The following is a 56,278-nucleotide window of genomic DNA, read 5'->3' on the forward strand; positions in this document are numbered from 1 at the left end:
ACCGCTACCTGGAGATCGCCGGACGCTATGAGGAGATCTTCGCACCCGACATGATGGTGGAAGATCCCGTCTACCACTTCCACGCCCTGGGCATCAACACGACCCTGGAGGGGCAGGACGCGATTCGCAACCTGTACCGCACCTGGTCCGAGACCGTCGAGTGCGTCAAGTACACCGACGACGAGAACGCCATGCACATCTACAAGGCACGCGAGGAGATGGTCTGGCCCTACGACGATCGCGGCCGGCTCATCGGCGAGGACGTCTGGGAGGTCGACCCCGGTGAAGCCGAGATCATCGAACTCGACCCGGCCGACGTCATCACCACGCGGGAAGCCGCGGAGATCCTCAACCCGCTGATCAAGCCACTGCCCGCGTTCGACGAAACCGTCATGGGCGTGGCCCGGTCTCGTCGGTGACACGCGGTCGCGGACCGGCGGATGTCAGGACGTCAACCCTCCACGAGCCGGGCCAGGCGCTCCCACGCCGGGGACGACGCCCCCGGCTGGGACCGCTGCGCCAACCGCGCGATGGCCGGATTGTGGACGGGGCGGGTCTCTGAACCGAGGCGGTGGCCCGCGAACCACTTCCGGGTACGGTCCGCCAGGGCGGGGAGCCGGGGATCGTCCGGCGACCAGTCGTAGGCGGCGTCGTGGTCGAGATAGAGCGCGCGGAACTCCGGATCGGTCATGAGCTCGCGCTTCTCGGCGATCCACAGGGAGGCGTCCTCGCGCGAGGCGGTGTGCATCAGGATCCAGCCGTCGCGTTCCAGGTGTATCTGGCGCTCGCTGACGCCGAGGTCTCGCAGCTCGTCGAGATAGGCGGCGACCTCGGGGGAGACGAAGAGCCGGTCGCCGCCGCGCAGCTGTGCCAGGTGCTCGCGGGTTCGCCCCAGCTGCGCGATGCGTTCCTGGAGGGCGCGGTCGATCTCGGCGATGGCCGCCGTGAGGGCCTCGGGGCTGGTGTCGAGGAGCTCCTTGACGCGGGCCAGTGGCACGCCCGCCTCGGCCAGGGTCCTGATCTTGATGAGGTCGATGGCATCCTGCGCGGTGTAGCGCCGGTAGCCGGAGGGATCGCGGCCGGGCTCGGGGAGCAGGCCGCGTTCGTGGTAGTGGCGGATGGTCTTGACGCTCACCCCGGCGTAGTCCGCGAGCCGGCCGATCGTGATCATGCTGGATATCCTTGCACGTGCTGGTCAGGCCCGCCGGGTCAGGCGGCCGCCGCCGTTGCGGAAGCGCGCCCGGCCGTCGCGCACGTCGTGGTAGGAGACGAGCAGCAGCCGCAGGTATCCGTCGAACGTCTCCAGCGGATATCCGGCGGGCGCGAAGAGGCCGGGCCGGATCGCCGTGTAGCGCTGCGGCGGGGCGGACGTCGTGCCGCCGGCGAACTCGGTGAAGATCCGCTCCTGCGACGCGTCGGCCGGTTCGTAGGTCGTCCGCTCCTCGAGCTGTCCGTCGACGACGCTGACGTCGACGCGGAGCTGGTCGGAGCGGTAGGTGCCCACGTACGGGGTGAGGTCGACGTCCTGCTCCACCTCGGTGATCAGGGCGGGGATCGGCACGCCGAGATGGTCGCTCAGGAGCCACCGCAGGATCTGGTCCTGCAGCATGAGGGCGTCCGGCGTGTTGCCGTAGGCGGCGAAGACCAGGTCGTGGTCGGGGACGACGCACAGGAGGGACACGCCGCCGGGTGAGGCGCCCGACATGGCCAGGACGGTCGTGTCGCCGAACGGGTATCGCACCCAGCCCAGGCCCATCGGCGGGACGTTCGGGGTCGCCATGTCGTACGAGACCTGCCGCATCGACGCGGTGGACGCGGCCGACAGGACGCGCGTGCCGGAGGGGGACACGCCGCCCGCGAGGTGGGTGCGCCCGAAGGCCAGCAGGTCGGCGACGGTGCCGATCGGCGTGCCGCCGGCCGGTCCCCAGGTGTCGGGCAGCGTGAACATGCCGGTGGGCCTGGCCGCCATGGTTTCGGGGTCCGGGAAGTGGCCGACGGCCGTGCTGCGCAGGATGGCCTGCTCGGCCGAGGTGCTGGAATGGATCATGCCGACGGGGCCGTAGACCTCGCGTTCGAGCAGGTCGTTGAAGGGGACGCCGGTGACCGCCTCCAGCAGGCGGCCCGCGACGATCATGCCGCCGTTGGAGTAGCTGAGCTGCTCGCCCGGCTCGAACAGGGTGCCGCAGGTGCTCGCGAGGCCGGTGACGTAGGCCTTCAGGGCGTCGCGGCCCCTGGCGTCGGGGAAGTACAGGTCGGCGTCGATGCCGTTGGTGTGGGAGACCAGGTGCCGGACCAGGATCTTGTCCGCCGCGCCCGCCTCGGCCAGGGCGAACTCGGGAAGGTACGTCACCACCGGGGTGTCGAGGTCCAGCAGCCCGCGGTCGGCCTGCTGCAGGACCAGCGTGGTGGTCATGACCTTGGTGACGGAGCCGAAGAGGAATCCGGTGTCGTCGAGCATCGGTGCGCCGGTGGCGACGTTCGCGGTGCCGTGGGCGACGACGATCTGCTCGCCGGCGTGGTGGACGCCGGCGACGAATCCGGGCACGTTGCCGGACGCGCAGAAGGCGGCGGCCTGCTCGCGGATCCGGGCTTCGACGGTACGCAGTGCGTTGGTGTTCATGGGGAACATCGTGAAACCCCGCCCCAGGGGCAGGGTCAAGCCCAGAGGTTCAGCGATCTCCGTGGATTCCGCCTGGCGGCCCGTGACCTGGCCCATCGGCGGCTGCGGGCGGTGCTCGCGATCACGCTGGCGATGATGGTGACGGCCCTCGGCGTCGTGGTGACGGTCATCGCGGTCGGCGAAACGACGCAGAGCAGGGCCGAATATCTGCCCCGGGCCCGGCCGGGCACCTTATTGGCCGAGCCGGACACATTTCTCGGGGAGCCTTTCTCGGCGGCGGACGCGGCCACCGTGCGAGCGGCGATCGAGCGGGAATTACCCGGGGTGCCGATCGCCCGGAGCGAGCTCCCCATGGACGAATCCCGACCCTTCACCGCGCGTGCGGAGAACGTCAGGACACCGGAGGAGGCCGTTTACTGGCAGCAGGCCATCGGCGACGAAAGGCTGCTGCGTTACCTCACGGGCGATCAGTCGACGCCGTACGACGAGGAAACGGCCGTGGTGATCACGTCAGCCGACGTGAAGGTGGACTCGATCGGCCTCTCCTACAAGATCCACGAGGACGACGAGATCCTGGAGACGAAGACCGTCCCGGCCGTCATCGCCAGGACCGCCGACCCGCACATGGAGACGATCTTCGTCCCCTCGAAGATGGTCCGCGACCTCGGCTACCGGCTCCAGCTCGACGAGCTGATCGTCGACCCCACCCTCCACCGGGTCACGGAGCAGGAGCGGGAGCGCATCGACGCCCGGCTGGACGACGAGGTCGCGAAGATCTACGTCGAGCGGGGCTTCCGGGCTTCGACCTGGTGGCTGCTCATCGTCGCGGGGGCGCTCCTCCTCGCCCTCGCGTGCGCGCTGTCGACCGGCTTCGGCAAGGGCGCGAACGCACGCCAGGCCCGCGTCCTGCGGCGGGCCGGTAACGGATCGGGTGCGGCCTTCCGGTGGTTCTGCGCCTCCAGGGCGGGTGTGACCGCTCTGTGCGGAGCGGTCCTCGGCGCGGTCGCCGGGTGCCCCATCGGGATCCTGCTGCTGTGGCCGCTGACGGTGAGGACCGCATGGGAAGAACCGGTGCGGGTGCCGTTCGAGACGCCCTGGCCCGCGATCGCGGCCATCGTCGCCGGACTGCCCCTCCTCGCAGCCACCCTCGGCGCGCTCCTCGCGCGCGAGCAGCCGTCGCGCGAAAGGGTGCGCCCGCGATCGTCCCGGTGAGGGATCGGGGCTTGCCGCGCACGGGTTCCTGGCTTACGATCCGCGTAAATATTTAGGAAACTTTCCTAAATAGAAGGGTTCCGACATGCGCAGATACGCCCTCATCCTCTTACCCATCGCCCTCATGATGGCTCTCGCCGCCGCCCCCGCCAGCGCCGCCGCCCGTCTGGTGGCGACCTTCGGCCTGAGCGGCACCACCGGTACGTTCGTGGTCAGCAACCCCGGCACCACCGCCGTCTCCGGGTGGTCGATCACCTTCGAGCTGCCCTCCGGTGTCACCGCGAGCAACCCCCAGCACGCCACCCTCGCCCAGAACGGCACGAAGGTCACCCTGACCCCCGCCTTCTACATCAACACCGTCGCCGCGGGCGACGACACCGAGCCCTACAGCCCGGCCTTCACCCTCAGCGCCGCCGCCCAGCCGGTGACCTGCACCATCAACCGCGCCAACTGTGACGGCAGCGGCGACGACCCGCCACCGCCGCCCCCGGTCGCCGCCGAGTACGTGATCTCCGGCACCTCGGCGACGTTCGTGGTCAGGAACAACAGCACCACCGTCCTCGACGGCTGGAGCATCGTCTTCGACCTGCCCCAGGGCGTGACCGCGAGCAACGCCGAGCACGGCAGCCTCAGCCAGAGCGGCCGCACGGTCACCCTCACCCCCGCCCACTACAACGACACCGTGGCGGCGGGCGGCAGCACCGAGCCCTACAGCCCGTCCTTCACCGTCAGTACGGCGGGAGCCGAGCCCACCGCCTGCCGTATCAACGACGTCAACTGCGACGGCTCACCCGACCAGCCGCCAGGCGCCCCGTCCGGCCTGCGCTCGCCGGTCAAGACGACCCGCACCATCTCGCTGGCCTGGGACGCCGCCACCCCCGGCAGCCTGCCGATCACCGGGTACGAGGTCTACAACGGCGCGTCCGCGGCCGCCTCGGTCACCGGCACCTCCGCCACCGTGACGGGCCTGTCGCCGGACACCTCCTACACCTTCACCGTCAAGGCCAGGGACCGCAAGGGCACCCTGTCGGCGGCCAGCAACGCGGTGACCGTGCGTACCAACGACCCCGCCGACGACACCGAGCCCCCCAGCACGCCGGGCGGGCTGCGCAGCACCGGCACGTCGGCCTCCACCGTGACGCTCGCCTGGAACGCCTCCACCGACAACACCAGCGTCGCCGGCTACGACGTCTACGCGGGATCCACGCGGGCCACCACCGTGACGGGCACCACCGCGACGGTCAGCGGGCTGTCGCCCTCGACCACCTACTCCTTCACCGTCAGGGCGCGCGACGCGTACGACAACCTCTCGCCGCACAGCTCCGCCGTGGAGGTGACCACCTCCGACGTCGTCGAGAACGGCTACGCCCGCGTCGGCTACTTCGTCCAGTGGGGCATCTACGGCAGGCAGTACTTCGTCAAGAACCTCGACACCACCGGCGCGGCCGCCAAGCTGACCCACATCAACTACGCCTTCGGCAACATCGACCCGGTCAACCTGACCTGCCTGCAGGGCGTCACCAAGGGCACGACCCAGAACCCGCAGGACCCCTCCCAGGGGGACGGGGCCGGCGACGCCGAAGCCGACTACGGCAGGCCCTTCAGCGCCGCGCAGTCGGTCGACGGCGTGGCGGACACCGGCTGGGAGAAGCTGCGCGGCAACTTCAACCAGCTCAAGAAGCTCAAGGCCAAGCACCCGCACCTGAAGGTGCTGATCTCGCTGGGCGGCTGGACCTACTCCAAGTACTTCTCCGACGTGGCGCTCACCGACGCCTCCCGCAAGAAGTTCGTCAGCTCCTGCATCGACACCTACATCAAGGGCAACCTGCCCGACTACAACGGCGCGGGCGGCCCCGGCACGGCCGCGGGCATCTTCGACGGCATCGACCTGGACTGGGAGTGGCCGGGCGCCGAAGGCCACCCGGGCAACCACGTCCGCCCCGAGGACAAGGCCAACAACACGCTGCTGATCGCCGAGTTCCGCCGCCAGCTCGACGCGCTGACGGCCGAGACCGGCGAGCGCTACCTGCTGACCGCCTTCACCCCCGCCGACCCCGCCAAGATCGACGCCGGCTGGGACCTGCCCGAGGTCGCCAAGCACCTCGACATCTTCAACATCCAGGGGTACGACTTCCACGGCGCGGGCAGCGACAACTCCTGGGAGCCCAACCGCACCGGCCACCAGGGCAACCTCCACCTCGACACCGACAGCCCGTACGACCCCGACTTCAGCGTCGAGAAGGCGGTCGACGTCTACCTGCGGGCGGGGGTGAACCCGCGCAAGCTCACCATCGGCCTGGCCTACTACGGGCGCGGCTGGCAGAACGTCGCCGACGGCGGCGCGTACGGCGAATGGCAGTCGGCGGGCGGCGCCGCACCCGGCCAGTTCCAGGAGGAGGCCGGCACCCGCGGCTACAGCAACCTGCTGGCCATGGTGCCCGGGTGCACGATCAGGCACGACGAGCAGGCCGTGGCCACCTACTGCTACACCGGCGGCAACGGACAATGGTGGACCATCGACGACGCATGGTCGATCGGCAAGAAGACCGCGTGGCTGAAGAGCAAGAACCTGCTCGGCGCGATGATCTGGGAGATGTCGGGCGACCCCGGCGTCCTGACCAGCGCGCTGGACGCCGGCCTGAGCTGAGCCGCGACCGCGCCGTCCCCGGCGGGCGAGCTCGCCCGCCGGGGACGGCGGCCGCTACGCAGGTGCCGCCTCGCCGTCGTCACCGATCAGAGGCCTGATCTCGGCCACGACCAGGCTCCGGTACGTCTCGGCGTCGAGGACCCGTGCGCGCACCTGGTGGCGCAGCCGGCGCGCGCGCACGAGCCGCGGCCCCGCGGCGAAGAACAGGAGCGCCGCCTCCTTGTCGCGGCGCAGCGCCGGCCACATGTACGCCGGCCGGTGGGAGGCGGCGTCCAGCAGCTCGTCGGCCAGCCGGGACCGCGTCCCCGAGAGGAACCGGTGCAGGCCGTCGCGAACGTCCGGCGGCGCCGCCACCGTGAACGACGGGGGCGCCGGCTTGGTGATCGAGGCCGGCATCCGGTCGCCCCGGCCCGTGGCGGCCCACAGCAGGCGCAGGAGGGCGGGGTAGCCGTCGCTGCACGCCGTCCCCAGCCGGGACGCCACCCCCTTGCCGAGGTGAGGGAAGCACCCGTAGGCCCGCCCGAGCCGGGGAACGACGGGCTCCAGGGTGAGGCTGAGCGTCCCCTCCGCCTCGGCCACCACGATGTACGGGACCCGCGCGTCCTGCCCGACCGGGTCGGCCGCGCGCAGGCCCGTGTTGGCGTTGAACGGCGGGCGAAGCGCGAAGATCAGATCCGCTTCGCGCCAGACCGCGGCCTCCTCGTCGGCGGCGATCTCCCACACCACCCGGCGAACGAGGTCGTAGCGCTGATGCAGCCGCGACTCGGGAGGGCCGGATCTCGCGTGCTGGCGAAGACGCTGCCGCAGGTTGCCGGCCTTGCCCACGTAGAGGACGTCGCCGCGCTCGCCGAGGAAGAAATAGACACCGGCCTGGCCCGGCGCGTCCGAGGCGGCGGCACGCAGCACGGCGAGCCCCACCTCACCCCACCCGGTCACCGCTTGCGCGCCGCGACCAGGGCGAACGACAGGAACTCCCCCCGGTCGGCGGTGAGCATGTCCAGCACGGGCTGCTGGGCCGCGGCGGTCGCGGGCCGATGCTCGACCGCGGCGTGGGTCCACAGCAGCCAGTCGCGCCACCCGTCCTCCTGCAGGCGGGCGGAGGTGACCGTGACCTGCTCGGTGATCTCCCACTGGAAGCGCCACCAGTCAGCGGTGTGCCAGGCGATGGCCTCCCAGCCGACCACCTTCTTCACGTGCGCCGGGATCTCCCCGAGATCGCGCACCTCGCGCGTCATGCCCGGGGTGGCGACGCCGACCTGGCCGCCCGGGCGCAGGAACCGCGCCAGGTACGGCAGGTAGTGGTCGCCGGTGCCGAAGTACTCGAACGCGTCGATGCTCACGATGGCGTCGAAGCTCTCGCTCTCGAACGGCAGCGCGTGCGCCTCCGCGCGTACCGCCTCCACCTGGCCGGCGACGCCGGCCTCGGCGAAGACCGCGCCCGCCTCCTCCACGGAGATCCACCAGTCGGCCGCCACCACCTGAACGCCGAACTCCCTGGCCAGGAACACCGACGTCGCGCCCTTGCCGGACCCCAGGTCGAGCACCCGCATGCCGGGCCGCAGGTCGAGGTCGCGGGCCAGATCCTCCAGCAGCCACAACGGGTTGGGCCCCATGTCCAGATCGAGCAGCCAGCGCGGGTCGTAGCCGGACGAACGCGGGTAACGGCCGGGGCGGATCAGGTCATCAACGGCGGTCATGGGCGGAAAGTGAAGCAGTGCGGGAGCGACGCCCGCAAGTCGGTCTCGAGCCGGGCACGAGGCACTTTCGGGAACGCGGCTCGGGCCGGGCACGAGCCGCTTCGAGGACGTGGCACGCGGAGCGTCAGGCGAGGATCCTGACGACGCCCGCGAACAGGCCGGGCAGGCGGCGGGCGGCGGGCACCACGAGCCGCGCCGTGCCAGGGCGGCGGGCGACCTGCACCAGCGCGCCCGTCAGCAGCCGGTGCGCGCGGGACAGCCGCAGCCACGCGCCGTCGTAGTCCTCGGGCCGGTCCTCGGCCAGGCACCTGACCAGGAGTTCGGCCGAGCGCACGGCCAGCGAGACGCCCTCGCCGGTGAGCGCGTCCACGTAGCCGGCGGCATCCCCGACCAGCAGGACGCGCCCCGCGCGGCGGGCGCGCGCCGCCTGCCGCAGCGGGCCGGCCCCGAGCACCGGGGTGACGGCCGGGCCGCGCAGGCGGCGGCTCAGGGCGGGGAAGCCGCGCAGGTGCTCGTCGTAGCCGCGCCGCACCGAGCTGAGTATCGCGACGCCGATCAGGTCAGCGGCGACGGGCGTGACGTACGCCTCGCCGGCGCCGGACCAGTGGACCTCGACGAAGTCCGTCCACGGCGCCATCCTGTAGTGCCTGCGCTGGCCATATCTGCGGGGTCCGCGCGCGGGCCGGTCGAGGCCCAGGGAGCGGCGCAGCGGCGAGTGCAGCCCGTCGGCGGCCACCAGCCAGCGGGCCCGCAGCCCGGCGGCCCGCACGCCGTCGCGGTCCTGCTCGACGCGGGTGATCTTGCCGGTGACGGTCTTGACGCCCAGCTCGGCGGCCCGCCGCGCGAGCGCCGCATGCAGCCGCGTGCGGCGTACGCCCAGCCCCGGGGCGGCGGAGAAGGCGGCCCGCACCTCGCGCCGGCCGTCGAGGTAGCGGATGCCCTGGAACGCGTGCCCCTCGACCTCCACCCCCATCGCCTCCAGCGCCGCCACCCCGCCCGGCATGACGCCCTCGCCGCACGCCTTGTCCACGGGCCCGGCGCGCGGCTCGACGACGACCGCCTCCATGCCCGCCAGGGCGGCGTGCACGGCCGTCGCCAGCCCCGCCGGGCCGCCGCCCGCGACGAGCACGTCGATCACGCCGTCACCCGTCCGAGGCGAGGGCCAGGGCGGCGTTCTCGCATCGGATCCGCACGACCATGAGCGCGGCGTTGAGCACCGTGAACGCCAGCGCGGTCACCCAGGCCGTGTGCACCAGCGGCAGCGCGAGCCCCTCCACCGCCACCGCCACGTAGTTGGGGTGGCGCAGCCACCGGAACCGGTAAGGGCCGCGCGTCACCAGCGGCAGGCCGGGCACCACGATCACCTGCGTGTTCCAGCGCGGCCCGAGCGAGGCGATGCACCACCACCGCAGGCCCTGGGCCGCCACGACGAGGGCGAGCATCGGCCAGCCCAGCCCGGGCACGAAGGGCCGCCCGGCCAGCGCCGCCTCCAGCGGCGCGCACACCAGCAGCCCGGTGTGCAGGGCCACCATCCACGGATAGTGGCCCTGACCGGTCACGACACCGCCGCGCGCCATGCTCCACGCGGCGTTGCGCCGGGCGACGACCAGCTCGGCCACGCGTTCCAGGCCGACGAGGACGACGAGCACGAGATACCAGGTCATGAGGCGGTCACCAGCGAATCAGGACGAGTTCGGAGCAGAAGCCCGGCCCCATGGCGATGATCACTCCCCAGGTCCCCGGTTCGGGCGGCCGGGTGGTGAGGGTGTCACCGAGCACCTGCAGGACCGAGGCCGAGGACAGGTTGCCGTTGGCCGCCAGCGAGCGCCACGTGACGTCGAGCGCGCCCGCGGGCAGGTCGAGCACGTCCGACACGGCTTCGAGCACCTTCGGCCCGCCGGGATGGCACACCCACGCCGTCACCTCCCCGGCCGTCACGCCGTGGTCGGCCAGGAAGCCGTGCACGTCGTCGGCCAGGTGCCGCCGCACGACGTCGGGGACGCTCGCGTCCAGCATCACCCGGAACCCGGTGTCACCCACCTGCCAGCCCATGACGTGCTCGGAGCCCGGGTAGAGGTGGCTGCGCGTGGCCACCACGGTGGGACCGGTCGCCTCGCGTTCGCCGCCGCAGGCCACCACGGCGGCCGCGCCGTCACCGAACAGCGCGCCGGCCACCAGGTTCGCGGGGGAGGAGTCGCCCCGCTGCAGGGTGAGCGAACATAATTCGACCGACAGCAGCACGGCCACATGGCCGGGCCAGCCGCGCAGGTAGTCGTGGACCCTCGCGATGCCAGCCGCCCCGGCCACGCAGCCCAGGCCGAAGACGGGCAGCCGCTTGACGTCGGGCCGCAGGCCGAGCGCCGCCGCCAGCCGCGCGTCGATCGAGGGCGCGGCGACGCCGGTCACCGACGTGAACATGATCATGTCCACGTCGGTCGGCTCCAGCTCGGCCGCGTCCAGGGCCGCCTTCACACTTTCGAGCCCCAGGTCCACGGCGACCGAGATGAAGGCGTCGTTGGCGGCGCCGAAGCCGTTGAGCTTCTCGTACTGCTCGATGGGCAGGGCGAGATTGCGGTGTTCCACCCGGGCGCTGCGGTGCAGGCGGTCGAGCAGGCGCCGGTCGGCGTTCTCCGGCAGACACAGGCGGGCCGCCATGTCGGTGAGCTCGGACTGCGGGTAGCGGTGAGGGGGGAGCGCACAACGGACTGCGGCGATACGGGTCATGCAGCGCTCCCTCGGCAGCCGACAACTCTCACTCCCCGCACGTTTCCCGTTCACATGGTCATTTAAGCCATGCGCGGGGCGCGGGAATTCTCGGCGGCGACCGTCCGACCTACGATCATCATGTGACTGACCCCGATCCCGTGGCCCCCGCCGGCGTGCGCGCCGGGCCAGGGCGGACGGCCGCCGGGCTGGCGCGCGCGTGCCATCCCGGCCCGACCGTGGCCGTGACCGCCCTGGTCACCGCGCTGGCCGTGGCCACGGGACGCGACGCGGCCGGGTGCGTGCTGGCGGGCGCGGCCGTGCTGGCCGGGCAGCTGTCGATCGGCTGGTGCAACGACGCCGTCGACGCCGAGCGGGACGCGGCGGCCGGGCGCGCGGGCAAGCCCGTCGCGGGGGGCGCGGTGAGCGCGCGGGCCGTCCGGATCGCCGCCCTGGTGGCGCTGGCCTGCTGCGTGCCGCTGTCGCTGGCCTCCGGGTGGCTGGCGGGGGCGCTGCACCTCGTCGGGGTGCTGGCCGCCTGGGGGTACGACCTCGGGCTGAAGGCGACGCTCCTGTCGTGGGCGCCGTACGCCGTGGGGTTCGGCGTGCTGCCGGCATTCGTGACCCTGGGGCTGCCCGGCGAGCCGTGGCCCGCGTGGTGGGCGGTCCTGGCCGCCGCGCTGCTCAGCGTGGGCGCGCACCTGGCCAACGTGCTGCCGGACATCGCGGGCGACCTGCGCACCGGCGTGCGCGGCTGGCCACAGCGCATGGGGGCCGCTCGCGTACGGCTGCTGGTCCCCGTGCCGCTGCTGGCCGCCACCTGCCTGCTCGTCTTCGGCCCCGCGGGAGCCCCCGGCGTGGCGGGGTGGGTCGCCCTGGCCGCCGCCTCGGCCCTCGCGGCCGCGGGGCTGCTCCTGGCGGCCCGGTCCTCGCGGGTGCCGTTCGTCACCGCCGTCGGGGTGGCGGCCGTGGACGTGATCCTCCTGGTCGGCGGCGGCACCTCGCTCATCGCGTGATCGGCCCGGCGCCGTGCCCGGCCCGCGGCGTGGCCCGCCTGGCGCCGTGCCCCGTGTCGCTCTCACCGTCCGGCGCGCAGGGAGGCGCGCAGCCACCGCGTCCCCACGGCCAGCGCGAGCGGCGCGGGCACCGTCCCGGCCCCGAGCCCCACCTCCACCAGCAGGTCGAACACCTCCTTGCGGTGCACGGCGGTCTCGATAGCCGCGTCGATGAACCCGGGGGACTGCGCCAGCCGGGCCAGCACGTCGGTCGTGCGCAGGTGCCGTCCGAGCGCCTCGCGCAGCTTGCCCCGGTACAGCGCCAGCGGATCGCCTCGCGACTCCACCGCCGCCTCGGCCGCCAGCCGCCCGGACAGCAGCGCATAGTAGATGCCCTCGCCGGTGAGCGGGTTGATCAGCCCCGCGGCGTCACCGGCCAGCAGCACCCGCCCGACGCCGGGCACCGGCCGGCCGGTCGAGAGCGGCAGGTGGTGGGCGCGCAGATCCCGGGCGGGCCGGTCGGGCAGCAGTTCGGCGAGCCTGCCGTGCAGCACCTGGCGTCCGGGCGCCCCCGCCGCGCGCAGCCGGGGCAGCAGCATGCCGAAGCCGACGTTCGCGGTGCCGTCGCCGATGGGGAACGACCACGCGTAGGCCGGCCAGCCCGCCTTCTGCATGGCGATGAGCTGGACATCGTCGTCATCGGGCACGTCGGCGTAGCCGCGTACGGCGATGGCGGTGTGCCGCTCATCGGCGGCGGCCAGGCCGATCAGGCGGCGCACGACCGAGCCGGCCCCGTCGGCGGCCACCACCGTACGGGCCCGCAGCCGCCCGTCGATGACCACCCCGGACCCGTCGAAGGCGAGATCCCTGACACGGTGGCGGCGTACCTCGACGCCCCTGGCCCGCGCGGCGGCCACCAGGCGGGCGTCGAACACGCGGCGCGGCACCACGTGATTGGGCCGCGCCGCCTCGGCGGAGACCCGCACCCCGCCCGGCGAGACCACGGTCAGGCGGGACGTCGGCCGGTAGTCGTCGATGAGCGCGGGCAGCCCCAGCAGGGCCAGCTCGTCGCGCCCGTGGGCGGCGATGCCGTCGCCGCACGCCTTGTCACGGGGGAAGCCGGCCCTGTCGAGCAGGAGTACGCGCAGGTCCGGGCGTAGTTGCGCGGCCCGCAGCGCCGCCGCCGAGCCCGCCGGACCCGCTCCCACGATGGCCACGTCCCACATGTCACCCATGCGAGGTCTGTCCCACCGCACGCGCGGCCGGAAACGCCCCGCCCGCCGGTTCGCGGGTGGGCGTCTCGCGCACCGCCGGCGGGGAGCGTGACCCACCCGCCTTGTCAATCGGGCTTGACGACCTGCTTGAGGAACGCGATGCCGTCGATCCTGCCGAGCTGGGCCGGGTCCAGCGGGAAATAGGCGAAATCGTGGGAGACGCGTGGGGTGAGCTCCCGGCCCGCCTCGGCCAGGCGGCGGGCGTCGACGATGGAGTGGTCCCACGGGAGCGCGGACAGGACGCCCTCGACGGTGTCCGCCGGCGGGGCGTCGTCGCCGATCGTGCCGTGGGCCGTGGCGAGGAGGGCGTACCGGTCGCCCAGGTGCGTCGCGGCGATCGCCCCCGCGCTCCACCACTCCAGCTGCTCGTCGCCGAACGCCATGAGGCTCTTGTGCCGCTGCAGGTGGAGGTTGTGGCTGAAGACCAGGGCCGGACCCCGCTCGGCGACGGCACGCAGGTTGGCGGCCATCATCGCGTCCCGCAGGGCCGACAGCCGGGTCCACCGCTCCGGCGACGCGTCGGCCAGCCAGTAGTGGAAGCGGAGCAGGCCGACGGCGGTGCGCGCGTACAGCGCCGCCCGCTCCCTGTCCTTCGCGCCCAGCCCCGGAGCCTGCGTGTCGAACAGCGCCACCAGGTCGTCGGCGATCAGCCGCAGCCGCTCGGCCTCCTCGGACCGGCCGATCGACTGGGACGGGTCCCTGGCCGTGGCCTCGTTCGACCACCGGTCGTCCGGGCCCAGCAGCGTGTCGAGGGTCTCCCTGCTCACGACGGCGCGGGGGAGCGGGCCGTCGAGCAGGTCGTACAGGCCGGTGAGCGCCTGGCGCGGACTCTCCGCCCAGTACTCCATCGGGCCGTCGAACCCGAAGAACCGGAGCTTGTCGTCATGCCGCTCGTTGTACGCCCGCATCCAGCGGACGAGCTCGCGGTTGGCCGGCGAGGTGCCGAAGTTGTGGCTGAAGCCGCGTTCCATGGCGTCGTCGAGCGTGCCCGCGCCCGTCGTGACGTAGTCGTCCACGACGAGGCCCCTGAGGCAGTCGCTCTCGATGGCGAACGACCGGTAGCCCTCGTGCTCGACCAGATGCCGGAAGAGCTCGTTGCGCAGCTCGCCCAGTTCGGCCACGAAGTGCCTGGCCTCGCCGAGGCCGAGCAGCAGGGGACGGGCGGGCAGCGACCGGAGGAACGCCGAGACGCCCGCGCCGTCGAGTGGACGGGCGATGTCCTTGATGTCCATGACCTCAACGGTATCGTTGAACCTTCGGTATAAACTTTCACCTCGACTTCGCGGCCTTCAACGCTCCGTACCCTCAAACGGGGATGCATTCAGGGGCTCGGCGTGCTGAACGGGAAGCCCTCGAAGTGGTCCGCGGCTCGTTCGGCGGGGATGCTCACGGCGGGGACGTCCAGGTGCCGGCCGGCAGGCGCTCGCCGGCCTGGCCCGCCAGTCCCTCGACGACCTGCGTGCCGCGACCGCCGCGCTCACCTGACCCGGCGCGTCACAGATGCCGGAAACTTTATCGGAGCCACCTGTCGATTCCCCGGCTCGCCGTTCGTCTTACTGCGTGACCAAGCCGGTGGCAATGAGGAGGAAACGATGAAGTACGTCATGCTGATCTTTCAGGGCGCCGCGCTGGAGGGGCAGGCGGAGCTGTCCGAGGAGGAGCGGAAGCAGGTGTACGCCGACTACGAGGCGATCGGCAGGACGCCGGGCGTCACGCCCGGAGTGCCGATGGGCCTGCCCGAGAACGCGACCACCGTGCGCGTCGAAGGCGGCAGGACCCTGACGACCGACGGCCCGTTCGCCGGGATGAAGGAGGCCGTCGGCGGCTGGTTCATCCTCGAGGCCGACAATCTCGACGCGGCCATCGAATTGGCCGCCCGCCACCCCGCGGCACGCCATGGCGGGGCCATCGAGATCCGTCCGTCTGAGGCGTACTGGTCGAAGGAGGCGCCCTGACGATCGACGGCCCGCCCGTCGCGATGAGGGTGGCCGCGGGCGGGTGCCGGAAATGACGCTCGAACAGGTCTTCCGCGAGGAATGGGGCCGGGTCCTGGCCACCCTCATCGGCTTCCTCGGCGACTTCGACGTCGCCGAGGAGGCCGCGCAGGAGGCGTTCGCCATCGCCGCCGACCGGTGGCCACGTGACGGCGTCCCCGGCAACCCGCGCGCCTGGCTGATGCGGACGGCCCGCAACCGGGCCACCGACCGCGTCCGGCGCGACCAGGTGCTCACCGCCGAATACGGCCTGCTCGTCGCCGGCGACCGCGCGGAGGTGCCGATGAACACCACGACGTTTCCCGACGAGCGCCTGGAACTCATCTTCACCTGCTGCCATCCGGCGCTCGCGATCGAGGCGCAGGTGGCGCTCACCCTGCGCACCCTCGGCGGGCTCACCACCGACGAGATCGCCCGCGCCTTCCTGGTGCCGGAGCGCACCATGGCGCAGCGGCTGGTACGGGCCAAACGCAAGATCAAGGCAGCGGGCATCCCGTTCCGCGTGCCACCGGCCCACCTGCTCCGCGAGCGGCTCGACGCCGTCCTCGCCGTCGTCTACCTGATCCTCAACGAGGGGTACGGCGGCCGCGACGAGCTCGCGGCGGAGGCGATCTGGCTGGGGCGCGCGCTGGCCGACCTGCTGCCGGACGACCCCGAGGTGCACGGGCTGCTGGCGATGATGCTCCTGCACGACTCCCGTCGCGAGGCGCGGTTCAGCGACGGCGAGCTCGTCCTGCTCGGCGATCAGAACCGGTCGCGGTGGAACGCCGGGCAGATCGCCGACGGACGCGCCCGGCTCGACCGCGCGCTCGCCCTGGGCGGCCGCGGCCCCTACGTCCTGCAGGCCGCCATCGCCTCGCTGCACGCCGAGACGCCGTGCGACTGGGCGCAGATCGCGGCCCTGTACGGCCGGCTCGCCCACCTGACCGGCTCGCCCGTCGTGGAGCTCAACCTCGCCATCGCCGTCGCCGAGACCGAAGGCCCCGAGGCCGGGCTCCGCATCGTCGACCGGCTCGGTCTCGGCGACTTCCGCTACCTGCACTCGACCAGGGCCGAACTCCTGCGCCGCCTCGGGCGTACCGACGAGGCACGTGACGCCTACCGGCGCGCCAGGCAACTCACCGACGACGGCGCGGAACGGCGCTTCCTCGAACGCCGGCTCACGGAACTCGCGGGTCCGGGCGGGGGCGGCCCGGACCGAGCTGAGCGGGGGCTCAACCGAGAGGAATGACGACGTCGGCCACGCGGTCGGGCACTCGCCAGGTACGTCCGCCGCACCGATCCCCAGCCGTCGCGGGTCAGGGCGGTGGTGCCGAGCATGAGCCGACCTCGCTCCAGCACCGGGAGCCGTGCCGGAAACCGTGGACGAACACCAGCCTGGAGAGGGCGGGCATGGACAGTCCCTGATGGTCTTCGGCCAGGAGCCCGGGGCGGGTGGTAGGGGACGGACCTCAGCTGGTGACGCGGAAGGTGGCGTCGGCGCGGTCGGTCGCGGTGCTGATCGGGTCGATGCGCAGGAGGTAGTCGAAGTGGCGCAGGTAGCGGTCGGGGAAGTTGTACGAGCGGAACGACGACCACGCGGAGTCGGTGAGGCCGGCGACCCGGTAGAAGGTCGCGTCGGCGCGGAACGTCGCCGTGTCGTCGTTCGCGTCGAGCCGGATCTCGTAGTTGCTGTGGCGCAGGTAGCGGCCGGGGAAGTTGACCGACTCGAACGACACGCCCGCCGCGTCGGCCAGGCCGGGCACCATGCGCCACTGCTGGTCCTGGTACGGGTCGAACGGGTAGGGGTCGATGCGGCCGAGGTAGTCGGCGTGGCGGACGTACCGGTCGGGGAAGTTGGACGACTTCAACCGCGTCCAGTTCGGCAGCCCCCATCGGGAGACCAGCCCGTTGTATTCGGAGGCGGTGATCCCGGCGATCGAGCCGTGCTTGGCGTTGAGCGGCGGGGTGTAGGCGCGCTGGTTCATGACCGTCCAGGAGTCGCCGCCGACGTTCGAGCTGGACCAGGCGTAGTAGTCGTTGTTGACCGGGCTGTAGGAGTCGCCCCACAGCCACCAGCCGGTGCCGGCGTTGTTCCTGACCAGCATCGGCGCCTCCATGCCGCTGCCCTGGCGCAGGCCGCTGGTGTAGGTGGTGTAGCTGTTGGGGGCGCCGGTGGAGGAGCGCGCGCCGTACAGCAGGCCGTTGGACAGGTTCTTGTAGTACAGGTAGAAGGTCGAGCCGTCCACGACGACGTCGCCGTCGAGCACGGGGAAGCCGGGGCTGAAGTACACCTGGCCGGCGCTGACGGTGCGGAAGTCGGACGTGTAGTTGACCATGAACACGTCGGTGCCGTTGTTGGCGGAGTAGACGATGCCGTACTGGCCGCGGGAGGCGTCCCAGAAGGCGGTCGGCGCCCAGGTGTGGGTGTTCAGGTTGTGCATCCGGATGCGGCGGTAGCCGGTGAAGTTTCGCAGGTCCGTCGAATCCCATACGTGCAGGTACTGGTTGTTCTGGCCGAAGTCGGTGCCGTTGAGGTCGGTGGCGAGGATGACGAACGTGCCGTCCTGTTTGCGCAGGATGAACGGGTCACGCAGGCCGAGCGTGCCGGCGGTCGGGGTGACGACCGGGTTGTTCTGGTTGAGCGGGGTCCAGTTGAGTCCGTCCTGGCTGACCGCGAGATGCAGCCCGTAGTCGGCGCCGTTCCCGTTCGGGGTCTCGGTGAAGTACGCGAACACGTAGGCGCTGTTCGCGGCGGCCGCGGGAGGTGCGTTGACCAGCCCGACGGTGACGAGTGCGGTGCACAAGGAAACGAACAGGGTGAGTGCTCTTCCGCGTGACATCGACGGCCCTTTCGAAGCGCTGTTAGCGTTAACATCACTTGACCAGGGGATTTCGGTAATGGCCGAGCAAGGAGAGGTGTGCACGAGTGTCGACGCGAACGGCGGAATCGTCAAGAGCGCGGCGCGGATTGATTCCCCGGCCGGGGCCTCGATGGATTTCCCGCACTTAATGCCCTCTTGACGGCCGAGCGTCCGGTCGTGTTAGCTCCCCACGAACCCCCAGACATGCCCCGCATGGACGCGAGAGCGGATGTCGAGATGCTTCCGCCGAAAATGTTAACGCTAACAAAGGCCCTACTCCAAGCCGGGCATGTGCCACCCCAGGTCGCATTTCTCAGGGAGCCGATGTGTCACCCTCATCGCTCAGCCGGCGCCGGCTATTCCAGGCCGCCGGCGCCACCGTCGCCGTCTCCGCCGTGGGACAGGCCACCGGTACGCCCGCCGCGCAGGCCGCCGTCCCGCCGACCCGGCCCGACATCGGCGTGTCGGCGCACTCGTTCGAGCTCGGCCAGGTCCGGCTGACCGCCGGGCGCCTGCTGGACAACCAGAACCGCGCCCTGTCCTACCTGCGGTTCGTCGACGTCGATCGGCTGCTGTACAACTTCCGCGCCAACCACCGCCTGTCCACCGCAGGCGCGGCGGCCAACGGCGGCTGGGACGCCCCGTCCTTCCCCTTCCGCACCCACGTGCAGGGTCACTTCCTGACCGCGTGGGCCCAGGCGTGGGCGGTGCTCGGCGACACCACCTGCCGCGACAAGGCGAACCACATGGTGGCCGAGCTGGCCAGATGCCAGGCGAACAACGCCGCCGCCGGATTCAACACCGGCTACCTCTCGGGCTTCCCCGAGTCCGACTTCACCGCCCTGGAAGCCCGCACGCTGAGCAACGGCAACGTGCCGTACTACTGCGTCCACAAGACCATGGCGGGCCTGCTCGACGTGTGGCGGCTCATCGAGAGCACCCAGGCCCGCGACGTGCTGCTGGCGCTGGCCGGCTGGGTCGACTGGCGGACCGGCCGGCTCAGCGCGTCCCAGATGCAGGCCATGCTGGGCACCGAGTTCGGCGGCATGAACGCCGTCCTGACCGACGTCTACCAGCAGACCGGTGACGCCCGCTGGCTGAGGGCGGCCCAGCGCTTCGACCACGCCGCCGTCTTCGACCCTCTCGCGGCGAACCAGGACCGGCTCAACGGCCTGCACGCCAACACCCAGGTGCCCAAATGGGTCGGCGCCGCACGGGAGTACAAGGCGACCGGCACGACCCGCTACCGCGACATCGCCGTCAACGCCTGGAACATCACCGTCGGGGCGCACACGTACGCGATCGGCGGCAACAGCCAGGCCGAGCACTTCCGCGCCCCGAACGCCATCGCCGCGCACCTGGCCAACGACACCTGCGAGCACTGCAACACCTACAACATGCTCAAGCTGACCCGCGAGCTGTGGACGCTCAGCCCCGACCGGGCGGCGTACATGGACTTCTACGAGCAGGCGCTGCTCAACCACGTGCTCGGCGCGCAGAACCCGGCCGACGGCCACGGGCACATCACCTACTTCACCCCGCTCAGGCCGGGCGGCCGCCGCGGCGTGGGCCCGGCGTGGGGCGGCGGCACGTACAGCACCGACTACAACTCGTTCTGGTGCTGCCAGGGCACCGGCATTGAGGTCAACACCGCGCTGATGGAGGCCGTCTACTTCCACGACGGCACGACGCTGACGGTGAACCTGTTCACCCCGTCGGTGCTGACCTGGACCGAGCGGGGGATCACGGTCACCCAGACCACGTCCTATCCGGCGAGCGACACCACGACGCTGCGGGTCACCGGCGACGCCGGCGGGTCGTGGTCGATGCGGATCCGCATCCCGGGCTGGACCAGCGGCGCCACGATCAGCGTCAACGGCGACCAGCAGGACGTCACCGCCGACCCCGGCACGTACGCCACCCTGACCCGCTCCTGGACCTCCGGCGACACCGTCACCGTCCGGCTGCCCATGCGCGTGGTCATGAAGCCGGCCAACGACGACCCGGACGTGGCGGCGATCACGTACGGACCGGTCGTCCTGTCCGGCGACTACGGCAACACCGCGCTGTCCGCCCTGCCCGCGCTGGACGCCTCCTCCGTCACCCGGACCAGCACCTCGGCCCTGGCCTTCACCGCCACCGCCAACTCCGCGACCGTCGGCCTGGGCCCCTTCTACGACGCCCACGGGCACAACTACACCGTCTACTGGAACACCGGGACGACGGCGACGGCGGCGGCGAGCTTCCGGCTGGTCAACGCGGCCGGCGGGCTCGTCCTCGGCATCCAGGACATGTCCACCGCCGACGGCGGCCTCGCCCTCCAGTGGACCGACAACGGCACCGCCGACCACGACTGGGCGCTCGTCGTGGACGGCGACGCCGTGCGCCTGCGCAACATCAACAGCGGCAAGGTGCTCGGCGTGGAGAACATGTCGACCGCCGACAACGCGCGCGTGCTGCAGTGGGCCGACAACGGCACCGCCGACCACCGCTGGACGATCGTGGACGCCGGCGACGGCTCGCACAAGCTGCGCAACGTCAACAGCGGCAAGCTGCTGGGCATCCTCAACGGCTCCACGGCGAACGGCGCCCAGGCCGTCCAGGACCCCGACAACGGCTCGGCCGACAACCGGTGGCGGTTCGTGCCGAACGGCGCCCGCCGCATCCAGAACCTGGCCACCGGCCTGGTGATCGGCGTGCGCGACATGTCCACCGCCGACGGCGGGGCGGCGATCCAGTGGGGCGACAGCGGCACCGCCGACCACCTGTGGACCGCGATCGTCGACAGCGGTGGCTACCTGCGCCTGCGCAACTCCCACAGCGGCAAGGTGCTCGGCGTGGAGAACATGTCCACCGCGGCCGGGGCCCGCGTGCTGCAGTGGGCCGACAACGGCACCGCCGACCACCGGTGGCGGCTGCGGTACGCCGGCGACGGCTGCTTCCGCATCCAGTGCGCCAACGGCGGCCGGGTGCTGGGGGTCAGCGGCGGCTCCACCGCGCAGGGCGCCCAGATCGTGCTCGCCGACGACACCGGAGCACGCGACCGCTCCTGGCGGTTCCTGTGACGCCGGGTTTCCGCGACGGCCGGAGGAGCGCCCCGTGCCCGCTTGGCGCTGTCACCAGGCGGGCGCGATGGGCCCCACGAGCATCGGGCGGTCGAGCAGGGCCGGCGTGAGCGGCACCCCGGTGACCTTGGCCGCTAGCGCGAAGCCCCGGGGCACGGCGGTCTCGTAGTTGGCGTCCCAGGCGGCGTGCCATGCGGTGTCGTCGACCGGTTCGTCCAGCCCCATGCCCAGCTCGCGCATGAAGTCGTTGAGCCGGTCGGGGTCGGTGCCGGAGCGCTCGTGCGGGTGCCGTAACCGGTAGCCCATGACGACGGTGCCGTCGATCGCGTACTCGAAGCTGTGCTCCGCGGCGTAGTCGTGCCGGGTGACCGCCAGCACCTCGCAGCCCCGCGACAGCCTGCTCACGACCGCGTGGTCGGTGACCCACCAGCCGAAGGGCTCGATGGCCACGCACCACTCACCGGCCTGGAGGACGCCCACGTGGCCGCCGCCCTCGCCGCCGTGGGTCTCCTCGACGAACTCGTAGACCCTCTCGCTGAGGATCCCGAAGTCGGCCTCCTCGCCGGAGTGCTCTCCGAGGCTGAAGCGGCGGACCACCTCGGCCGGTTCGAGCCCGCGGAGGAACGCCATGCTGAAGATCACGCCCAGGGCGCCGCCGCCCTCGTTCTCGGACACGTTGAGCCACTGGAACGGGGCCAAGGGATCGGTCGTCGTCATGGCGGCATGGTGGCAGGCCGCACCGACAATCAGCCGGGGCGGCCCTCGTGCGGTGGCGTGGTGGCAGGTGAGGCGCCGACCCCGAGTTGTGCCGCGATCTCGTCCAGGCAGCGCGGTTCCAGCGCGGCCAGCGGGGCGATCACCTCGCTCTCGAAGCCCGCGGCAAGTGACCGCCCGACCAGGTCGCGGGCCAGCCGATGGTCGGTGGCCAGGGCGGATCGCGCGGCGAGTGCCGCACAGTAGGCCGCGTCCTCCGTGAGGTCGTCGATGACGGTGACCGCCTCGCGCACGAGCCCCGCTCCGAGCATCGCCGTGACCAGTTCGGTGAGCGCGCTGTCGGCGAGCACGTCGTTCATCCGGCGGGCCTCGTCACGGTAGCGGTCCCACAGGCGCAGCCGGATGACCGCCTCCATCGGCATGGTGGACGTCGCCGACAGGCTTCCCGTCACCAGAGAGGCGTGCCGGGCGGTGGCCAGCAGTTCGGCGTACTCCCGGTCGAGCCCGGTGGCGTGGCAGGCCGCGGTGAGCCAGGGGCGCGACCACACGTCTTCCGCCGGCGTGAGACTCATGTCGGCGGCCCCGATCAGCTCTGTCGTGAGTTCGCGGGCCAGTGCCCGGTGGCCGGCGTCGCACAGCTGGACGATCATCGCCGCCGCCTGTTCCTGCCGGCGTACGGCCTCGGCGGGGGCGCCCGCGGGCGCGTGCCGTCCCGTCTCGCGAATCAGCGAGGCCGCCCGGGAGAGGTCATCCGAGAGCACGTGGGCGCGCATGAGGAGGGCACGCGCCCGCACGTCGGCCTCGTCCAGGTACGTTGCCAGGCGCAGCGCCTCGTCGACGTCACCCGTGTCCAGGAGAAGGCCGGCGAGGTCGCCGACGACCCGGGCCGGCCATCCCTGCCCGCGCGGATGTTCCGAGCCCTCCACACCTTCGACCGCCAGGTCGACGAGCGTGCGCAGCGCGGATGATCGGCGATCGTCCGTCTTGACGGCGTCGGCGGCGTGCAGGAGGGTGTCGAGCCGGTGCATCTCGTCCTGGAGCGCCGCCGCGATCGCCAGCGTGTGCTCCACCCTGCCCAGGCAGGCCGCCACGCCCGCCACGTGTGTCGCCTGCCACTGGGCCTGCCAGTCGTCCACGCCGTCCAGCGCCGCGCGCACGGCCGCTTCCAGGGCGGCCCCGGCCAGTTCCTCCCGCCCGGCGGAGTCGGCGGCACGGGCCAGCGCGGCCAGCACGCCGGCGCGCCACCGGCCCGGGGTCTCGCCGAGGGCCGCGCTCACCTCTCTCACCAGGGGATCGGCGTCCTGCGGGGAGCCGGTGTCGAGGATCGCCAGCGAGGTCTCCGTGAGGGTGTCCGCCCGGGTGGCGGGGTCGGCGATCTCCCGTCCCAGGGAGGCCGCCAGCGCGAGGTGCCCGTTGTTCCGCGCCGCTTTCGCGGCATCGGACAGGAGGTCGTCGAGGTCTACGTCCGGGGGGATCTCGCTCCGCCGCGGGTCGCGGCCGTGGGCGGCCAGGGCGGTCCAGGTGAGCGCGTACGCATCCCCGGGCACCGTCGCGAGCATGCGCGAGGCCCGCTCCTCGTCCTGGTAGGGGGCCGAGCGCACGAGCTCCGCCTCGGAGAATTCCCGGTTCAGCTCGGCGATCAGCGTCTCCGGCACGGCTCGCCGTCCACCGCCGGCGAAATGGTCGTCACACGCCTGGAGCAGCGCCTCCTTTCTGCCGTCCCTGTCCAGGTCCGCGATGTGGCGGAGAAGGTGATCGGTCCTGCCGAGGAGGCCGGACGCCCGCGCGAGGCCGCCGTACACCGCGGGGCGGTCCTCGGCATCGGCCTGGTCGATGGCCTCCTCGATCAGGGTCCGCGCCAGGGCCGGGTCGATCTCGGCCATCGGTTCTGCGACGGTGACGATCGACCAGACGCGGAGATCCCCGGGCAGGCCCCGCACATGGCCGGCGATGGCGGTGCGGGCGAGCTCGGTGGCGTCGGGTTCGCCGTGGCGCGCCAGGACGAGGGCCGCTCGCACCGTGTGATCCACCCGCTCGGCGTCCAGCCTCCCCGGCACGGCCATCGCCTCGAGGACCAGGTTGCGAGCTTCGACCGGCTGGGAGCCGAACAGGCGGTCGGCGATCGCCAGCAGGGCGTCGGCGCGCGTGTAGGAGTTCTGCAGCGTACGGGCCAGCTGCACGCCTTCCTCCGGGCGGCCGAGGCGTGCCAGGAGCAGCGGATAGGACGCGGGCACGTCGCGCGTCTCGTCGTGGATGCGCTCCCTCAGCAGGGAGACGCGGGCCAGTGTCGTGAGGTCGGGGTCCGGGGCCGCCGCGAGCAGCCTGGCCGCGTTCGACAGCTCGGCGAGCGCGGCGAAGTCGCCGCCGGTCCTGCGGCGGAGCAGGTCGCGCCGTTCGGGCGAGGCCAGCGCGGCCAGCGTCCGGCCGGCGCCCTCGGTGAGCAGCAGGGTCGGATAGGCCTCGGTGAGGTAGCCGGGGGTCGCGTCAGGCCATCCGGCCTCGGCGAAGCCGAGGGCCCACGCGTCGACGGCGGCGCGGGCGCGTGCCACCTCCTCCTGCTCCAGGTCCTCCCGTACGGCGGCGGCCAGGGTGTCGTGCGCCGGCGTGTACCGGGTCACCGGGCCGGGCCGCGGCTCCACCACGCGGGACAGGCTCCGCTCCAGCGTCCGGCGGACGGCCAGGCGGTCATCGCTGTTGACGGCGGCGATGTCCCCGATGCTCAGCGCGCCGTGGGCCACCGCCATCGTGGTCAGGATCCGGCGCGGCAGCGGCTCGGTGAGCACGTGGTCGAGCTCCTGGCGGGCGCGCAGGAGCAGGCTCCTCGCCGCGGGAAAGGGCGCCAGGACGTGGCGGCGGCAGGCGCGCAGCGGGTGGTTCTCGTCCACGTCCAGGGGAACGCCGGCGTGGCGGCTGGTCACCAGGACGTGCGCCGCGGCTCCCACGTCGGCCGGCAGCTGCGAGGCGATGCTGGGCTCGGCCAGCTCCCGGTGGTCGTTCTCGTCCAGGCCGTCGACCATCAGGATCAGCGCGCGGCCGCGCCGCTCCTGGTGGGCCATCGCGCGTTCCCAGAGGCTGAGGAAGGCGGCCGCGTCCGGTTCGGCGGGCGGGAACTCGCCCAGCAAGACCGCCAGCTGCTCGCAGACCGCCCGGTGGAACTGCTGGACGCGCATCTGACCGTCGCGCCGGGAGACGACGAACGACACCACGTCCACCTGGGGGTGAGAGCCCGTGGCGAAGTGCGTGGCCAGCGACGTCTTCCCGGCCCAGGGAGGAGCGACGAGCAGCAGGTACGGCTCCCGCCCGGTCGCGAACGCCATGAGTCCGGCGAGCTCCTGCTCGCGACCGATCAGCTCGGGGCAGCGTGCGGCGTACTGGCGCAGCAGCGCGTCGTAGGCCGGACGCCGCGGCTCGCCGGGGGAGTGGACGCCGACCGGTTGCGGCGTGACGCCGTGGCCGGCCAGGAGCGCGCGTGCGGCCGCCGCACTCGGAGCGGGCTCGCGTTCGTCGTCCGCGCGCGGCTCGTACGTGCCGATGGCCGAGGCCAGCCGTACGGCCTCCAGCCCGCCGGAGTGCGCCGATTCCACGACGACGCCGACGGCCGCCTGCCCGCAGACGACCGCGGCGCCGGAGAAACCGCTCCAGTCACGCGCCTCCAGAGCGCGCCCGTCGGCGCGGTGCAGGACCAGGCGCCCCCGCTTCACGCTCGACCCCAGCGGGATCACGCCGTCGATCTGGTCGCTGTCGCGCCACATCCCCGTGCCGGCGTCCCGCCAGGTCTGGTGGCGCGGATATCCGATCGCCGTGAACGGCAGCCGCCCGCCGGTCTCCTCCGGAACGGCTCCGACGGCCATCGGGGCCACCTCGTCGAGGCCGGCGCCCGGGGAGAGCTCGACGAACGCGATGTCCACGCGGTCGCCCCGCCATGCGGTCCACCCGTCCACGGTGATCTCGTCGGAGGACCCTCCGGACAGGCGGACCTTGATCAGGGTCCCGCCGTCGACGACGTGCCCGGCCGTCACCACCAACGAGGTCGCGAGGCGCAGGCCGGAGCCGTACCCCGTCTCGCCCCCGCGCTGGACCAGAACCTCGACGCACCGTCCGACGAGCGGGCCGACCACCCGGGGCACCGCCTCAGCGCGGGAGCTCGGACAGCCGGTCCGTCACCGAGAGGGGGCGGCCCTCCTCGTCGGTGGGGGTGAGGGTCATCCGGACCTTCTGGGTCTGGGCCCCGCTCCTCTTGCCCGAGGCGCCCAGCTCGAACACCCACAGCTTCAGCCCGCCGCGGGCGTCCGCCTCCTTGGTCACGGCGACCTCGAACTCCAGCTCCACAGCCCCGACGGCGAACTTCACCCCGCGGGCACGCCCCTCCTCCTGCGCCGACTCCAGCTGGTCGCGGAGCGCTCGGATGTAGTCGGCCAGGGGCACGCTCTCAGGCTCGTTCACGACATCTGCCTCCGCGTCTCGGGATGACTGTGCGGGTCCGCACGCGCACATGCCGACGATTCTGCCCCACTTCGGAGGGCGCGGGTGCCCCCGCGGGCGGCGGCCCGCGCACGGCACGCGGCTCAGCGACCGGACCTGATCCCCGACCGCACGGCGGCCGCGATCACGTCACGGGCCGGCCGGGGCGCGTCCAGGAACGCGGGCAGGTCACTGTGCCCGGCCTCCAGCAGGCCCGCGCCGATGTTGGCGAAGGTCGAGATCGAGTGGCCCGCCTGGTACGCCTCCAGCCCTGCCAGCCCCGCCCGCGCCTCGCCCAGCGACACCGCCCGGTAGGCGATGTCCCGGCCCGTCACCTCGGACAGCACCCCGGCCAGGTCGTGCCCGCCCACCGCGCTCAGCCCCTCCAGCTCGTACGTCCGCCCCGCGTGCCGCCGCGCCCCGCCGGAGACCACGTCCCGCCATGCCTCCGCCGCCACCCGCACGGCCACGGCCGCCAGGTCCTGCCTGGCCACCACCGACGCCCGCCCCTCGCCGAGGGGCGCCGCGAACACCCCGCTCTCAGCCGCCGCCGCGGCGCCGGCCAGCGCCAGCCCGGCGGGGATCTCGGCGTACAGCCCGTTGCGCAGCACCGTGACGTCGAAGGGCGCCTCGGCCAGCCGCGCCTCGGTCCACCGGTGGGCCAGGGCGATCGTCAGCCGCTCCCCCGACCCGGCCAGGCTGGTGTAGATCACGTGCTCGACCCCCGCACCGGCCGCCGCCCGCACGACCGCGCCGTGCCGGGCCAGCACGACGTCGTCCTCGGCGTACCCGGCCGACACGAACACCAGCACCCGCGCCCCCGCGAACGCCCGCTCCAGGGTCTCGGGGCGGTCGAAGTCGGCGTGCCGCACCGCCGTGCCGCCGCCCGAACGGCTGGCCCCGGCCACCTCCACGCCCGGCACGGCCCGCAGCCCGCCGAGGATCGCTCCGCCCAGCACGCCGGACACACCTGTGACGACAATCATGAAAGGCCCCTAATGTGGTTCTGCCTGGTGAAACGACCCCAAGCATGGGGGAGGGCCGACGCTCGTCAAAAGGAGGCACTTCTATGTCAGTCGCGCACACGCGGGTAACCCCCCAGGCCGGGGGCCCGTGCGGGGACGACGACTGCGGCATCCGGGAGGTGCTCGACCGCATCGGGGACAAGTGGACGGTGCTGGTGCTGGTGGAGCTGGCCAAGGGGGTACGCCGCTTCCGCGAACTGCACCGGGCGATCCCCGGCATCTCCCAGCGGATGCTGACGCTGACCACGCGGCGGCTGTGCCGGGACGGGCTGGTGGAACGCACGGCGTACCCGACGATCCCGCCGCAGGTCGAGTACGAGCTGACGGCGATGGGGCGCAGCCTCGCCGAGAGCGTGCAGCGCCTGGCCGGCTGGTCGCGCGAGCACAAGGACGCCATGCGAGAGGCGCGCGCCCGCTGGGACGCCGACCATCCCGGCGAAGCCTGACGCGCCCGCTGACCCGGAGACCCGTGCGCTGGCCGCGGCCGTCACGGCATGCCGGTCGGGTTCTCGGCGAGCACGCAGGCGACGGGCGGGTCGAGGTCGAGGGTCTCGACCCGGAGGTGGGTGAAGCCGGCCTGGGTGAGCAGGTCCTGGAGCTCGTGGGCGGCGCGGGCCGTGGTGTCGCGGGTGGCGCCGGGGCAGCGCGGCTGGCTGACGAGCGCGATGCGCCCGGCGGGGCGCAGCAGGTGGCGCAGCTCGCGGAGCCGCTCCACCGGGTCGGGCCAGAAGCCCACGGAGTTGACCGCGAGGATGGCGTCGAGCGGATCGCCGAAGTCCGGCAGCTCCTCCACGGAGGCGCACGTGAGGTGCACGCGGCGGGCGCGTACGGCGGCGGCGTTGCGGCGGGTGGCCTGCCGGACCATCACCGCCGAGTGGTCGACGCCGAAGACGTGGCCCCGGGTGGCGCGGCCGGCGAACTCGGCGACGGCGATCCCGGGGCCGAAGCCGATCTCGAGCACCCGGTCGGTGGGCCGTATGTCCAGCAGCGACACCGCCCAGATGTTGCGCTTCCGGTTGGAGGGCCGGTGGGCGAACATCAGGCCGTTCGCCCGCCCGACGATGCCGCGGGGCCGGTGCGCCTGGCGCACCAGGTATCTGATCACGCGTTGCTTGAGAGAGGTTCCTGTTGCCTGCATGATCGCCAGTCAACGACTTCAAGTATGCTTGAAGTCAAATGAGCGAGCAGTTGACGATCGGTGAGCTGGCGAGCCGCACGGGCGTCGCCACCTCCGCTCTGCGCTACTGGGAGGAGCTCGGCCTGCTGCCGGCTCCGGCCCGGGTCTCAGGCCAGCGGCGTTATCCGCCATCGGCGGTCGAGCTGGTCGGTTTGGTGGTGGTCCTGCGTAATGTCGGTTTCACGTTGCGGGAGGTCAAGGCGTTCCTCGCGTCCCGTTCGCCGGACGGCGACAGCTGGCGGGAGCTGTACCGGCGCAAGCTCGCCGAGCTGGACCAGCGGATCGCACAGGCGCAGGTGGCACGCACCGCCATCGCCCATGGCCTGGCCTGCCCGCACGAGGACGTCTTCGAGTGCCCCAACTTCGCCGGCGGGATCGCGGCACTCCTGGAGGGATGCTCCCTCGCGGAGGCTCACGAGAGGATTCACGCGCACTGAGCCGGTCCGGCGCCGAGGACCGGCGGTGCCGTCAGCTCGTGGCCGGTCCGGCGTGCAGCGGGCAGGAACACCGGGTCCATCCGTCCGGCATCGGGCCGAGGTCGTCGTCGCGCCCGGCCTGGACGCGCGGCCCCTGGGCCGCCGGGCGGCCGTCGTCCCCCTGGAACTGGCCACCCTTGGAGCCCCAGCGCCGCGGCCAGCCCTCCGGCGAGTCCTCCCAGCGCTCCTGCCGGCCGTAGACGGTCCGATCCAGCAGCCCGTACGACGGCGCCATCGCCTCGTTGCCGCGGCCGGTGGTCCAGTAGGTCTCGTAGACCTGGTCTCCGTCCCGCAGGTAGCACGCCAGGATGCCGAAGTGCCGGTCGGCGATCAACCGGTCCACGGACTCGTGCGGCACCGAGTACCACGGAACGGGGTAGCCCATGAACTCCCGATACCGCGAGGCCTCCTCGTACGGTCCCTCGGCGAAGACCGCGTAGCCGACGTCGCGCGAGTGCAGGTAGGCGAGCTCGGTGACGTGGGAGGAGTTGAAGGTGCAGCCCTCGCACTGCTCGGCGGCGGGCCTGCCGGTGTGCCACATGTGGAAGTAGGCGATCAGCTGGGACCGGCCGTCGAAGACGTCGATCAGCGGCACCGGCCCGTCCGCCCCGATCAGCGGGGTCCGCGGATCGACGTCGACCATCGGGAGGCGGCGCCGGGCGGCGGCGATCGCGTCGCCCTCGCGGGTGTGGGCCTTCTCGCGGGCGCGGAGCCGGTCCAGTTCGGTCTGGAACGCGGCCCGGCCGACGACCGGCGGCTTGGCCGCGTCGCCGATCGCTGAGGTGGGCTGGTCGGTCATGGTGAGATCCTTTCGCGTCAATGGCCGGGTCGCCTACGGCTGGTTCGCTATGTCGATCAGATCGCGTCCCGTGGTCTGAGGCCGGGCAGGATCCAGTCGGGGTCGTGGATGGCCTTCACGCGCTCCAGCTCCGGGAGGTTGTCGCCCCAGTAGGCGCGTCCGGGATCGGTGAGGGCGGGGTCGGGGAAGTTCGGGTACACGCCGCCGCTCGACCACGGCCGCACCGTCTGCCAGGAGCGGCGCAGCCACGGGACGTCTCCCGGCAGATCCGCCCGGACCGTGGCGGCGAGTTTGAGGAGAAAGCGCTCGCTCCGGTGGGGGAAGGCCGTGACGTGCGACGGGACACGGTTGTAGGCGCCGCCCCACGGTGTGAGGTCGAGCTCGCGGGATTCGCCGGCCCTCCGGCCTTCCACCAGCCGGCCGACCAGGGCGTCGAGCGCGTCCGGCGGTATGTCCTGCCGGAAGAAGCCGGACGTGCTGAACGAGCGCCCGGCGGCCTCTCCGGGCATGCGCGCGGCGAGAGCGGCCAGGGTGTCCGCCCACGGCAGGTGCCGCCGCCACCGGCTTCGCGGGCGGGCTCCCACCCTGGCGATGAGATCGTCGAGAAGATCATCGGTGTGCGCGGGCGAGAGCCCGGCGGCCACGCCGAACAGGCTCACCCGCGCTGGACCGTTCGGCTCGGCCGGGACGGTGAGCAGCAGGCTCACGGCGAGCTCGTCCGGCGCGTCCGGGCTCCACCGCTGCCAGGCGTCGACGACCTGGGCCGCCGGCCGGTAGTCCCACGTGAGCTCCACGGCGGTGCACCGTGGAGACGGGACCGGCGCGAAGGACAGCTCGGTGACGACGCCGACGCCCGCGGCGCCACCGCCCCTGAGGGCCCAGAACAGGTCGGCGTTCTCGCGCTCGTCGCAGTGCACGAGGCCGCCGTCCACGCGGACGACCCGCGCTCCGACGAGCCGGTCACAGGTCAGCCCCCAGGTGCGTCCGAGGTAGCCCAGGCCGCCGCCGAGCGTCAATCCGGCGATGCCGACAGAGGGGCCGCTCCCGGCGGGCAGCGTGTGCCCGTGCCGGTCGAGGCACCGGTACACGTCGGCGAGCCGCGTACCCGCGCCGACGCGCGCGTATCCGTCCTCCAGGGAGACCCCGGCGAGTTCGCCGAGGTCGATCAGCAGCCCGGTGGTCGTGGACCGGCCGGCGAAGTCATGCCCGCCGCTGCGCACCGCCACGGCCAGGCCGTTGGACCGGGCGAAACCAAGTGCGGCCGCGACATCGGCGGCGGTGCGGCAACGCACCACCGCCTGCGGGCGGACCCGATCGAAGCGCCCCGCTGCCGGCCTGACGGCCGCGTCGAAGCCGGCCGACTCGCTGGTCAGCACGGCGCCGGTGACCCGCTGCGCCAGAGCCCTGAAGGACCGGGCCGGCAGCGCGTCGGCGACGCCGGGCTGATGTCCATTCCTGATCACCAGATTCACAGTAGGCGGGAACGGCCCGGCCGGACATGGCCGTCGGGGCGCGCGAAAGCACTCGTTGAATGCGATCGTAAAGTGGGAACCGTGAATTCTTCACGCCCGGAAACCGACCTCGATGACCTCGACTGGAAGCTTCTCGACGAGCTTCAGGCGGACGCCCGGCTGTCCTACAACGAACTGGCCCGGCGGGTGCATCTCTCCGCGCCCGCCGTCGCCGAGCGGATTCGCCGCCTGGAACGGCGCGGGGTGATCCTCGGCTACCAGGCCCGGATCGACCCCGCCGCAGCCGGGTTTCCCATCCAGGCGTACATCCAGCTGCGCTGCGCCCTTGGCAAGTGCCTGCTCAAGAGCTCAGCCGCCGAGGACTATCCGGAGGTGGTGGAGGTCGACAAGCTGAGCGGCCGGCACTGCTCGATGCTGAAGGTCAGGGCCTCGTCGCTGGCGCATCTCGAGGGCGTGCTGGAACAGATCGGGAAGCACGGCGAGATGGACACCCACATCGTCCTGTCCACGCAGTACGACGACCCGCGAGTGCGCCGGAACCACCCCGACCGGCCGGTTACCGCCTCCGCGGGGTGGACGCGCCGGCGTGCGGAAGCTCCGGAACCGGCGGACGGCTGATCCGCCCTGCCCATGACGGCGGCGAGGGCGCAGGCCCCCGGCTCGGGGCCGGGGCTCAGCTCAGGCGAGCTCGAAGGAGGCAGAATTCGTTGCCCTCGGGATCGGCCAGGACGTGCCATGACTCCTCGCCGGTCTGGCCGACGTCGGCCGGGCGCGCCCCGAGCTTCAGCAGGCGATCGAGCTCGGCGTCCTGATCGCGGTCGGTGGCGTTGACGTCGAAGTGCATCCGCAGGTGGCCCGCCTTGGGCTCGGTGGTGGGGATCAGGATCAGCGTCGGCTGCAGGCCGCCGAACCCTTCCCGCGGTCCGATCTCCACCGAACCGTCGTCCTCGGTGTCGAGCACGACGAAGTCGAGGACCTCGCACCAGAACGCCACGAGCCGTTGGACGTCATGGCAGGGGATGACCAGTTCGGAAATGCGAGAAGCCATGGCCGGAACCCTACCGAGAGGCGCCCGCACGCGGCCAACCGTTTAACGGGGCGGTGATCAGGGGCGGCGGGCCGGGCTGCGGGCGCATCGCGCTCCACTCCCCGCCACTTTTACTTTATAGCAGATCCGTGCACCTCATGAGGCCAGAAAAAGTACTCCATACTTGCCCGTTGCCAACCGATCCGACGAACGATGGAGCAGCGGAATTGGCTTACGTGATGGGTTTCCAGCAGATCGACTCGACGAATGTCGCGGACGCCGGCGGGAAGGGCGCCGCCCTGGGCGAGCTCTCGCGCATCGAGGGCATCCGCGTGCCGGACGGCTTCTGCGTGACGACGGACGCCTTCCAGCAGGTCGTGGCCGAGGCGCCGTCGATCGACGCCCGGCTCGACGAGCTGTCGCGCGTGAAGGCGGACGACCACGCGACGATCCGCACCCTGAGCGCCGACATCCGCAGCGGTATCGAGGGCGTCGCGGTGCCCGACGACCTCGTGGCGGAGATCGGCGAATCGCTCGCCCGGCTGGGGGAGCAGGCCTCCTACGCGGTGCGTTCCAGCGCGACGGCCGAGGACCTGCCGACCGCGTCCTTCGCCGGGCAGCAGGACTCCTACCTGAACATCGTGGGGCTGCCGGAGATCCTGCGGCACGTCCGGCGGTGCTGGGCCTCGCTGTTCACCGAGCGGGCGGTGACGTACCGGTGCCGTAACGGTTTCGACCACCGGAAGGTGCGCATGGCCGTGGTCGTGCAGCGGATGGTGTTCCCCGACGCGGCCGGGATGCTCTTCACCGCGGACCCCGTCACCTCGAACCGGAAGGTCGCCACCGTGGAGGCCGGGTGGGGGCTCGGCGAGGCCCTGGTCTCCGGCCTGGTCGCCGGGGACGTCTACACGGTGCGCGACGATCAGATCATCGGCACGACGGTCGCCACCAAGCCGCGGTCCGTCCAGGCCTCGCCCGGAGGCGGCACCGAGGACGCGCCGATCGAGCCGCGGCGGCAGACGCAGCCGGCTCTGACGGGCGAGCAGGTCGTGCGCCTGGTGAAGCTCGGCCGGCGCATCGAGGCGCACTTCGGCCGGCCCCAGGACATCGAATGGTGCCTGGCCGGCGACGACTTCCACATCGTCCAGAGCCGGCCGATCACCACCCTGTTCCCCGTCCCCGCGGCCGACGACCAGGACAACCACGTCTACGTCTCCGTCGGTCACCAGCAGATGATGACCGACGCGATGAAGCCGCTGGGACTCTCCGTGTGGCGGCTGACTGCCGCGCGGGCGATGCACGAGGCGGGCGGGCGGCTGTTCGTCGACGTGGCCCCCATCCTGGCGAGGCCCGCCGGTCGCGACTACATCATCGGGGCCCTCGGGAAGTCCGACCCGCTGATCCGCGACGCGCTGCAGAGCATCGTCGACCGCGGCGACTTCCTCCCCTCGCTTCCGGACGAGAGCCCCGCCGCCGCACCCGCCGGTGACCCGCCCGCCCCCGTCGAGAACGATCCGGCCATCGTCACCGAGCTGATCCGCCAGAGTGAGGAGTCCGTCGCCACCCTGCGGAGCGAGATCCGGAGCCTGCACGGGACGGCGCTGCTCGACTTCATCCGCGACGACATCGCCGGCGAGCTGAAGCGCGTCCTGTTCCACCCGCGGAGCCACCAGGCGATCATGGCAGGGATGGAGGCGACCTGGTGGCTCAACGACCACCTCGAGGAGTGGCTGGGCGAGAAGAACGCGGCCGACGCGCTCACGCAGTCCGTCCCCCACAACGTCACGTCGGAGATGGGGCTGGCGCTCCTCGACGTCGCCGACACCATCCGGCCGTACGCGGACGTCGTGGCGTTCCTGCACCGCGTCGCGGACGAAGGGCGCGAGGGCGACGGCTTCCTGGACGAGCTGGCCCGGCTGGCCGGCGGGAAGGAGGCGCGTGACGCCATCCGGGGCTACCTCGACAAGTACGGCATGCGCTGCGCGGGCGAGATCGACATCACCAGAACGCGCTGGAGCGAACAGCCCGCCGCGCTCGTGCCCACCCTCCTCGGCAACATCAAGAACTTCGAGCCGGGCGCCGGCGAGCGGCACTTCGAGCAGGGGCTCCAAGAAGCACGCCGCAAGGAACAGGACGTGCTGACGCGCCTGCGCGCCCTGCCCGGCGGCGAGGAGAAGGCGGAGGAGACGAAGCGGATGATCGACCGCGTCCGCACCTTCGCCGGATACCGGGAGTATCCCAAGTACGGCATGGTCAGCCGCTACTTCATCTACAAGCAGGCGCTGCTGCGCGAGGCCGATCGCCTCGTCCGATCCGGCACCCTGCGCGAGCCGGACGACATCTTCTTCCTCCGGTTCGAGGAGCTGCGAGAAGTCGTCCGCACCGACGCCGTGGACGCCGAGCTGATCCGGGAGAGGCGTGAGGCGTTCCGGTCGTACGAGACGCTCACCCCGCCCCGGATCCTCACCTCGGACGGGGAGGCCATCAACGGCGAGTACCGTCGTGACGACGCCCCGGCCGGCGCGCTGCTCGGCCTCCCGGTCTCGGCCGGGACCGTCGAGGGTCGCGCCCGCGTCGTCACCGACATGGCGCAGGCCGACCTCGAAGCGGGCGACATCCTGGTCACCGCGTACACCGACCCCAGCTGGACCCCGCTGTTCGTCGCCGTCGCCGGGCTGGTGACGGAGGTGGGCGGCCTGATGACGCACGGGGCGGTGATCGCGCGGGAGTACGGCCTGCCCGCCGTCGTGGGCGTGGAGCGCGCGACCCGGCTGATCCAGGACGGGCAGCGGATCCGCGTCCACGGAACGGACGGATACGTCGAGATCCTCTCGTCAGCCTCTCAGCCGTAAGCGGTGGCGATCAGGAACCACATCCCGTCCCGGAGGTAGGCGTCCGGCGTCCGTGAGCTGCTCGGCCGACGCGGTGAAGGCCCGGTCCCATGGCGCATCCTTCCCGCCGTCGTCCAGATCGGCACCGTACGCGCGCGGACAGGTCGTGTCTTCCGCGGACCGGCAGTGCGGCGTGTCTCGTCGAGTGACCCTCGATGGAGACGGTCAAGGCCGCAGCCGCACGTCATGGTGGCCGGCGACATCCGTCACCGCAGGTAGCCGTGTCAGCCATCGGCGGGTGAGTGCGTCACTGGTTGTCCTTGAGGAGTTGTCGTGTGCGGGTGAGGAATGCCTGGCGGACCTCTTCCGGATGCAGTATCCGGAGCGGTCGGCCGAGGCTGATCAGGTAGCGGGCCAGGCCGTCGGCGTCCGGCCCGCCGATGTCGATGATCGTGGCGTCATCGCCGTCCGGGTGGTGGACGCCGACCGTTGGTGGTACCAGCCTGCGGGCCTCATCGGCCGGTACGGCCAGGCGGATGGTCACCCGCACCGGGTAGGGCCTCAGCGCGATGCCCGTGCTGACCATCTGTGCCGGATCTGGCGGGTCGGGCAGGGCAGTGGCCTGCCCGGTGGCTGTGGCATCGATGATGCGATCGGTACGGAAGGTGCGCCAATCCTGCCGCGTCAGGTCGTAGGCGAGGAGATACCAGCGGCGGCCGGTGTAGATGAGCCGGTACGGGTCCACTCGGCGGGTGGACGTCGTTCCGGCCCGCTCGGGGTAGGTCAACTGGACGCGTTCGCCTCGCCGGCACGCGGTGGCCAGGTCGAGCAGCAGCGCGGGGGAGATCTGGCCGTCGTCGGGTCGTGCGGTGTGGGTGAACGCGGCGTCCAGCTCGCCGAGCCGGTCGGCGATCCTGACCGGCAGCACCTGGCGGAGTTTCAGCAACGCCGACAGAGCTGCCTGGTCGCTGCCGGAGACTCCGCTGAAGGCGGCGGTGCGCAGCCCGACAGCGACCGCGAGGGCCTCCTCCTCGTCAAGGATCAGTGGCGGAATGCTGGTTCCGGGCCCGAGGTGGTAGCCGCCCCATGGGCCCATCTCCGATTCGATGCCGTAGCCGAGCTCACGTAGCCGGGCGATGTCCCGGCGAACCGTCCGTTCGGTGATCTCCAGCCGGGCGGAAAGATCAGCGCACGTCCAGGACTGCCGCGTTGACAGCAAAGACAGCAGCCGCAGCAGCCGCGCCGAGGTGTTGACCATGGCCAACAGTCTGCTCGATGACCAGGACCGTTTCTGACCGGGTCATACCGTAACGTCGCCGGCATGACCGAGAACTTCTCGGCCGAAAGTCCATGACGACGCAGGCGACCTCCGCCAAGGTGCGTCAGATGACGGGCCCGGATGGGCGCACGTGACCAATGAGGGGCAGGACCCATGGAAGCACGCATGAAGAGCGTGGCGAATCCCGACGTGATCACCGCGATCCAGCATCTCCACAAGGCGATTCACGCCGGTGGCGTCGACCCGCTCGTGCTCGAACTGGTCCACCTGCGGGCCAGCCAGATCAACGGCTGCAGCCCGTGTGTGTTCGCCGGCGTCCAAGCGGCGAAGAAGCATGGAGAGACCGAGGAGCGGCTGCACAGCGTGGTCACCTGGCGCGAGACCCCGTTCTTCACCGAGGAGGAGCGGGCGGCGCTCGCGCTGACCGAGGCCGCCACCCGGATCCAGGACGGCGCGCCGGGCGTGACCGACGACATCTGGGACGCTGCTACCACCCACTTCGACGAGAACCAGCTGTCCGCGATCATCCTGAACATCGCCATCACCAACTTCTTCAACCGGATCAACCACACGATCCGGGAGCAGGCCGGCAAGGCCTGGTGAAGGCGGGGGCGGGCGTCACCCGTCCAGAGGCCGCGGTGGCGACGTGGCGCAAGGACGTGATCGGCCGGCTCCACCGCCGACCGATCCGGCGCCACTTCCGGCAGGCCCCCGTCCTCGCTCCCACCTTCGGGTGACCGCCGACGACCACCCTTTTATGATCATCAGGGGCACATGACGATGAGCGACGAACTCCTGGAACTGACCGTTACCGACGCCCGAGCCTGGCGGGAGTGGCTCAGCAGGCACCACGACAGCTCGGCAGGGGTGTGGCTGGTCCTCGCCAAGCAGAACACGACCGGGCCCACGAGCTTGACCTATGACCAGGCGCTCGACGAAGCCCTGTGTCACGGCTGGATCGATGGTCGGCTACGACGGCGGGATGAGATCACCTTCTGCCGGCGCTTCACCCCTCGCGGAAGGAAGAGCCCCTGGTCAGCGCGTAACGTCGGCATCGTCACCCGTCTGATCGGCGAGGGCCGGATGCATCCGGCCGGAATGACCGAGGTCGATCGCGCCAAGGCCGACGGCCGCTGGGACGCGGCCTACGCGGGACAGGCCGGCATCGAGGTACCAGCCGACCTGGCCGCCGCATTGGCCGCGAAACCCCAGGCACAAGCGATGTTCGACATCCTCACCTCGCAGAACCGCTACGCCGTTCTCTATCGGGTCGCGAGCGCCAAACGAGCCGAGACCCGAGCCCGGCGCATCACCCAGTTCGTTGACATGCTCGCCCGCGGCGAGACGATCCACCCGCAAAAGCGCACCCTCGGCAGGTGAGTGCGGGCCCACCCCTCCCCCGGCCCCGCCCCTCCAAGCCCACGCACATGGCGGCTCGGCGTTCGACCAGACACAGGACCCACCAGCCCCAGGAACCCGTCATGGGCGCAGGCTCGGCTCAACAGCGGCCAGCCGCCTATGTCGAGTTCGGCGGCCGACGCGGGCACGTCCAGGGGCGCGGCGTCGAGCCGGCCGCCGCCCGGCTCCACCGAGACCAGGTACGCGGCGTCGTCGGTGCAGGCGAAGTGGCCGTCACCGGCGAACACGACCACCCTCACGGTGGCCCCGCCGCCGCCTCGGCCAGGATCCGCGGCAGGTCTCGCCTGTCGTCTGGCCCGGGACCCATGGAGACGTACGACGTGGCCCGGAATCGCTCCTCCTCGAAGAACAACATCGCCGGCGCCGGTCCCGCGGCGGTCACATCCGCAACCGGCGGGCCACGCCGTCCTCTCCATGCTGCCGGTAGCGCGGCAACGCCATCGTGTGCCACACTCACTGTTATAGAACTCAATGCAGAGTTATATAACGATCGGAGCATGGCATGCGCAACGTGTTGCCGTGGAGCGAGCAGGCCCCGCCGGACGGGACGATGGGGGAGCCCCGGGCGCTGGGCCGGTTCGGCGAGTACGGCGGCCGGTACGCCCCGGAGTCCCTGGTGGAGGCGTGCCGCGAGGTGGACGAGGCGTTCCGGGAGGCGTGGGCGGATCCGGGGTTCCGCGGCGCCCTGGCGCGGCTGCTCGCCGTCTACGCCGGGCGGCCGACCCCGCTCACCCCGGCCCACCGGCTGTCGGAGGCGCTGGGCGTACGGCTGTACCTCAAGCGCGAGGATCTCACCCACACCGGATCCCACAAGATCAACAACGTGCTGGGCCAGGCCCTGCTGGCCGTCCGGATGGGCCAGCGCAGGCTGATCGCCGAGACCGGAGCGGGTCAGCACGGGGTGGCCACCGCGACCGCCGCCGCGCTGCTCGGCCTGGAGGCCACGGTCTTCATGGGCGAGCGCGACATCGAGCGGCAGGCGCTGAACGTCTTCCGGATGCGCATGCTGGGCGCCGAGGTCGTCCCGGTGACCACCGGCAGCCGTACCCTCAAGGACGCGACCAGCGAGGCCATGCGGTACTGGGTGGGCGCCACCGGCGACTCCCACTACTGCATCGGCTCGGTCGTGGGGCCGGACCCGTACCCGTGGATGGTCAGGGAGTTCCAGCGGGTCATCGGCGAGGAGGCCCGCGGGCAGTGCGCCGAAGAGCTGCGGGCCGGCGTACCGGACTACGTGGTCGCGTGCGTCGGCGGCGGCTCCAACGCGGCCGGCACGTTCGCCGGGTTCGCCGACACCCCGGCGCGCTTCGTCGGTGTCGAGGCGGAGGGCGGGGCCGGGGCGGCCCGCGGCCGGCTCGGCGTCCTGCACGGCTGCCGCTCGCTGTTCCTGCAGGACGGCGACGGGCAGATCGTCGAGGCGCACTCCGTCGCCGCCGGGCTCGACTACCCGGGCGTCGGCCCCGAGCACGCCCACCTGCGCGACCTGGGCCGGGCCCGGTACGTCACGGTCACCGACGAGGAGGCGATCGGCGCGGCGGTACGGCTGGCGCGTACCGAGGGCATCGTCCCGGCCCTCGAATCGGCGCACGCCCTGGCCTGGGTGATCCGCGCGGCGGGCGACGGCCGGCTGCCCGCCGGATCGACGGTGCTGATGACGCTGTCCGGCCGGGGCGACAAGGACGCCTCAACCCTGAAGGAGCTGCTGTGACGCACCCCACCCTGGCCGCGGGCCAGGTCGAACGCCACCTGCGCGCCCGCCGGGACACCGGCCGCCGGCTGCTCATGCCGTACGTCACCGGAGGGATCACGCCCGGCTGGACGGACTACCTGAAGGCGTTCGCCGCCGCCGGGGCGGACGCGATCGAGGTCGGCCTGCCGTTCTCCGACCCCACGCTGGACGGCGTCACCATCCAGCAGGCCGGCGACACGGCGCTGGCCCGGGGCGCGAACACCCGCCGGATCCTCGCCGACCTGTCCGAGGTCCGTGATCTGGGCGTGCCGCTGGTCGTCAGCACTTACTACAACCTGGTGCTGCACGACGGCCCCGAGGCGTTCTGCGCCGCGCTGCGACGGGCCGGGGCCGGCGGCCTGATCGTGCCCGACCTTCCGGTGCACGAGGCGGACGAACTGGTGGACGCGGCCGCCGCCGCCGGGATCGAGCCGGCGCTGCTGGCCTCGCCGGCGACGCCGCAGCCGCGGCTGGCGGAGATCGCCTCCCGCAGCCGCGGATTCATCTACGCGGTGTCGCTCATGGGCACCACCGGCGAGCGGGCCGCCCTCGCCGCTTCGGCGGCCGGGCTCACCGAGCGGATCAGGCACGTCACCGACCGGCCGGTCCTGCTGGGATTCGGCATCTCCACGCCCGACCAGGCGCGGGAGGCCGGCCGGTACGCCGACGGGGTGGTGGTCGGCGCCGCGGTCATGCGGCGGGTGCTCGACGGGGCCGGGCCGGAGGACCTGCGGGCCTTCGTCGCGACCCTCCGGCAGGCCCTCGACCAGGAGTAAGAACGACCACGCCGACCCCCGACGCCCAGCCGAGAATCAGGCGGAGGCGGCCGGGGGCACCGGGTCCACGCCGAAGACCCAGGGAGCGAGGACGACCATCCATCCGTCGGGGTCGGCGAACGCGACCGCGCCCCGCGCGGCCCAGTAGGCATTGTCCAGGTCGGCCGGCCGCAGCCCCATCCCGGACAAACGCTCGACGACCCCTGCCACCGCATCGGGGCCGGACAGGTAGAGCACGAGCTGGTTCTCCGTGGACGGCGACGGGATCCGCGGCGCTTCGCCGTGCTGGGTCAGCTCCAGGTGGACCGGTGTGCCGGGCAGTCCGAAGACGGCACCGTCGTAACCATCGTGCCCGCGCCACGAGGCGATCACCGGCAACTCCAGCACGTCCCGGTAGAAGACCAGGCAGTCCTCGAACCGGGCCGTCGGCCGCGCGAAGCGGACCGCCCCCACGGGCAGGAACTCCGGCCAGCTGTACGCCATCAGTCTGTTCTCCCCTCACTGTCGACCCGGGCAAATCTACGCGCGACGCGCGACGCGGGTCCCGGCCACCCGCCGTCACCGTCACCGGCCGGCGTTCTCCCCGCTCAACGGTTCGAGCACGAAGACCGGGATCTGGCGGTCGATCTTGCGCTGGTAGTCGGCATAATCCGGGTACGCGTCCACCGCCCGGCGCCACCAGCGGGCCTTCTCGTCCCCGGACACCTCGCGCGCCCGGTACTCCCGTGTCACCGTGCCGTCCTGGAGCTCGACGACCGGCTCGGTGAGCAGGCTGGCATACCATGCCGGGTTGGCCGGCTGGGCGCCGTTGGAAGCGACGGCGGCGTAGCGCCCCTCGTGCTCGACCCGCATCACCGGCGTCTTGCGCAGCTTGCCGGTCTTGGCGCCCCGGTAGGTCATCAGCACGATGGGCAGGTCCTTCATCGTGACGCCGTCGGTCGTGCCGGTGCGCACGATCTGCTCGACCTGCTCCCGGACGAACCCCAGCGCGCTCGGTTCGTAGTCACCACTGAACGCCATGCTCCGCTCCTTCGATCGGATTGTTACGCACATAATATTATGCGCATAACAAACTAGCGCGACGCGGCGCCAAGGGGGAAGCGCGGGCGCTACCCGGCCCGCTCCGGTTGCGCGAACGCATTCTGTACATCTAGTATCCGGAATATGCGGATGAACGCGGGTGTCGAATGGGCCTTGCACAGCTGCCTGAACCTGACCTGGATCGAGCCGGGGGAGACGGTCACGGCGACCAAGCTCGCGGCCTTCTACGACCTGCCGGCGGCCTACCTGAACAAGCAGCTTCAGGCCCTGGCCAAGGCGGGGATCCTGGCCTCGACCTCCGGCCCGCGGGGCGGGTTCCGGCTGGCCCGTCGTCCTGAGGACATCACGCTGCTGGACGTGGTGACCGCGATCGAAGGCAGGGAGGAGGCGTTCCGCTGTAACGAGATCCTGCGGCAGGGGCCCGGAGGCCGGGCCGACGTCGACTACCGCGCGGCGTGCCTGATCTCGCAGGCGATGAGCGGTGCGGAGCTGGCCTGGCGCAAGGAACTCGCCGGGCGGACCATCGCCGATCTCAAGGCCGCGGTCGAGGTCGCGTTCCCCTCGACGCCGGAGAGCACCCGCCACCACCTCGCCAACGTGTGAGCCGGAAGGGGCCGGCCACCGGCTCCTTGTCTCCACATTCTGGATATCTGAGATATAGAAAGATGAGAAGGAGAGTCATGAAGGAACGAATGAATGCTTTTGGCGCCGCCCCCGAGAGCTTCAAGGCACTGGTCGCCCTTGAGGCGTCCCTGCGGCGCAGCGGCCTGCCGGAGCGCACGCTGGAGCTGGTCAGACTACGTGCCAGCCAGATCAACGGGTGCGCCTACTGCGTCGACATGCACGCCCACGACGCCAAGAAGGCCGGCGAGAGCGACGAGCGGCTCTTCGCCCTCGCCGCCTGGCGCGAGGCCCCGTACTTCACCGACGAGGAACGGGCCGCCCTGGCGCTGACCGAGGCGGCCACCCGGCTCGCCGACAACCCGGCCGGCGTGCCCGACGACGTCTGGGACGCCGCCGCCGACCACTATGACGAGCCCACCCTCGCCGCGCTGATCTGGGCGATCGCCGCGATCAACGCCTGGAACCGCGTCAACGTCACCACCCGGCTGATCGCCGGATCGCACCGCTGACCAGCCCGTACGGAACATCGAGGAGACAGGCCCCCGGCCTGTCTCCTCGGCGGCGAGGGGACCCACCTCATCGACGATCCCCGCGTCGCCGTGGCCGGCGATCACGTCCCCACGTGCCGGGCCATCCCGCAGGCACGCGTCCCTGTGCCCTCAGCTCTCTGGAGGATTCCCCATGTCCATCGTCAACGGGCCCGGCTCCGGGTTCCGCCGCCCGGGCCCGGCCCTGGCCCTGCTGGCGTTCGCCCAGCTGATCATCTCGATCGACTACAACGTCGTGTACGTGGCGCTGCCGGAGATCGGCGAGGGCCTGGGCTTCTCGACGCAGACGCTGCAGTGGGTCGTCAGCGCGTACGGAGTGGCGTTCGGCGGGTTCCTGCTCCTGGGAGGCCGCGCCGTCGACCTGTTCGGCCCGCGCCGGATGTTCGTCCTCGGCCTGCTGCTGTACGCGGCATCGTCGCTGGCGGGCGGGCTGGCCACCGGTCCCGGGCTGCTGGTGGCCGCGCGCGCGGTCCAGGGGCTGGGCGGGGCGCTGTTGTTCCCGGCGACGTTGACGCTGGTCAGCACCGGCTTCGCCGAGGGACGTGCGCGCAATCACGCGTTCGCGGTGTGGGGCACCGCCGGTGGCAGCGGCCTGATCCTCGGCTCGCTGCTGGGCGGCGTACTCACCCAGGCGTTCGGCTGGCCCGCCGTGTTCTACGTCAACGTGCCGCTGGCCACCGCCGCGGCGCTGCTGGCCGTTCCCCTCATCGACCCGGGAGCGACGGCGGGCCTGCTCCGCGCCGCGAAACGCCGGTTCGACCTGGCAGGGGCGCTGACCGCGACCGCGGGCACAACCCTGGTGGTGTTCGCCCTGGTGCAGGGCCCGGAGTCGGGGTGGACCGCCCCCGCCGTGATCGGTGGCGCCGTCGCGGGCGCGGTGCTGCTGGCGACGTTCGTGACGATCGAGGCCCGAAGCGCCGACCCGTTGCTGCCGCTCAGGTTGCTGCGGGGCCGCGACCTGAGCACCGGAGTGGTGGTCACCTTCCTCTACATGGCGACCTTCGGCACGCTGATGTACTTCCTGACGGTCTACTTCCAGGTCGTCCACGGCTACAACGCGCTCCACACCGGCCTGGCGTTCCTCGTGCAGATGGCCGCCATCGCCGTGGGGTCCCAGCTCGCCGGGAAGCTGGCGACCAGCTACGGGACCCGCCCCACCATGATCACAAGCCTGGTCGTCGGCCTGGCGGGCGCCGTGCTCGTCGGCGTCACGCTGGACGTTGACGCGTCCTATGTCGCGCTCGTCCCGGGGCTGGCGATCCTCGGGCTGGGCCAGGGCGCGGGCTACACCCTGATGTTCGGTGCCGCGACCTCCGGCACCGCGCCCCACCAGCAGGGCATCGCCTCCGGAGCGGCCTCCACCGCCCAGCAGGTCGGCGGTGCCGTGGGGCTGGCCGTCCTGGTCGCCGTCGCCAACGCCGGAACCGGCGGCCTGACCGGCCCCGCCGTGCGCTCCGCCACCGCCGACGGCCTGCGCGCGGCCATCCTGGTCGCGGCCATCGGGATCGCCCTCACCGCCCTGGTCGCGCTGGGGTTCAGCGCCCCGCGCCGGCCGGCCCCCGGCAGCAGCGCCCCCGACGCCGCCGCTCCCGATGCCGCCGCCGATGCCGCCACCGATGCCGCCGCCGCTCCCTCCGCCGATGCCGCTCCCGATGTCGCCGACGAGACACCGACGGTGGCCTGACCCGCCTGCCCCGCTCGCCCTCGAATCAGGAGTAGCTCATGAGTGCCCCCGACGCCCCGCGTTCCCTCGTCCGAGGCCGCGGTGCACGGGCCGGCCGCCGCTCGTGCGGTGCCGCGCGCCGGCCGTGCTGAAGGAGCGGAGCCGCGAGAACCTCAGGGCGTGGACGACGGGGGCGGCGAGGTGCGGGCGTCCGATGCCGGGCGCGGGGCCGCCGCGGAAGGCGACGGCGTGGCGCTGATCGCGGTGGCCCCCTCGACGAGCGCGACGGCGATGGCGAGCGCCGCCAGCCCGGCGCCGATCCACGCGACGCCGGTGATGGGGGCGCCGGCATGGAGCGCGATGCCGGCCATGAGCGGGACGAGGCTGATGCCGAGCTGGAAGGCGGACACCGTGGTCGCCCCGGCGAGGGTGGGGGCCTCGGCGGCGAGGGTGAACACCCGGCCGTAGATGGCGGGGTTGACCACGAATCCGGCCACGCCGAGGAGCAGAACGAGCGGGACGACCGCGAGGGCGTGTCCGGCCAGCGTGGCGATCAGCACCGAGCACACGACGATCCCGGCCGAGCCCGCGACGAGGGCGTGGTGGGGCCGCCTGTCGGCGATGCGGCCCCCGATCGCCAGGCCGACGTACGCGCCGACGCCGAACAGCATGAGGACGGCCGCGATCCACGAATCCGGGATTCCGGTGACGTGATCGAGGAGCTCGGCGAGGTAGTTGAACGTGATCATGTATGCCGCCGTGCTCAGCAGGGTGGCGGCGTAGACCAGCCACAGACGTGGCTGCCGCATCGTACGGAGCTCGCGGTCAATGCTTGGATCCGGCCCGGCGGTGGCGCGGGGCATCGCGACGCCGCTGCCGGCGGCGGCGGCGAGAGTCAGGGCGACCACGAGCCAGAACCCGCCTTCCCAGCTGGTGCGGTAACCGATCAGCGTTCCGGCGGGACCACCGAGGATCATGGCCAGGCTGAGGCCGCTGACCACGACGCCCGATGCGCGGGCCGCCCGGTCGGCGGCGACCAGGCTGACGGCGGTGACGGCTGCGACCGCGAAGAACCCCGCGTACGCGAGCCCGGCGACGAAGCGGGTGACCAGCAGCGCCGGATAGCTGCCGATGATCAGCCCGGCCGCGATGCACCCGGCGAAGACCAACTGCGTCAGCACGAGCGCGGTCCGACGTGGCCACCGCAGGCTCAGGACCGCGAACGGCGGGCCACCGATCACCACCCCGGCCGCGAACGCGGTGATCAGCCCGCCCGCGGTGGCCAGGCTGACCTCGATGTCGGCGGCGACCGCCGGAAGGACCCCGGCGAGGAGGAACTCCGCGCTGCCCATGGCGAACAGGCTGAACGCCAGCAGGTACACCCCGAGCGGCAGAAGCCGCCCTCGCGCGCCGGCGGGCCGGGTGGTGGTGTCGACGTTCATCGGGCCCCACCCCGCTTCGCCGCCGCATCACCGTTCCGCACGCCACCGGTGGCCACCGGTTCCCGGCCGTGCACGTGATATCCGTGGCCGTGCGGCCAACGCCGAACCGCCGATCCCCGCGGGATCACAACATCGCGATGGTTCTCCATCACTATCACCTCCAGTGGGGAACCGTGCTCCATGGTTCGCCGAATCAGCAACAAGCGTTGCTGGAACAGGAACGATCTGCTGTTCTGGGCCCATGCAGTCCCACCCCGCGATCGACGCGACTCTCAGCCAGATCGGATGTCGCCTGCGCCGGACCAGGGAGAAGAAGGATCTTTCCCTGGCGGAGCTCAGCCGCGCGACCGGCATCTCCAAGAGCACCCTGTCGCGGCTCGAGTCAGGGCACCGCAAGCCGAGCCTGGAGCTGTTGTTGCCGATCGCCGCCGCCCTGGCGGTGCCGCTCGAAGAGATCGTCGCCGCCCCGCGCATCCTCGACCCGCGGATGCCGCAGGAGGCCACGCGGGCGGGCGGCCGCGTCATCGTTCCGCTGTCGAGGGCACAAGGCGAGCCCAAGGCGTACAAGCTGACGATCCCGCCGAGCGAGCACCAGCCGTTTCCGCGTACGCACGCCGGATACGAGTGGCTCTATGTGCTCAGCGGACGGCTGCGCCTCGTACTCGGTGACCATGACCTGCTCCTCGGCCCAGGGGAGGTCGCCGAGTTCGACACCCGGCATCCACATTGGTTCGGCTCGACCGGGCGGGGGAGCGTCGAGGTGCTCAGCCTCTTCGGCGGGCAGGGTGAACGAGCCCACATCAGGGCCAGGCCCGCGACGCCGAAGGGCGCCTCCGCGACCCGTCAACCGGCCCGCACCGCGTCACGTCGCGCCGGCGAGCCCTCTTTCGACCTCCCGTAGCGCTTCTGCGTGGCGGGGCGGGTCACTCAGACCGGCAGGGCCGCCGCGACCGTGGTGAGGGTGGCCCGGGCGTCGGGAACGGGCTCTCCATGGCCCACCAGGGCCAGTTGCGCGTCGACTGCGGCGAGCCGGCGGAAGGAGCGCAGCGTCCCGGCCCGGTCGAGGTTGAAGACGCCCGGCATGACGCCCACCATCACCGTCAGCGGAGACCGGCGCCGCGACGGGCGGATCAGCCGCCGCACCGACGGGCCGGTCTTGCTAGGATTTGGCATTTCCACGCCTGACCAGGCGCGGAAGGCTTTCGCGCCCCTCCGGCAAGCCCTCGACCAGGAAGTGTGACCGACCACGATGACCCCCGACGCCGGGCACGAGGCGAGATACCGCGCCATCGCCGCCGACCTCGCCGCGAAGATCCGGTCGGGACACTACGCCCCCGGCGAGGCACTGCCGCCGCAGCGGGAGCTGAGCGCCTCCTACGGGGTGACCCTCATGACGCTGCGCCAGGCGTTGCGGGAGCTCAGCGACGAGAGACTGATCGTGCAGCAGCCCGGCAAGGGCACGTTCGTCGCCCCGCCCCACCTGGCCTACCAGCTCGGCTCGCTCCACAGCCTGGTCGACGACCTGCGCGAACAGGGCCACGACGTGCGCACCGTGGTGGCCGGGCGGGCGGTGCGCCGGGCTCCCGCCCGGATCGCCGCGGAGCTGCGGCTGCGTCCCGGCGACAGCGCCCTGCGGCTGGAGCGGGTCCGCGAGTTCGCCGGCCGCCCCGCCGTCCACCAGGTGTCGTGGGTCCGCCGACCGGCGGCCGACCAGATCCGCGACCGCGACTTCACCACCGTCTCCCTCTACACGGCCCTCGCCGACGCGGGAGTGACGGTGGCCCGGGCGTCCGAGGTGGTCCGGCCCGGCCTGCTCGACCCCGCCGCCGCCCGCCACCTCCACGAGCCGCAGAGCAGCCCGGTGCTCGTCAGCACCAGGATCACCTACACGCTCGACGCCACGCCCGTGGTGTCCGACCACGCCACCATCCTCGGCAGCATGATGGAGATCCGCACCGAGCGGGCCGCCACCGGCCTCTCGCTCACCTGGGGCGCCACCAGCTGAGCACCCGCCTGTCCGGCGCGGGCCGGGTTCAGGGCAGGTCGCGGACGACGCGGGTGCCGGCCAGGCGGTCGTGCAGGGCGCGGGCCGCCGGGTCCGGCACCGCCCACAGGCCGTCCACCAGGAGCACGACCAGCCCTGCCTCCGGCAGGCAGACGAGCACGGGGAAGACGAGCGCCCGGACGGCGGCCCCGCGCAGGCCCGGCCAGTGCCCGGTGCTCTCGGAGACGACGCGGATGCGCATGACCTGCTTGCCGAACGTCCGCCCGCTCAGCGCGTACAGGAACATGACCACGACGGCGAGCAGGGGCGCGGGCTCGTCGAAACGCAACCAGTTCAGCAGCCCGAAGTCCAGGCGGCTCAGCCCCGGCTCGAAGCCGGCCAGGTACGTCACGAACAGCAGGTAGTCGATCGCGAACGCCGCCGCCCGGCGGCCGGCCAGGCCGACCGGCCCGGGATCCCCGGCGGTCCGGCCGGCCGACAGCACCAGCAGGGCGGAGAGCAGGAGGGCCGACCCGTACGGCCCGTAGGCGCGCAGCACGATCGCGAACCATTCGCCGCTGAGGACGGAGACCGTCGAGCACCCGCTGTCGGACGCGTACGAGGGACTGAGCGGACCCGCGACCGCGAGCACGGTGAGCAGAGCGGCCACGCGGCGGCCGATGACGGCTCCGTTGCCGGTGGTGACCGACGTGAGCAGGCCCGTGAAGACGAGGGCCGCGGGCACGCCCCATTGCACGGCCAGATCGGCGAGCTCGTTGGCGTCCCCCAGCGGAGGCGAGGCCAGTTCGGTGAGCTCGAAGCCGTACCCGCCGAAAAACCCCACGCAGCCGCGGACGGCGTAGTAGTAGGGGTGGTACTCGACCTGATGGACGTCCCAGGTCGGATACGCGGCGGCGGCCAGCGCGGCCACCCAGGCGAGCAGGGCTGATCGCGACACGAATGATCTCCGTTTTTCGCGACACCCTAGCGATGCCCACCGGTGGCAGGCCGGGCGGGGTCAGAGCGAGCAGTCCCGCTCCCGGTGGGCGTCGAGCGCGCGGAGCACGTCGGCGCAGGCCTCCGCGAAGCGGGCCAGCCGCTCGGGCCCCAGCACGTCGATGACCAGGGCGTGGACCATCTCGGTGTGCTCGGGGACGGCCTTGTCGATCGCCTCGTGTCCCTTGTCGGTGAGCTGGACGTCGGGGTAGCGGCGGTCGTCGGAGTCCACCCGCTCGACCAGCCCGCGCTGCGCCATCCGGGTGAGCTGGTGGGACAGGCGGCTCTTCTCCCACTGGGTCGCGGCGGCCACGTCCGCGATGGGCATCCGCCGGTCCGCCGACTCGGCGAGCCGGACCAGGACCTCGAAGTCGGCGGCGGACAGGGCGTGCTCACGCTGCAGGTGCTGCTGCAGGTGTGAGCCGAGATGCTTGGACATCTCGATGTACGTGCGCCACATCCGGTCGGCCTCGCCGAGTCCCTGCTCCCATGTCATGCCGTCCATGCTACCCGCTGGTTGACGCATCAACCTGGCGCTGTAGAGTGGCGTGGTTGATACATCAACCTGAATGGAGAGGGTCGTTCTTGTGAGCCAACAGCAGATCATCGCGGTGGTGGGCGCGACCGGCGCGCAAGGAGGCGGGCTGGTCCGCGCCATCCTGGCCGACCGGAGCGGGCGGTTCGCCGTACGGGCACTCACCCGGCGCCCGGATTCGGCGCGGGCCGAGGAACTGGCCGCGCTCGGGGCCGAGGTCGTCGAGGCCGATCTCGACGACGTGGCCGGGCTGCGCAAGGCGTTCGACGGCGCGCACGGCGCGTTCGTGGTGACCAACTTCTGGGAGCCGCGCACGCCCGAGGAGGAGCGGGCGCGGCCCGCGACCACCAAGGAGCGGGAGCAGGCCGGCAACGCGGCGCGCGCGGGGCAGGAGGCCGGGGTGCGCCACTTCGTCTGGTCCACGCTGCCCGACACCCGCGGCTACTTCCGGCCGGGCGACGGGACGCCGACCTTCGAGGGCACGTACAAGGTGCCGCATGCCGACGCCAAGGCCGAGGCGGACCGGTTCTTCCTGGAGTCGGGCGTACCCACCACGTTCCTGCACGCCAACGTCTACTACGAGGCCTTCCAGGACATGTTCGCGCCCCGGCGCGACGAGCGAGGCGCGCTGGTGCTGCCGCTCGGGTTCGGCGACGCGCGGGTGCCCGCGCAGGCCGCGGAGGACATCGGCAGGACCGCGCTCGGCATCTTCCGCCGCGGGGAGGTGCTGGCGGGCAGCCGGGTGAGCGTCGCCGGGTCCGTGCTCACCGGGGCGCAGTACGCCGCCGCGCTGGGCCGGGCCCTCGGCGAGCCCGTGACCTATCAGGCCGTCACCCCCGACGAGATCCGGGCCGCGGGCTTCCCGGGCGCGGGGGAGGTCGGCAACATGCTCCAGTACCTGAGCACCGCCGAGCGCGACATCGTCGAACTCATCGACGGGGAACTGCTGCGCGAGCTCAACCCGGAGTTGCAGTCCTTCGACACGTGGCTGGCCGCCCACCGGGACGCCATCCCGCGCTGACCGGCGCCCGGCCAGGAGCGTCATGCCGCCGCGCGTACGACTGCGGAAACCGGCGGCGGCCGCCCGGCGCGGGCGGCCGCGAGGAACGCGTCGTGCTCGTCCGGCGGCAGGCGCAGCACCTCGGCCAAAGCGGAAACGGTACGGCGCTGCGGACCGCGGCTGACACCGCGCTCCATGTCACCGATCGCCCGCACACTCACCCCTGACGCGTGCGCCAGCTCCTCGATCGTCAGCTCCGCCGCCTGCCGGAAGGCCCTCAGCAGGATTCCGAAGGAGAACTCCTCGTCCAACCCCTTGCCTCCCTCGCCGCCGGCAAGCAGAACCGACCGGCTGCCCATGCGCCTGCCGTCGTGCCTGGCTCTCCGGCACCACGCTTGCTGTCGAGGATCGTGCGCATCTGATCGGGACAGGCCCGACGCGGTCGGCAGTACGGCTGTCACTCACGTATCAGCCATGCATTCTTTCAGACCTCGGCCGAAACCCGGTCGATCAGGACCGGCCCGGCCACGCCGGCCTCGTCCATGAATGCCGCTGATCAGGACGTGCGATCTTGCTCCGGGAGGTAGGGGCGGAAATGGTCGGCGACGAGCTCCGCGATCGCGGCGGCGTCGCGGGAGCCGTCGACCTCGATCACGCGGATGCCGAGCCGGTGGGCGGTGCGGACGGCGTCCTCCGCGACGAGGCGATCACGGGCGAGGCGGTTGGCCTGTGCACGGGCCGGATCGCTGAGGCGGTGCCCGAACGAGGCGGCGCGGGGTAGCTGCCGGAGCTGGTGTCGGCGGAACTCCGGCGTGGGCACCATGACGACCATCCGGCGCGGTGAGTCGATGATGGGCGCGACGAGCTCCGGGCGGAGCCCCCAGCCTTCGGCGATGATCGGGTGGCCCGAGACGAGCGCGCGGAGGTCGTCCAGGGCCCATTCGAACCGGTCCGGGAAGCCGGCCAGGGTCGTGGCGGCCATCTCTTCCGGGGTGGTGTGGACCCACACCGTGTCGGGGTCGGGCCCGGTGACGGGCTCGCCGAGGTCGACGCGACGGGCGATCCGGCGATCGTTGTGAGCGCGGGCGTCGTGGTAGTCGTAGTGATAGGCGGTGATGCCGTATCGGACGGCCAGCAGCCGGGCCACGGTCGACTTTCCGGCCCATTGGCCGCCGCCGATCCACAGCGCGCGGTGCAACGTGCCGAAGGGGTCCCAGACGTCGCTGTCGGCAAGGGAGTCCTGGCTGGTCATCTGGCGTCCTCCTGTGGGGTGCGAGGGGTGAGCGTACCGGAGGGCCGTCCTTCCGGTACGGGACTCGTGTCACAGGGGCCGGCGGGTGAGGGGCAGTCGGGTCCGGGTGATCAGCGCTGCCACGGTCGCCACGACGGGCAGTCCCACCACCACGGCGATGACGAACGCCCACGGGATGGCGATCGTGGCGGGGTCCGAGGCGCCGTGCGTCGTCATCGGCCGGCTCAGCGCCACGCCCGTCACCGTTCCCGCGGCCAGCCCCACCAGCGCGCCGAGCCCGGAGATGTAGAGGGCCTGGCCGGCCACGACCACCCGCAACGTCCCGGGCTGGGCGCCGATGGCCGCCATCGTCGCCCGCTCCGGCCGCATGTCGGCGGCCGCCAGGCGCGTGGCGGCCAGCGTGCCGCCGACGACGAGGACGAGAGCGCCGCCGAGCCAGCCCCACAAGCCGGGGTCGGGCACATTGCGATAGCCCTCCTCGGCGGCGATCGTGACGCGGCGGGTCACCTGGGTGAGATCGCGCCACAGCGTCGTGTCGGCGGGCAGCCGGTGCATGGCGTAGAGCTGGCGCTCCGCCGTGGAGAAGCCGGCCTGCTCGACCAGGGCGCGCGGCAGCAGGGCCCCGCCCTGGTGCTCGTCGGAGGGTGTGGCCACCACCGCCGGCACGTCGAGCTTGCGCGGCGGGCCGCCGGTGGAGCTCGCCCGCAGCCTCAGCTTGCCGTCCCGTACGGCGGCCGGGTCGAAGACCACGGCCTTGCCGCCGGCCAGCGCCGCGGCCGCCTGCGGGTCGTCGCGTCCTTGCAGGAGCCTGAGCAGGGCCTGATCGCCGATGGCCGCCGTACGGCGCGTCCGCGTCCCGTTCCATCGCACCGAGTACCGCAGCGCGTAGCGGTGGCCCTTGGCGTCCTGCGCGAGGTAGCCGGAGGCCAGCGGCACGCCCGGCAGCTGCCGGGCCGTCTCGGCGCGGAGTTTCGTCCAGGTCGCGTCGCTCATGGTGCCGCCCCAGATCGCCAGCATGCCGGCCGGACGCGCCGAGGTGTAGGCGTTGCGCCGGTCCATGTATTCGCTGTAGGCGCCGATGCCCATCGCCACGACCGTGGCCGTGACCGCCATGACGGCTGCGACGGCGCTCGCCGTACGGGACCGGTGGCGGACCGCGTCGCGGACGGACACCCGCAGCGGGAGCCGCAACCGCCCGGCCGGCCGGCCGGTGAAGCGGATCAACCAGGGGGTCACCACCACCAGGCCGATCATGATCAGCACCGCGGAGGCCCAGACCCACACGGAGTCCGGCTGGCGCCGCGCCACCACGGTCGCCCCCAGCCCGGCCAGCACCAGCGCGGCTCCGGCCAGGGGCCATCCCGGCCGGTCGGCGGCCGCGGGCGCGCGGCCGGCCAGCACGGTCACGGGGTCCTGCCGGGCCGCCTGCACGGCGGGCACCAGCGCCGCCACGGTCCCGGCGACCAGGCCCAGCGCGGCGACGCCCAGAACCGGCGCCCACGGCACCTCCGCCGGGCCGATCTGCCCTCCCCAGCGCGCCACGACCGGGGCGGCCAGCACCCCGGCGCCGATGCCCAGCGCCGTCGCGACGAAGGTGGCCGCACCGCCGAGGACCAGCCCCTCGGCCAGCACGATCGCCCGCAGGTGCCCGGCCGAGCCGCCCTGCGCCGCGATCTCGGCGAGTTCCCGGCGCCGCCTCCTGAGCCCCACCGCGAAGGCGGGCCCGGCCAGCAGCACGATCTCCAGCACCACCATGATCACCATGGCGCCGAGCCCGATCGCGTGCTGGACGTCCGTGCCCGGGGAGCGGACCGGGGTGGGCGGCGGGTCCAGGAGCATCCCCCGGGAGGTGACGTACAGGCCGGCGGTGTTCAGCGCGGGCACGTCGCTCCAGGACACGGGCTTCGCGGTATCGGCGAGCCAGCCGGGGCCGTACATGTTCGGAGACCACAGGTCGTCCGGGGCCGCGAGCGGCAGATCCGGACCCACGACCTCGCGCAGCGAGGGCCGGTGCGGGTGCTCGACCACGCCCACCACCTTCAGCGGCGCCGCGCCGGACGGCCGCAGGAGGTCGCCGGGCCGCAGGCCGAGCGCGGGCGTCACCGCGACCTCGTCGGCGGCGGGGAACCTGCCCTCGCTCAACGTCAGCATCCCTCTGGTGAGGGGGTCGCGCAGGTCGGCCTCCAGCGCGTCGACCCGTTCGGTGCCCACCCGGAGCACGCCGGCACTGAGGGGGATCACCCGGGTGCCCGGCCCGAGCAGGGCCGCCACCTCGGTGGCGGCAAGCTCGGAAGCAGCCGCTCCGTCGCCGTCGCCCGTGTTCCAGGTGGCGCCGTTCGGCTGCTGCCGCAGCACCGTGCCCTCGGGTGTCTGGACGAGGCGGACGTCGGCCGCGCCCAGCTCGGCCACCAGCCCCTCCCGCAGGGAGACGTTCATGGTCTCGGTCAGGGTCAGGATCCCCGTGATCACCAGGACGGGCAGGCCGATCATCACCATGATGAGCGCGCTACGCCCCCGGGATCGCCACGCGTTCCGGCGGGCCAGGCGCAGCGCGGCCAGGACGACGCTCATCGGGCGCTCACCAGCGACCTGTCCGTCGCGTCCGCGATCGTCCCGTCGCGGAGGAACACCACGCGATCGGCCCAGGCGGCGTAGCGCGGCTCGTGGGTGACCAGCAGGACCGCCGCGCCCGCGTCACAGCGGGCCCTCAGCACCTGCAGGATCTCGTCGCCGGTACGCGTGTCGAGGGCGCCGGTCGGCTCATCGGCCAGCAGCAGGCACCGCGCGCCGACCAGGGCGCGGGCGATCGCGACCCGCTGGCGCTGGCCACCGGACAGCTCCTCGGGGAAGCGGTCGGCCAGGTCCGCCACCTCGATCTCCGCCAGCACGGCCATCGCCTCCTCCCGTGCCCGGCGCGAGCGCACGCCGTCGAGCTCGCGCGGCAGCATCACGTTCTCCACCGCCGTCAGCGACGGGATCAGGTTGAGGTCCTGGAAGACGTAGCCGACCTCGCGGCGCCGTAAGGAGGCCAGATCGCGCGTGGTGGCCAGGTCATGTCCGCCGATGTGCACCGTTCCCGACGTGGGCCGGTCGAGCCCGCCCGCGAGGTTGAGCAGGGTCGACTTGCCGGACCCGGACGGGCCCATGACCGCGACCAGCTCTCCCGCCTCGACGTCGAGGCTCACGCCCTTCAGAGCGTGTACGGCCGTCGCCCCCTCGCCGTGGACTCTGGACACTTCGGCCAGCCGTACGACGGTCATCTTTCCTCCTTCAGAACGGACTCGCAGTGGTCCAGCCACCGTTGCTCCGCCTCGGCCTGGAAGATCATGGAATCGAGCACGAGCCGTTGCGCCACGCCTTCCGTGGCGGCTCGTTTGGCCCTGGTCAGCTGCTGGAGGGTGCGCATGGTCGCCGTGCGCTGCAGGTGGATGACCTCGGAGACGTCCACCTCCTTGGCGGCGACGGCCATGGCCAGCTTGACGACCAGCTCGTCCCGTGGCCGGTCGGACTGGACGACGGGGGTGCTGAACCATCGCTCCATCTCCTCCCGGCCCGCGGCGGTGATCGTGTAGACGACCCGGCCCTGCTCGTCCGACTCGGCCGCCGGCGCGACCAAGCCGTCGCGCTCCAGGCGGGACAGCGTCGTGTAGACCTGGCCGATGTTGAGCGGCCAGGTCGCCCCGGTTGACGCCTCGAACTCGAGCCGTAGTTGGTAGCCATGCCGGGGCCCGCCACTGAGGAGGGCGAGCAGCCCGTGTCTGACCGGCATGCGTACTAAGTATGCATACGCGGTATGCACTTCTCAAGATGTTCCGCCGCATTGGCGGGATCTGCGGATGGCGCAGCGTCATGGGGCCGGTTCGCGTCACGCCGGGTAGAAAATGAGCCCCTCGTGGAGCCTGCCCGCCTTGTCGTACAGCGCGGTCGTACAGCGCGCGAGCCGGGGCGGTCCTCCACCGTGTTCCAGTACGGGCCTGCATCTCCCGGCGTACCAGACACCGGCGTGGAACAGGTAGTGCGCGATGCCGGCCATCTTGCCGTCCAGCCGGGCGGCGACCCCGCCTACCTGCTCGTCGTCGAGCAGGCGCCGCCAGGTCCGCTCGTAGTCGTCGTCGCCGCGTTCGACGTCGAAGTAGGCGTCCTTGCCGCGGGCCGGCGCCTCCCGGCAGGCCCGGTCGGATTCGGTCCGGACGTCGATCTCGATCACGGCGCCCGTTCTGTCCTACGGGCGGGGGGCGCTCGGGCTCTTCGAGGTGTGTGACAGCAGGGCTCGTACGCGGGCGGTACGGACGTCGAGTGGTCCGGGCTCGACCGTGATCAGGTCGTAGCCCAGGGAGCTGTACACCTCGGCGTGGAGCTGCTCGAACCGTTGCGCGTCCGCCAGGCTGATCCGCCTGGCGGCGGTCGGGGTGATGAAGCCCTGGCCCTTGACGAAGAAGACGCGGCGTTCGTAGACGTGTTCGTCGCGGATGCGGTCGAGCTCGGCGGTCAGGGCCTGGCCGACGGGGTGGCCGAGGTGGAGTGCCAGGGCGTAGGTGCAGATCGGGGACCGGTCGAACACGACCGGGCGGGGGTGGCGGTCCGCGGCGAGCTGTCGGCGGCGTTGCAGGCCGGCGACGGCGTCCGTGAAGTCGGGCTCTTTCCATGGCTCGTCGACGCCTCTGGCCTGGGCCAGGGCGATGACGTCGGTGGCCGCCTCCTCGACGACGGCGAGCCCGTCGATCTCGAGCTGCCGCAGGATGGCTGTCTTGCCCGAGCCGGGGGTGCCGGTCAGGATGAAGCGGTTCACGGGACTCCTTTGGGGTGATGGGTGGCTGTGTTCGTGGCGGGCGGCCGATCGGCGGTGCGGCTCGGGCAGCTGTGGCGTCGCCGGGTTCGACGAGGACGTCGCGCTTGAACACGGCTCCGGCGCGCGGACGAGGGCGACCAGGCGGGCGCGTTGCGGGGATGAGCTGAAG

At 72.3% G+C, this 56,278-nt stretch carries 53 protein-coding genes (1 of these 53 only partly in view); 21 read left to right on the top strand and 32 right to left on the bottom strand.

Annotated elements, in window-relative coordinates; genetic code table 11:
* Window positions 1-419: the 3' portion of a hypothetical protein gene (locus tag FH608_RS16400; protein ID WP_139631344.1), read on the top strand. It extends 28 nt beyond the left edge of the window; the window shows 419 of its 447 coding nt (coding positions 29-447); its start codon lies off the left edge, out of view; it ends in the stop codon at window positions 417-419.
* A gap of 32 nt (window positions 420-451) precedes the next feature.
* On the opposite strand, the gene FH608_RS16405 is transcribed toward FH608_RS16400, so the two are convergent.
* Together FH608_RS16405 and FH608_RS16410 are read right to left on the bottom strand one after the other, a co-directional pair.
* Window positions 452-1,171, bottom strand: a complete 720-nt coding sequence (locus tag FH608_RS16405; RefSeq protein ID WP_139631345.1) for a MerR family transcriptional regulator — start codon at window positions 1,169-1,171, stop codon at window positions 452-454.
* 24 nt (window positions 1,172-1,195) lie between these two features.
* Complete coding sequence (locus FH608_RS16410) at window positions 1,196-2,620, bottom strand: serine hydrolase domain-containing protein (RefSeq protein ID WP_139631346.1); 1,425 nt, start codon at window positions 2,618-2,620, stop codon at window positions 1,196-1,198.
* A 111-nt stretch (window positions 2,621-2,731) separates the two neighbouring features.
* On the opposite strand from FH608_RS16410, the gene FH608_RS16415 reads away from it, so the two are divergent.
* Together FH608_RS16415 and FH608_RS16420 are read left to right on the top strand one after the other, a co-directional pair.
* Window positions 2,732-3,832 (top strand): hypothetical protein, encoded by a 1,101-nt coding sequence (locus tag FH608_RS16415; protein WP_139631347.1) that lies wholly within the window; start codon window positions 2,732-2,734, stop codon window positions 3,830-3,832.
* 85 nt (window positions 3,833-3,917) lie between these two features.
* Window positions 3,918-6,479, top strand: a complete 2,562-nt coding sequence (locus tag FH608_RS16420) for a glycosyl hydrolase family 18 protein (RefSeq protein ID WP_139631348.1) — start codon at window positions 3,918-3,920, stop codon at window positions 6,477-6,479.
* Between the two features lie 54 nt (window positions 6,480-6,533).
* Here FH608_RS16420 and FH608_RS16425 read toward each other — a convergent pair whose 3' ends face one another.
* The 5 genes from FH608_RS16425 to FH608_RS16445 all read right to left on the bottom strand — a co-directional run bounded on the left by FH608_RS16425 (window position 6,534) and on the right by FH608_RS16445 (window position 10,900).
* A complete protein-coding gene (locus FH608_RS16425; RefSeq protein ID WP_139631349.1) occupies window positions 6,534-7,415 on the bottom strand; it encodes a GIY-YIG nuclease family protein in 882 nt (293 codons plus the stop codon).
* Window positions 7,412-8,176, bottom strand: coding sequence for an SAM-dependent methyltransferase (locus FH608_RS16430; protein ID WP_139631350.1), 765 nt, complete (start codon window positions 8,174-8,176; stop codon window positions 7,412-7,414). Before FH608_RS16430 ends, FH608_RS16425 begins: the two co-directional genes overlap by 4 nt.
* Window positions 8,177-8,300: 124 nt before the next feature.
* Complete coding sequence (locus tag FH608_RS16435; protein WP_139631351.1) at window positions 8,301-9,314, bottom strand: NAD(P)/FAD-dependent oxidoreductase; 1,014 nt, start codon at window positions 9,312-9,314, stop codon at window positions 8,301-8,303.
* Between the two features lie 4 nt (window positions 9,315-9,318).
* Entirely contained in the window at window positions 9,319-9,840 is a 522-nt protein-coding gene (locus tag FH608_RS16440) for an isoprenylcysteine carboxyl methyltransferase family protein (protein WP_139631352.1), read from the bottom strand.
* 7 nt (window positions 9,841-9,847) lie between these two features.
* Complete coding sequence (locus tag FH608_RS16445) at window positions 9,848-10,900, bottom strand: type III polyketide synthase (protein ID WP_139631353.1); 1,053 nt, start codon at window positions 10,898-10,900, stop codon at window positions 9,848-9,850.
* Window positions 10,901-11,022: 122 nt separating this feature from the next.
* Between FH608_RS16445 and FH608_RS16450 the strand changes: the two genes are divergently transcribed.
* Window positions 11,023-11,895, top strand: a complete 873-nt coding sequence (locus FH608_RS16450; RefSeq protein WP_139631354.1) for a UbiA family prenyltransferase — start codon at window positions 11,023-11,025, stop codon at window positions 11,893-11,895.
* A 62-nt stretch (window positions 11,896-11,957) separates the two neighbouring features.
* Here FH608_RS16450 and FH608_RS16455 read toward each other — a convergent pair whose 3' ends face one another.
* Window positions 11,958-13,109, bottom strand: a complete 1,152-nt coding sequence (locus FH608_RS16455) for an NAD(P)/FAD-dependent oxidoreductase (RefSeq protein WP_139631355.1) — start codon at window positions 13,107-13,109, stop codon at window positions 11,958-11,960.
* 104 nt (window positions 13,110-13,213) lie between these two features.
* Complete coding sequence (locus FH608_RS16460) at window positions 13,214-14,380, bottom strand: erythromycin esterase family protein (RefSeq protein WP_139631356.1); 1,167 nt, start codon at window positions 14,378-14,380, stop codon at window positions 13,214-13,216.
* Between the two features lie 360 nt (window positions 14,381-14,740).
* Between FH608_RS16460 and FH608_RS16465 the strand changes: the two genes are divergently transcribed.
* Together FH608_RS16465 and FH608_RS16470 are read left to right on the top strand one after the other, a co-directional pair.
* Window positions 14,741-15,103, top strand: coding sequence for a YciI family protein (locus FH608_RS16465; protein WP_139631357.1), 363 nt, complete (start codon window positions 14,741-14,743; stop codon window positions 15,101-15,103).
* A gap of 52 nt (window positions 15,104-15,155) precedes the next feature.
* Window positions 15,156-16,373 (top strand): RNA polymerase sigma factor, encoded by a 1,218-nt coding sequence (locus FH608_RS16470; protein ID WP_139631358.1) that lies wholly within the window; start codon window positions 15,156-15,158, stop codon window positions 16,371-16,373.
* Between the two features lie 220 nt (window positions 16,374-16,593).
* Here the strand turns inward: FH608_RS16470 and FH608_RS16475 are convergent, their stop codons facing one another.
* Window positions 16,594-17,928 carry a glycoside hydrolase family 43 protein gene (locus FH608_RS16475; RefSeq protein ID WP_226899587.1) on the bottom strand — a complete coding sequence of 445 codons (1,335 nt, stop codon included), beginning with the start codon at window positions 17,926-17,928 and terminating at the stop codon, window positions 16,594-16,596.
* A gap of 383 nt (window positions 17,929-18,311) precedes the next feature.
* Between FH608_RS16475 and FH608_RS16480 the strand changes: the two genes are divergently transcribed.
* A complete protein-coding gene (locus FH608_RS16480) occupies window positions 18,312-21,050 on the top strand; it encodes a beta-L-arabinofuranosidase domain-containing protein (RefSeq protein WP_139631360.1) in 2,739 nt (912 codons plus the stop codon).
* 51 nt (window positions 21,051-21,101) lie between these two features.
* On the opposite strand, the gene FH608_RS16485 is transcribed toward FH608_RS16480, so the two are convergent.
* The 4 genes from FH608_RS16485 to FH608_RS16500 form a co-directional block, all read right to left on the bottom strand.
* Window positions 21,102-21,767 carry a DUF6461 domain-containing protein gene (locus FH608_RS16485; protein ID WP_139631361.1) on the bottom strand — a complete coding sequence of 222 codons (666 nt, stop codon included), beginning with the start codon at window positions 21,765-21,767 and terminating at the stop codon, window positions 21,102-21,104.
* A 29-nt stretch (window positions 21,768-21,796) separates the two neighbouring features.
* The gene (locus FH608_RS16490) at window positions 21,797-25,891 is read right to left on the bottom strand and encodes a serine protease (protein WP_139631362.1); all 4,095 of its coding nucleotides are present in this window, start codon (window positions 25,889-25,891) and stop codon (window positions 21,797-21,799) included.
* 4 nt (window positions 25,892-25,895) lie between these two features.
* The gene (locus tag FH608_RS16495) at window positions 25,896-26,207 is read right to left on the bottom strand and encodes a trypco2 family protein (RefSeq protein WP_139631363.1); all 312 of its coding nucleotides are present in this window, start codon (window positions 26,205-26,207) and stop codon (window positions 25,896-25,898) included.
* 122 nt (window positions 26,208-26,329) lie between these two features.
* Entirely contained in the window at window positions 26,330-27,211 is an 882-nt protein-coding gene (locus FH608_RS16500; RefSeq protein ID WP_139631364.1) for an NAD(P)H-binding protein, read from the bottom strand.
* An 83-nt stretch (window positions 27,212-27,294) separates the two neighbouring features.
* Between FH608_RS16500 and FH608_RS16505 the strand changes: the two genes are divergently transcribed.
* Window positions 27,295-27,696, top strand: a complete 402-nt coding sequence (locus FH608_RS16505; RefSeq protein WP_139631365.1) for a winged helix-turn-helix transcriptional regulator — start codon at window positions 27,295-27,297, stop codon at window positions 27,694-27,696.
* A gap of 41 nt (window positions 27,697-27,737) precedes the next feature.
* Here FH608_RS16505 and FH608_RS16510 read toward each other — a convergent pair whose 3' ends face one another.
* Entirely contained in the window at window positions 27,738-28,355 is a 618-nt protein-coding gene (locus FH608_RS16510; protein ID WP_226899588.1) for a class I SAM-dependent methyltransferase, read from the bottom strand.
* Between the two features lie 71 nt (window positions 28,356-28,426).
* Between FH608_RS16510 and FH608_RS16515 the strand changes: the two genes are divergently transcribed.
* A complete protein-coding gene (locus tag FH608_RS16515; RefSeq protein ID WP_139631367.1) occupies window positions 28,427-28,864 on the top strand; it encodes a MerR family transcriptional regulator in 438 nt (145 codons plus the stop codon).
* A 31-nt stretch (window positions 28,865-28,895) separates the two neighbouring features.
* Here FH608_RS16515 and FH608_RS16520 read toward each other — a convergent pair whose 3' ends face one another.
* Entirely contained in the window at window positions 28,896-29,702 is an 807-nt protein-coding gene (locus FH608_RS16520; RefSeq protein WP_139631368.1) for a DUF899 family protein, read from the bottom strand.
* A gap of 56 nt (window positions 29,703-29,758) precedes the next feature.
* Window positions 29,759-31,165, bottom strand: a complete 1,407-nt coding sequence (locus tag FH608_RS16525; RefSeq protein ID WP_139631369.1) for an FAD-binding oxidoreductase — start codon at window positions 31,163-31,165, stop codon at window positions 29,759-29,761.
* Between the two features lie 90 nt (window positions 31,166-31,255).
* Between FH608_RS16525 and FH608_RS16530 the strand changes: the two genes are divergently transcribed.
* A complete protein-coding gene (locus FH608_RS16530) occupies window positions 31,256-31,792 on the top strand; it encodes an Lrp/AsnC family transcriptional regulator (protein WP_226899589.1) in 537 nt (178 codons plus the stop codon).
* A gap of 55 nt (window positions 31,793-31,847) precedes the next feature.
* On the opposite strand, the gene FH608_RS16535 is transcribed toward FH608_RS16530, so the two are convergent.
* A complete protein-coding gene (locus tag FH608_RS16535) occupies window positions 31,848-32,222 on the bottom strand; it encodes a VOC family protein (RefSeq protein WP_139631371.1) in 375 nt (124 codons plus the stop codon).
* A gap of 215 nt (window positions 32,223-32,437) precedes the next feature.
* Between FH608_RS16535 and rph the strand changes: the two genes are divergently transcribed.
* Window positions 32,438-35,053 (top strand): rifamycin-inactivating phosphotransferase, encoded by a 2,616-nt coding sequence (gene rph, locus FH608_RS16540; RefSeq protein ID WP_226899625.1) that lies wholly within the window; start codon window positions 32,438-32,440, stop codon window positions 35,051-35,053.
* A 286-nt stretch (window positions 35,054-35,339) separates the two neighbouring features.
* On the opposite strand, the gene FH608_RS16545 is transcribed toward rph, so the two are convergent.
* On the bottom strand, window positions 35,340-36,290 hold the full coding sequence (locus tag FH608_RS16545) for a helix-turn-helix transcriptional regulator (protein ID WP_139631372.1): 951 nt from the start codon (window positions 36,288-36,290) through the stop codon (window positions 35,340-35,342).
* Between the two features lie 174 nt (window positions 36,291-36,464).
* Between FH608_RS16545 and FH608_RS16550 the strand changes: the two genes are divergently transcribed.
* The 4 genes from FH608_RS16550 (at window position 36,465) to trpA (ending at window position 40,235) form a co-directional block, all read left to right on the top strand.
* Entirely contained in the window at window positions 36,465-36,914 is a 450-nt protein-coding gene (locus FH608_RS16550; RefSeq protein ID WP_139631373.1) for a carboxymuconolactone decarboxylase family protein, read from the top strand.
* Window positions 36,915-37,085: 171 nt separating this feature from the next.
* Entirely contained in the window at window positions 37,086-37,691 is a 606-nt protein-coding gene (locus tag FH608_RS16555) for a YdeI/OmpD-associated family protein (protein WP_226899590.1), read from the top strand.
* Between the two features lie 541 nt (window positions 37,692-38,232).
* Window positions 38,233-39,438, top strand: coding sequence for a tryptophan synthase subunit beta (gene trpB / locus FH608_RS16560; protein WP_226899591.1), 1,206 nt, complete (start codon window positions 38,233-38,235; stop codon window positions 39,436-39,438).
* Window positions 39,435-40,235, top strand: coding sequence for a tryptophan synthase subunit alpha (gene trpA, locus FH608_RS16565; RefSeq protein ID WP_139631374.1), 801 nt, complete (start codon window positions 39,435-39,437; stop codon window positions 40,233-40,235). The genes trpB and trpA overlap by 4 nt, the downstream gene beginning before the upstream one ends.
* 36 nt (window positions 40,236-40,271) lie before the next feature.
* On the opposite strand, the gene FH608_RS16570 is transcribed toward trpA, so the two are convergent.
* Complete coding sequence (locus FH608_RS16570; RefSeq protein WP_139631375.1) at window positions 40,272-40,718, bottom strand: VOC family protein; 447 nt, start codon at window positions 40,716-40,718, stop codon at window positions 40,272-40,274.
* A gap of 81 nt (window positions 40,719-40,799) precedes the next feature.
* Entirely contained in the window at window positions 40,800-41,255 is a 456-nt protein-coding gene (locus FH608_RS16575; RefSeq protein WP_139631376.1) for a nitroreductase family deazaflavin-dependent oxidoreductase, read from the bottom strand.
* A gap of 144 nt (window positions 41,256-41,399) precedes the next feature.
* On the opposite strand from FH608_RS16575, the gene FH608_RS16580 reads away from it, so the two are divergent.
* From FH608_RS16580 to FH608_RS16590, 3 genes are all read left to right on the top strand, one after another.
* Window positions 41,400-41,879 (top strand): RrF2 family transcriptional regulator, encoded by a 480-nt coding sequence (locus FH608_RS16580; protein WP_193318455.1) that lies wholly within the window; start codon window positions 41,400-41,402, stop codon window positions 41,877-41,879.
* Window positions 41,880-41,956: 77 nt separating this feature from the next.
* Window positions 41,957-42,409 carry a carboxymuconolactone decarboxylase family protein gene (locus tag FH608_RS16585; protein ID WP_139631377.1) on the top strand — a complete coding sequence of 151 codons (453 nt, stop codon included), beginning with the start codon at window positions 41,957-41,959 and terminating at the stop codon, window positions 42,407-42,409.
* 172 nt (window positions 42,410-42,581) lie between these two features.
* Entirely contained in the window at window positions 42,582-44,132 is a 1,551-nt protein-coding gene (locus tag FH608_RS16590) for an MFS transporter (protein WP_139631378.1), read from the top strand.
* Window positions 44,133-44,284: 152 nt separating this feature from the next.
* Here the strand turns inward: FH608_RS16590 and FH608_RS16595 are convergent, their stop codons facing one another.
* Window positions 44,285-45,553 (bottom strand): MFS transporter, encoded by a 1,269-nt coding sequence (locus FH608_RS16595; protein ID WP_139631379.1) that lies wholly within the window; start codon window positions 45,551-45,553, stop codon window positions 44,285-44,287.
* Window positions 45,554-45,794: 241 nt separating this feature from the next.
* On the opposite strand from FH608_RS16595, the gene FH608_RS16600 reads away from it, so the two are divergent.
* The gene (locus FH608_RS16600; RefSeq protein WP_139631380.1) at window positions 45,795-46,454 is read left to right on the top strand and encodes a helix-turn-helix domain-containing protein; all 660 of its coding nucleotides are present in this window, start codon (window positions 45,795-45,797) and stop codon (window positions 46,452-46,454) included.
* A 26-nt stretch (window positions 46,455-46,480) separates the two neighbouring features.
* On the opposite strand, the gene FH608_RS51495 is transcribed toward FH608_RS16600, so the two are convergent.
* On the bottom strand, window positions 46,481-46,726 hold the full coding sequence (locus FH608_RS51495) for a hypothetical protein (protein ID WP_193318456.1): 246 nt from the start codon (window positions 46,724-46,726) through the stop codon (window positions 46,481-46,483).
* 76 nt (window positions 46,727-46,802) lie between these two features.
* Here FH608_RS51495 and FH608_RS16615 point away from each other — a divergent pair, with 76 nt between their 5' ends.
* Window positions 46,803-47,558, top strand: a complete 756-nt coding sequence (locus FH608_RS16615; RefSeq protein ID WP_139631381.1) for a GntR family transcriptional regulator — start codon at window positions 46,803-46,805, stop codon at window positions 47,556-47,558.
* Window positions 47,559-47,586: 28 nt separating this feature from the next.
* Here the strand turns inward: FH608_RS16615 and FH608_RS16620 are convergent, their stop codons facing one another.
* Both FH608_RS16620 and FH608_RS16625 read right to left on the bottom strand, forming a co-directional pair.
* A complete protein-coding gene (locus FH608_RS16620) occupies window positions 47,587-48,495 on the bottom strand; it encodes an RDD family protein (protein WP_139631382.1) in 909 nt (302 codons plus the stop codon).
* Between the two features lie 60 nt (window positions 48,496-48,555).
* Window positions 48,556-49,029: a MarR family winged helix-turn-helix transcriptional regulator gene (locus tag FH608_RS16625; protein WP_139631383.1), complete on the bottom strand. Its 474-nt coding sequence runs from the start codon at window positions 49,027-49,029 to the stop codon at window positions 48,556-48,558.
* A gap of 91 nt (window positions 49,030-49,120) precedes the next feature.
* Between FH608_RS16625 and FH608_RS16630 the strand changes: the two genes are divergently transcribed.
* Complete coding sequence (locus tag FH608_RS16630) at window positions 49,121-50,089, top strand: NmrA/HSCARG family protein (protein WP_139631384.1); 969 nt, start codon at window positions 49,121-49,123, stop codon at window positions 50,087-50,089.
* Window positions 50,090-50,109: 20 nt separating this feature from the next.
* On the opposite strand, the gene FH608_RS16635 is transcribed toward FH608_RS16630, so the two are convergent.
* The 7 genes from FH608_RS16635 to FH608_RS16665 all read right to left on the bottom strand — a co-directional run bounded on the left by FH608_RS16635 (window position 50,110) and on the right by FH608_RS16665 (window position 56,109).
* Window positions 50,110-50,379 carry a helix-turn-helix domain-containing protein gene (locus tag FH608_RS16635; protein ID WP_226899592.1) on the bottom strand — a complete coding sequence of 90 codons (270 nt, stop codon included), beginning with the start codon at window positions 50,377-50,379 and terminating at the stop codon, window positions 50,110-50,112.
* A gap of 245 nt (window positions 50,380-50,624) precedes the next feature.
* A complete protein-coding gene (locus tag FH608_RS16640; RefSeq protein WP_139631386.1) occupies window positions 50,625-51,320 on the bottom strand; it encodes a hypothetical protein in 696 nt (231 codons plus the stop codon).
* Between the two features lie 69 nt (window positions 51,321-51,389).
* Window positions 51,390-53,891 (bottom strand): ABC transporter permease, encoded by a 2,502-nt coding sequence (locus FH608_RS16645; RefSeq protein WP_139631387.1) that lies wholly within the window; start codon window positions 53,889-53,891, stop codon window positions 51,390-51,392.
* On the bottom strand, window positions 53,888-54,580 hold the full coding sequence (locus FH608_RS16650) for an ABC transporter ATP-binding protein (protein WP_139631388.1): 693 nt from the start codon (window positions 54,578-54,580) through the stop codon (window positions 53,888-53,890). Before FH608_RS16650 ends, FH608_RS16645 begins: the two co-directional genes overlap by 4 nt.
* Window positions 54,577-55,089, bottom strand: a complete 513-nt coding sequence (locus FH608_RS16655) for a PadR family transcriptional regulator (protein ID WP_139631389.1) — start codon at window positions 55,087-55,089, stop codon at window positions 54,577-54,579. The genes FH608_RS16650 and FH608_RS16655 overlap by 4 nt, the downstream gene beginning before the upstream one ends.
* A 96-nt stretch (window positions 55,090-55,185) precedes the next feature.
* Window positions 55,186-55,527, bottom strand: coding sequence for a GNAT family N-acetyltransferase (locus tag FH608_RS16660; RefSeq protein ID WP_139631390.1), 342 nt, complete (start codon window positions 55,525-55,527; stop codon window positions 55,186-55,188).
* Window positions 55,528-55,542: 15 nt separating this feature from the next.
* Window positions 55,543-56,109, bottom strand: a complete 567-nt coding sequence (locus tag FH608_RS16665; RefSeq protein ID WP_139631391.1) for an AAA family ATPase — start codon at window positions 56,107-56,109, stop codon at window positions 55,543-55,545.
* Window positions 56,110-56,278 lie beyond the last annotated feature (169 nt).

The organism is Nonomuraea phyllanthi (assembly GCF_006334985.2).
Lineage (GTDB): Bacteria > Actinomycetota > Actinomycetes > Streptosporangiales > Streptosporangiaceae > Nonomuraea > Nonomuraea phyllanthi.

Excerpts from the sequence above, each read along its gene's own strand:
- FH608_RS16420 (WP_139631348.1), top strand. The coding sequence starts at position 3,918 with ATGCGCAGATACGCCCTCATCCTCTTACCCATCGCCCTCATGATGGCT.
- FH608_RS16500 (WP_139631364.1), bottom strand. The coding sequence starts at position 27,211 with ATGATTGTCGTCACAGGTGTGTCCGGCGTGCTGGGCGGAGCGATCCTC.
- FH608_RS16585 (WP_139631377.1), top strand. The coding sequence starts at position 41,957 with ATGAAGGAACGAATGAATGCTTTTGGCGCCGCCCCCGAGAGCTTCAAG.
- FH608_RS16645 (WP_139631387.1), bottom strand. The coding sequence starts at position 53,891 with ATGAGCGTCGTCCTGGCCGCGCTGCGCCTGGCCCGCCGGAACGCGTGG.
- FH608_RS16545 (WP_139631372.1), bottom strand. The coding sequence starts at position 36,290 with ATGGTCAACACCTCGGCGCGGCTGCTGCGGCTGCTGTCTTTGCTGTCA.
- FH608_RS16625 (WP_139631383.1), bottom strand. The coding sequence starts at position 49,029 with ATGACATGGGAGCAGGGACTCGGCGAGGCCGACCGGATGTGGCGCACG.
- FH608_RS51495 (WP_193318456.1), bottom strand. The coding sequence starts at position 46,726 with ATGCCAAATCCTAGCAAGACCGGCCCGTCGGTGCGGCGGCTGATCCGC.
- FH608_RS16580 (WP_193318455.1), top strand. The coding sequence starts at position 41,400 with ATGCGGATGAACGCGGGTGTCGAATGGGCCTTGCACAGCTGCCTGAAC.
- FH608_RS16535 (WP_139631371.1), bottom strand. The coding sequence starts at position 32,222 with ATGGCTTCTCGCATTTCCGAACTGGTCATCCCCTGCCATGACGTCCAA.
- FH608_RS16485 (WP_139631361.1), bottom strand. The coding sequence starts at position 21,767 with ATGACGACGACCGATCCCTTGGCCCCGTTCCAGTGGCTCAACGTGTCC.
- FH608_RS16520 (WP_139631368.1), bottom strand. The coding sequence starts at position 29,702 with ATGACCGACCAGCCCACCTCAGCGATCGGCGACGCGGCCAAGCCGCCG.
- FH608_RS16600 (WP_139631380.1), top strand. The coding sequence starts at position 45,795 with ATGCAGTCCCACCCCGCGATCGACGCGACTCTCAGCCAGATCGGATGT.
- FH608_RS16445 (WP_139631353.1), bottom strand. The coding sequence starts at position 10,900 with ATGACCCGTATCGCCGCAGTCCGTTGTGCGCTCCCCCCTCACCGCTAC.
- FH608_RS16465 (WP_139631357.1), top strand. The coding sequence starts at position 14,741 with ATGAAGTACGTCATGCTGATCTTTCAGGGCGCCGCGCTGGAGGGGCAG.
- FH608_RS16595 (WP_139631379.1), bottom strand. The coding sequence starts at position 45,553 with ATGAACGTCGACACCACCACCCGGCCCGCCGGCGCGCGAGGGCGGCTT.
- FH608_RS16405 (WP_139631345.1), bottom strand. The coding sequence starts at position 1,171 with ATGATCACGATCGGCCGGCTCGCGGACTACGCCGGGGTGAGCGTCAAG.
- FH608_RS16430 (WP_139631350.1), bottom strand. The coding sequence starts at position 8,176 with ATGACCGCCGTTGATGACCTGATCCGCCCCGGCCGTTACCCGCGTTCG.
- FH608_RS16655 (WP_139631389.1), bottom strand. The coding sequence starts at position 55,089 with ATGCCGGTCAGACACGGGCTGCTCGCCCTCCTCAGTGGCGGGCCCCGG.
- FH608_RS16640 (WP_139631386.1), bottom strand. The coding sequence starts at position 51,320 with ATGACCAGCCAGGACTCCCTTGCCGACAGCGACGTCTGGGACCCCTTC.
- FH608_RS16570 (WP_139631375.1), bottom strand. The coding sequence starts at position 40,718 with ATGGCGTACAGCTGGCCGGAGTTCCTGCCCGTGGGGGCGGTCCGCTTC.
- FH608_RS16505 (WP_139631365.1), top strand. The coding sequence starts at position 27,295 with ATGTCAGTCGCGCACACGCGGGTAACCCCCCAGGCCGGGGGCCCGTGC.
- FH608_RS16615 (WP_139631381.1), top strand. The coding sequence starts at position 46,803 with ATGACCCCCGACGCCGGGCACGAGGCGAGATACCGCGCCATCGCCGCC.
- FH608_RS16460 (WP_139631356.1), bottom strand. The coding sequence starts at position 14,380 with ATGGACATCAAGGACATCGCCCGTCCACTCGACGGCGCGGGCGTCTCG.
- FH608_RS16470 (WP_139631358.1), top strand. The coding sequence starts at position 15,156 with ATGACGCTCGAACAGGTCTTCCGCGAGGAATGGGGCCGGGTCCTGGCC.
- FH608_RS16455 (WP_139631355.1), bottom strand. The coding sequence starts at position 13,109 with ATGGGTGACATGTGGGACGTGGCCATCGTGGGAGCGGGTCCGGCGGGC.
- FH608_RS16575 (WP_139631376.1), bottom strand. The coding sequence starts at position 41,255 with ATGGCGTTCAGTGGTGACTACGAACCGAGCGCGCTGGGGTTCGTCCGG.
- FH608_RS16440 (WP_139631352.1), bottom strand. The coding sequence starts at position 9,840 with ATGACCTGGTATCTCGTGCTCGTCGTCCTCGTCGGCCTGGAACGCGTG.
- FH608_RS16555 (WP_226899590.1), top strand. The coding sequence starts at position 37,086 with ATGACGATGAGCGACGAACTCCTGGAACTGACCGTTACCGACGCCCGA.
- FH608_RS16410 (WP_139631346.1), bottom strand. The coding sequence starts at position 2,620 with ATGAACACCAACGCACTGCGTACCGTCGAAGCCCGGATCCGCGAGCAG.
- FH608_RS16515 (WP_139631367.1), top strand. The coding sequence starts at position 28,427 with ATGAGCGAGCAGTTGACGATCGGTGAGCTGGCGAGCCGCACGGGCGTC.
- FH608_RS16590 (WP_139631378.1), top strand. The coding sequence starts at position 42,582 with ATGTCCATCGTCAACGGGCCCGGCTCCGGGTTCCGCCGCCCGGGCCCG.
- FH608_RS16550 (WP_139631373.1), top strand. The coding sequence starts at position 36,465 with ATGGAAGCACGCATGAAGAGCGTGGCGAATCCCGACGTGATCACCGCG.
- FH608_RS16650 (WP_139631388.1), bottom strand. The coding sequence starts at position 54,580 with ATGACCGTCGTACGGCTGGCCGAAGTGTCCAGAGTCCACGGCGAGGGG.
- trpB (WP_226899591.1), top strand. The coding sequence starts at position 38,233 with ATGCGCAACGTGTTGCCGTGGAGCGAGCAGGCCCCGCCGGACGGGACG.